Here is a 55,469-nt window from a genome sequence, read left to right as displayed (position 1 = left end):
AAGGATGGCGGTTACGCCCACCGCTCCAACGATGTGGAGACCGGCGGCACCTTCATGGTCGGGCTGGAAGGCCGGCTGTTCACCGTGCAGTCCGACTATCAGGTCGGCGAGGCGGTGCGCGGCTACCACGCCATCGGCTGCGGGTCGGACTATGCGCTGGGTTCGCTGGCGTCCACCATCGGCCAGCCGCCGGAAGAGCGTGTGCTGAAGGCCCTGGAATGCGCCGAGCTGTTCAACGGCGGCGTCCGTGCGCCCTTCACCATCCAGTCCAGCCTGCGCCGTCCGCAGCTGGCGCTGACCGAAGCGGCGTGAACTCCCGTGGCTTTCGCCCCCAAACCTTCGACCAAAGTCGAAAGCAGCGGCTAAGGCTGCGCTCTGGTCATCCAAAGCATCGTGGCGTATGAACCCGTGTCCTGCTGCAGTGCGGGACAGGGAATAACCACAAAAAACTTGGGTGATAGAGATGACGGACCAAGCGGTCACCGCCGATGCTTATCTCGGTGAAGACGAGAACCCGGCCGGGTTGCTGAGCAACTGGGGAAATTCGCCCCTTTTCGTCTTTCCGGCCATGCTGCTGATTTTCATCATGCCGCTGGCAATCATCTTCCACCCGACTTGGGTGGTGCTGCCGGCCGTGCTGTGGACCTTCGGCATGATCGCCACGATCATCAAGCTGACGCGCGGCTGAAGCCGGCGCGGACGCGAAGGGGGGAAGGGGGACCGCTCCCCCTCCCCGCCCGCACTACATCAAGTCGATGAAGCCGCCGGCAATCGGAAAGCGGCGCAGTCGCGCGACCGACCGGCGGGAAATCCGCGGCCCCGGCGGAGCCCTGCGACGGCCCGCTTCCGCCTGCACCACCAGCCGCCAGACCGTCTCCACCGTCTCGGCCGCATGGCCACGCCCGGCAAGGTCGGCCGGCGACAGCCCACCATCGAGCAGGCCGGCCAGCAGATCGTCCAGCGCCTCCACCGGCGGCAGTCCGGCCGGAGTCTCGGCCTTCAACCGGCGTGCCAGCACCCGTTCCGGAACCACCCGCCCCGCCGGCCCGCGCGATCCCGCCGGCTGGTTGGCATTGCGCCAGCGCGCCAGTTCCAGAACCGCGGTCTTCGGCATGTCGGACAGCACTGCATAGCCGCAGCCCGCCTCATCCATCGCAAGGCCGAGCAGCCGGTCAGTCCGGTCCGCCGTGGACAGCAGGAGGGCGCCCATCCGCTCCGCCAACACCGCCAGGGTCGCGCCCCGCAGGCGGGCATGCAGCCGGTCGGCCGCCGCGGCCGACTCGCGCCCGGCAAAGGCCGGGGCCAGCAGCGAGTCGGCGGCCTTGAGCACCGGCGCCAGCGCGACATTGTCCAGGCGGCAGCCCAGCAACTCGACGACCTCCGCCGTATCGGCCAAGCTATCGGCCAAGCCATCGGCCGAGGCCCCTGCCTCGCCGGCCGGCAGCGGAGCCCGCACGGCGAGCACCCGCTCCGGCCCCAGCGCGTCGACCGCCAGCGCCGCGACCAGCGCCGAGTCCAGCCCGCCGGTCAGCCCGACCACCACGCCCGGCGCGCCGCTTTTCGTTACGGCATCGTGCAGGCCCAGCATCAGCGCCATGTAAAGCGCCTCCGTCCCCTCGGCCGGAGCAATCGTTTCGGCCTCGGAACTGTCCCAGCCGTCGTCGGCTCCGCGTTCCCACCGGGTCAGCAGCAGATGCTCGGCGAACAGCGGAGCCTGGGCGACCAGCCGGCCACTTGGGGCAAGCGCGAAGCTGCCGCCATCGAACACCCGCTCCTCCTGCCCACCGACGAGGTTCACCGCAACCAGCGGCAATCCGCCTTCCACCACCCGCGCGACGGCGGCCTGCACCCGCTCATCGGCCCGGCCGGGGGCGAAGGGACCGGCCAGCATCGCGACCAGAAGTTCGGCCCCACTCTCCGCCAGCGTCTCCGCCACGTCGCCAGTCGCCAGATCATCGCCGACCAGCAGACCGATCCGCACCCCGCGGACATTGACCGGGCCAGGCATCGGACCGTTATCGAAACGGTCATCCTCCGGCGCACCGATCTCGCCCGCATCCGTTACGGCCTGGAAACGAACGGCGGCGAGCTTGCCGCCGTCCAGCAGCAAAGCTGCATTGTGACGCCCCTTGCCCTCCCGCCAGGGGGCGCCGACCAGAAGGGCGGGGCCGCCATCGGCGGTGACTTCCGCCAGCACCCGCACCGTCTCCTCCACCGCGTCGAGGAAGGCGGGAAGCGCCGCCAAGTCGAGAAGCGGGGCGCCGGACAACGCGCCGGCGGGACAGATGACGAGGTCGGCGCCGCGGGCCTCGGCCTGCGCCCGCGCGGCACGGATCAGGCCGGCATTCGCAGTGAGGTCGCCCGCGGTCGGGTTGATCTGGGCGAGCGCGATGGACAGGCGATCGGTCATGATGGTCGGCTTCCTTCTGGCGGGTCCTTTTCCGGCAAGGGTAGCAGCGCCTCACCTGCGGCGAAAGCCGCCGCTCGTCGCAGATCATCACGCAGGCGGAACAAGTGGCGGCAAGACATGGGATGAAGTTCCACAGTCGCGATCAATTAGTAAGGTAACGAATTTATTTCAATTATTGAAAGAAAATCGCGAAATTAAGAAATGGTAAAGGTTGCCGGCGCCATGCTTCCTCTTGCGCACAAACAACGCGATGCGGGGGCATCCATGTACTACGCGGAGCTCAGCGGCCCGAACGGCAAACCGTCGGTGCTGTCCACGGCTGTGCAGAACGGTTCGTCAAAGACGGCCGGCACGGCGAAGGACGGGCTGGCCAAATCGGACGCGAAACCGGTGGACGGCGACAAGAAGACACAGTCGCCGGCCTACACCATCAGCCAATCGATGGAATCGCTGCTGGACAGCATGACCGGCAAGGGCGGCGCCCAGGCTGCGGGCGGCGGCGGGCTGGCCTCCGCCAACAGCGGCGTGGACCGCGCCAAGCAGGCGCAGTCGCTGATGCAGTCGGCGCTGGACCACGGCAAGGGTCTGGCCGACATGTTCGGCAAGGGCATCGACGCGCTGAAGCAGGGGCTGGGCGATACGCTGAGCGCGCTGGGCGTTCCGCAGAACCGCATCGACGATGCCGTGAAGGGGTTCGGCGACGGTCTGAAGTCCAAGCTCGACGGCATGAACCTCAGCGATGTGTCGGTGGACATGCAGGCCACCCAGTCGCAATGGTCGATCGAGTCGCATGGGATCGACCTGGAAATCCAGGACGGCGACCGCAGCGTCAAGATTTCCTTCGCGAAATCGACCCTGGACTTCCGCCGCGACGACCAACGTCTGCAGGCGTCGCTGGGCAAGGGCGGCGATATGGCGCTGAGCGCCACCGGCATGACCACCACCGCCACCGGCAAGTCCACCGGCATGATCGTCCGCTCCGAAGGTTTCAGCGAGGATGAGATCAAGGACATCCTCGGCAAGCTGAACGACATGGCCGCCAAGAGCGGCGGCGGCGATGGGATGAAGGGGCTGGCGGTGCTGAAACCGACCACGTCGAAGGACGGCGTCACCCACCTGACGCTCGACCTGTCCACACCGATCGCAGGGCTGTCGACCGGTAAGGCCGCTGCGGCGGCGGACGGCGCGGCGACCGCTGCAACGGCCGGCACGTCCGCGAAGCCGCAGGGCGTCAACCTGACCGCCTGATCCGGTTTCCAGCGTTTATTGTCACAGCACCGGCCCGGATCCGTCCGGACCGGCGCTTGCCCATGCGGGATGGCTTCTTTACAAGCGGTCGCGGTGGCGGCCCCAGGGCCGTGCACTGTCCGTCCTCCCGGAACCATCGCCCGGATGAACGCCATGACCGACCGCGACACACTGCTGGCCCTGAACCAAGCCTTCTACCGGGCCTTCACCAATCGCGACTCCGCCGCGATGGAAGCCCTGTGGGCGGAAACGCTGCCCGTCTCCTGCATCCATCCCGGCTGGACAGCCCTGTTCGGGCGCGACGCCGTGCTGACCAGCTGGCGGGACGTGCTGCGCGCGCCCAGCGGCATCGTCGTCGAGGCGCGGAACGAGCGTGTGACCCTGCATGGCGACACCGCCCTGGTGGTCTGCGAGGAAACGCTGGGCGACGCCGTGCTGGCCGCCACCAACCTGTTCGCCCGCGAAAAGGGCAGCTGGCGCCTCGCCCATCATCAGGCCGGCCCCATTGCCCACGCCCGCGCCGACGTCGAGATTCCGGCCAAGCCGCCGCGCCGCCTGCACTGATCGATTTCGGCCCTCAGGGCAGGCTCGCCACCTCCGGCCGCGCTTCCAGGCGCCGGACGAGGTCGATGACAACGTGGTCGGCGGTGACCTGATCGGGGTCGCTGTTGGTCAGCGCCACGACGCCCCAGCGGTGCGCCTTCGAGAAGGCGATATAGGCGTTGAAGCCGCCGGTGGAGCCGGAATGCCAATGGATCGGCGTGCCGTCCGTGGCCCAGGCGACGAACCAGCCGAGCGCCATCGCCCCGCTTCCCAGGCTTCCCGGTTCGGCCAGCGACCGCCCGTCCACCTGCACCGCCTGCGCCAGCGCCAGGGTGGCCGCCACCGGCGGGGCGCAGCCATGGCCCTCCGGCCCGGCAGCCGCACCCGCCGGGCAGTCACCGAGATTGGCTGAAAGCCAGCGCAGCAGATCGTCGGCCGAGGAGTAGAGGCCGAAGGCGGGCAGCATCGCCGGCGCCTCCCAATCCGGAACGATCCGGCCGCGGGCATGGCCGGCCGCCTTGCGCGCCCGCTGCTCGGCGGTCGGATGCAGGGTGGTGTCGCGCATCCCGAAACGGTCGGTCACCACCCGCTTCAGCAGAGTCTCGTAAGGCTGGCCGGCCGCCGCCGACAGCGCCTCCCCCAGAACCGACATGCCGGCATTGGAATAGCTGAAGCGCACACCCGGCGGCACCGGCAGGTGATAGCCGGACAGCCACAGCGCCAGTTCGCCGCGCGACAGCGGCTTGTAGGGGTTGCGGGGGTCCTCCAGCCGGCTCCACGAGAAACGCGGAGTCTCCGGCACGTTGGGCAGACCGGCCGTGTGAGTGGCGAGGTCGCGCAGCCGGATCGGCCGGCCCTCATACTCCGGCACATGGGCGACAGGCACCGGGCCGACACGGCGCAGATGACGCTGCAGAGGGTCGGCGGGATCGACCCGGCCCTCCCGCATCAGCTCCGCCATGATGGTGCCGGTGAAGGGCTTGGTCAGCGAGGCGATCTGGAACAGGGTGCGCCCATCGGGCGGCCCGCCGTCCGGGCGGCCGGCATCGCCGCGCCCGATCACCAGCGTCCGGCCGTCGCGGATCACGCCGACCACCAGACTGCCGGCACCGGCCGGCGGCCGCCGGTCCTCCACCGCGCGGGTCAGGTCGTCCACCAACCGGTCGGAAATCCGGTCCAGGCCGATGGCCCCGGTCGGGCCGAACGGAACGCTCCACAGCAGCAGACACAAAACGCCCCAGAGCAGCCTGCGCCGCATCCCCACCTCCGCCCGGCCTCAATCGAGAGTACGGAGAGAGTGGGCGGACGTACGGCAGGCGGACAGGGCCGCGAAGGGCGATGCGGCGAAAGACGGGGCGGGAGCCGCCGGGGTACTCCCCAACCACCCCGCCACCGCCCGACCGGTCAGGCTTGGCAGGTTTGCGGGGGCTATTCGGTGGGAATGTCGGCCCTGGGCGGGCGGCGGTCCTTGACGATGGACAGCGGAACGTCGTCGGCCGCGATCTCCAGGATCGGATGGCCGTCCAGCAGCGACGGGCAGCGCTTCACCTGGGTGAAGGCCAGGAAGAAATCGGCCTTGCGCCAGTCCGGCTCGATCCCATTCACCAGACGAAGCCAGGGCGGCAGTTCGAACCGCACCGCCAGCGTGTTGCCGCAGACGGTCAGCGTGTACTGGCGCGGCGGGGCATGGCCGTCATTCTCGCGCTCGACATACTCGACCAGCTCCTGCAACGCCTCGTGCAGCGAGTTGCCCCAGTAATCCAGCTCGAACTTGCCGTCGGCACCCCGTACGCCTCCGACGAACTGGTTGTAGTACACGTACTGGTTCGGGTGCATGGCGCCAAGCTGCCACGCGTACACCACGCCTACCACGGTCATCGCCGCGGCGAAGGTCTGCCCCAGCGCCCGGCCGCCGCGCTGGCACAGGCTCCACAGCCGGTCGGCGGCGATGGCGGCCATCACCACCATGGGCGGGGCCAGGAACAGGAAATGGCGGATGCCGTTGTAGACCGACGGCCGCATCAGAACGAACAGCAGGATCGGCAAGAAGCCCGCCAGAACCAGCGGCGTGTAGCGGACGACCGTGAAGGCGCCGGTCCGCCGCCAGCCCCCGCGCGCCAGCCAGACCGCCGCCATCACCACCGCCACCCCGACGCCGATCACCACCGCCTCCGGCAGCTTCACCGCCAGATAGACCGGCAGGTACAGCGCGGGCGGCGTGTTGGAATGGACCAGCTCGCCCATGAACAGCGTCTGGATGTCGATGGGGAAATGGGAGACGACCCGCAGGGCCTCCAGCGGGTTGCGGAACGGCCGCTGCACCACCCAGGGCCAGAACACCGCCATGATGGCATAGGCCACGGGAATCGCCGGCCACAGGCTGAGAAAGGCGCGCCGCGCATCGACCAGCGCCCAGCGCCGGCCCTCCTGCTGCGTCACCAGCGCGAAATGCATCGCCATGGCGACCGCCAGATAGAAGCCGGCCAGTACCGCGCCAACGCGGATCGCCAGCGTCAGGCCCAGCACCAGCCCGAACTTCAGCACCGCGCTGCGGCTCGGCCGCGGCATCTGCTTCAGGATGCGGGTGGCGAAATAGAGCGTCCACACCATGCCGGCCGCGAAGGGCACGTCCTTGGTGTTGTTGAACATGGCGCCGTAATAGACACCGCTCAGCGACAGCAGAGCCGCCGCGATGAAGCCGGCACGCGGACCGGCCAGCAGCCGGGTGTAGCGCCATGTCCCGGCGATGCCCAGCACGCCGACCAGCGCGCAGAGCAGGTGCCGCGTCTCATACTCCTCGAAGGGAGAGAAGGGCACGATCACGGCGGTGACGAGGTCGAACAGCCCGCCGTAATAGGCCAGATCCTTGAAATGGAAGGCCGACCGGTCCTGGAAGCCGCTGAGATAGTAGGACAGCAGCTTCTTGCCGTAGATGTGCTGCACCTCCTCGTCCGTGCTGATGCCGTAGCTGAGGAAGGTCAGCGCCGCGAGGATCAGCAGGCCCAGCAGAAGCGCGCGCGACAGCCCGTCCCACAGGGCCGCCTCTCCGCGCGGCAGCGCGATGCCGGCGGCGCTGGCGGTCGACGGCGCGGCCGTCGCAACGCCGGGGCGGCGGGTGGAAGTGGAGGAGGCGCCGACGGCATCCCCGTCGCCGCGCAGGCCGGTCTCGACACTCATCGACGCGGCTCCCGCCCCACCGTTCCGCCGACGGGATCGAACTCTTGCTCATCCCGGCCATCCGCCGGGCCGAAGCCGTGAGCCGATCGCACGATGAACAACGGCCGCCCCTTCACCTCGGCGAAGACGCGGCCCAGATAGTCGCCGATGATGCCCAGCGTGATCAGCTGGATGCCGCCCAAAAACAGCACCGCGACCAGCAGCGATTCATAGCCCGGCACATCGATGCCGTGGATCAGCGTGCGGATCAGGCGGATCAGGATATAGACGAAGGCGACGCCCGACACCGCCACCCCGACCAGGCTCCACACCCGCAGGGGGAAGGTGGAGAAGGCGGTCAGCCCGTCGAAGGACAGGCGCAGCAGCTTGACGAAGCCCCATTTGGTGTCGCCGCCGGCGCGCTCCCCCTGTTCGTAGGGGATCGCGGCCTGACGGAAGCCGACCCAGGCGAAGATGCCCTTCATGAAGCGCGTGCGCTCCGGCATCCGGTTGATGACCTCGACGACACGGCGGTCCATCAGGCGGAAATCGCCGACCTCGCGCGGCAGCTTGATCTCCGACAGATGGTCGAAGACCCAGTAGAACAGGCGGGCGAACAGCCGGTGCTTCAGGCTCTGCCCGACGCGGGCATGGCGCACCGCCACCACCACGTCGAAGCCCTCGCGCCATTTGGCGATGAAGGATGGCAGCAGTTCCGGCGGATGCTGCAGGTCGGCGTCCATCGGCACCACGGCATCGCCGGTGGTGTGGCTGAGGCCGGCGGAAAGCGCCAGTTCCTTGCCGAAATTGCGCGACAGATCGACCACCTTCACCCGCGCTTCACGGTCATGGACGTCCAGCAGCCGGTCGATGGTGTCGTCGCGGCTGCCGTCGTTGACGCAGACCACCTCCCAATCCATGTCCAGCCCGTCCAGCACCGGGACCAGCCGGGCGAACAGGGCCTCGATGTTCGGCCCCTCGTTGTAGAAGGGAATGACGACCGACAGGCAGCCGCGTCGCGGGCGACCCGACCTGTTCGCGGGAGGCCGGTTCGCCGATGGAACAGCCTCGCCCTCAGGGCGGACGGGAGCGGTGCGGACCTCCGGGGAGGCCGCGGAAAGGGGCGCGTCGGGAATGGACATGGCCAGCCGTCGGGTCAAAGCGTCAGGGACCGGGAGATGAAGGGATCGGCGACGACCCCGGTCGGCCGCTGCGCCCTTCGGCATATATCACGATACGGGGGGATGTTCAAAATGCCTCTCCTGTGACCGCCACGGCACAAAAAATGGCCTGTCCGCCCGTGAAAGCGTCCGGGTGCCAGCCAGCCGCGGTCCGACGAAACAGGCAAACATCCACCGTTGCCGTTTATTCCATTGCAGCGGAACGACCGCATTCCCCTACGTCATCCACAGGTCTCTCCGGTTGCCGGCACACGCAACCGCACCATACCGGGGCATGTGGCACGCTTTCTGAAAACAGGTCGTGATGCCTGACCTTTTCGGATCGTCCCCGAACAAGCGTTGGGCAACGTCCCTGTGCCGATGGAGGCCTCGACCATGAGCCTTTTCAATCGCTTTTCCGTAGGAACGAAGATCACGGCGGCCAGCGCCGGCATCCTGGTGTTCCTGGTGCTGATCGGCGGTATCGGCATTGCTGCCCTGTCGGAGGCCGGCGGGGCCGTGGACACCTACCGGCAGCTCGGCCAGCAAACCAACGAGCTGGGACGCATCCAGGCCCTGATGCTGGAGATGCGCCAGCAGGCCACCCGTTTCCTGCTGACCGGCGATGCGGAGGTCGGCGCCACCGTCCGCCGCACCGCGGAGGACGCGGCACAGACCATCGACAAGACCCGCGCCCTGTTCACCGACCCCGCCCTGCTGCAGACCGCCGACCATATGGCGCAGGAGATCGCCCAGTATCGGGAGGCCTTCGCCGCCGCCATGGATTTCCAGGACCAGCGCAGCAAGGCCATTGCGGATCTGGACGAGATCGGGCCGCGGCTGGAGACCGCACTGGATGGCATCATGGACAGCGCCGGCGCAGCGGGCGACACCGACGCCGCCTATCTGGCGGGCATGGCGCTGCGCCACATGCTGTCGGCCCGCATCTCGGCAACCCGCTACAATGTGGACGGCTCCCCGGCGCTGGCCGCCCAGACCCGGTCTCAGTTCACCGACGCCGCCGGCCGCGGCGGCGCGATGATGGCGAAGCTGACCGACATGGACCGCCGCAAGATGGCGATGTCCTACACCGCCATGCTGCGCGTCTACATCAGCGGCTTCAATGCCGTGGTCAAGGCCACCACCGAGCGTGACCGGCTGGTCAACGAGGTGCTGATCCCCGTCGGCGATTCCATCGCCAGGGAGGCGGAGCAGCTGACGGAGGCCAGCGTCGGCGCCCAGAAGAGCCTGGGCATGGCGACCGGCGCCTTCCTCGACAAGGCGCGCGGCGGGATGGTGCTTGCCTCGCTGATTGCCGTGGTCCTGGGTCTGGCGACGGCGCTGCTGATCGGCCGCGGCCTGTCGCGGCCGGTGGTCGCTATGACCGACCGCATGACCCGGCTGGCCGGCGGCGACCGCAGCGTCGACATCCCCGGCCTGGATCGCGCCGACGAGATCGGCGGCATGGCGAAGGCCCTGCAGGTGTTCAAGGACAGTCTGGTCGAGAGCGACCGGCTGGCCGAAGCCCAGCGCGCCGACCATGCGGCGCAACGTAGCCGCGGCGAACGCATCGACCGGCTGACCCAGGAGTTCGACCGGTTGGTGCTGGCGGCGCTGGGCCGGGTGTCGGCGGCGGCGACCCAGCTGCAGGCGACCGCCCAGACCATGTCGGCCACCGCGGAGCAGACCACCCGGCAGGCCGATGCGGTCGCCAACGCTTCCCATGAGGCGACCGGCAATGTGGAGACGGTGGCTGCCGCGACCGAGGAACTGACTGCCTCCATCGCCGAGATCGGCCGGCAGGTGGCGGAAAGCACCCGCATCGCCGGACAGGCGGTCGCCACCGCGGAGAAGACCGACGGCACCGTCCGCGGTCTGGTCGATGCCGCCCAGCGCATCGGCGAGGTGGTGCAGTTGATCACCGACATTGCCAGCCAGACCAACCTTCTCGCACTGAACGCCACCATCGAGGCGGCGCGCGCCGGCGAGGCGGGCAAGGGCTTTGCCGTGGTGGCGTCGGAGGTCAAGAACCTCGCCAGCCAGACGGCCAAGGCGACGGAGGAGATCGGCAGCCAGATCGCCGGCATTCAGGAGATCAGCCGGCAGGCCGCCGGCGCCATCGCCGAGATCGGCCGGGTGATCGCCGAGATCAGCCACATCTCCACCACCATCGCCGCCGCGGTGGAGGAACAGGGTGCGGCCACCAAGGAGATCAGCCGCAACGTCCAGCAGGCGGCGCGCGGCACGCAGCAGGTGTCCGGCAACATCGCCGGCGTGTCGGAGGCCGCGGCCTCCACAGGCGACGCCTCGCGCGAGGTGTTGACCGCCGCCGACGGGCTGAACCACGAGGCGACCGACCTGCGCGGCTTCGTGTCGCGCTTCCTGGCCGAAATGCGCGCCGCGTAAGAAACGGTATCGATCTTCAGCGTTGCGGTGACAGTTATGGCGCCGGCAGGACCCGAATGGGCCGGGGCTTGCCGGCGCCCTTCTTCTGGCGGGCAGCCCCGCTCCTTTGTCCGGTTACTTTCCCCTTGCGCCTCGCCGCCCCCTTGGGCACATAGGCGCGATGATCCTGACCCCCATCGCCATCGACGACATGCCGAAGGCCATCGCCGCCTTCGACGCCCATCTGGACGGCCATGCCCAAGCGCAGGCCGCCTTCCGCCGGATCGCCTCCACCTGGCCCGTGCGGCCGGCGGACGAGCCCGGCGGCGGTGTCGATACGCCGGCCCATCGGGCGGACGCGGTGCGGCTGGCCCATGCCCACGGCATCGACACGCTGGACGAACCGCCCAGCCGCTCCTTCATGTGGGACGGCAAGGTGATCCGCACCGATGTCGAGGCGACGGTGATCGTGCATGAGTTGGCGCACTGGCTGTGCGCGACGCCGGAGCGGCGGACCCTGATCGATTACGGCCTCGGTCCCGGTCCGGAGACCACCGCCCGCCGGGAAGCACGCGCCGACAAGCGCCTGTGCTTCGAGGACTGCATGCATGAGGAGCAGCAGACCTCCCTGCTCGGCGTGCTGTGGGAGGTCGAACTGGGCCAGCCGGGGATCCTGGCCTTCCTGGAGCAGAACTGGATGGAGCATTGGGAGCGGCCGAGCACCGCCGCCTTCTTCATCCGCCACGCCGAGGAGTTGTTCACCCGCGGACTGATCGACGCCGACGGCCGCCCGACGACCGCGCGCGACTGGGCGGATGCCCGGCAGGGCGCCCGGGTGCTTTCCCCCCAGCTTTAGAAATCCATGCAGTGACCGCGTGCCGTCCGACGGGGCCTCCCTCGGCTCACGGACGGCGCCTTCGCGCCCGGGATGAGGTGCAGTCCGAAGAGCGGACTGTCAAAGCGCACTCTGTCACTGAGCAGAAATGCGTCATGGAGCTAAAATGCGAAAGGCCGGCACCCGAAGGTCCGGCCTTTTGAGATCGCATGCTCCGGTGCAAAGACCGGAGGAAAATGGAGCGGGCGAAGGGATTCGAACCCTCGACCCCAACCTTGGCAAGGTTGTGCTCTACCCCTGAGCTACGCCCGCGCTCCGCACCGTCATTCGGCAGTTTGTTTCTGCCGTCCGGCGGTGTGCGGCGGACTATACTCATCGGCCGACGCAATGCAAGGGGCTTGTTTCAGATTTTTTCACCGGCTGGACGATTTTCCGAACAGCCGGTAAAAGGGCTGTCATGGACACCGCATCGCTCCCCCTTCCGGGCGCCTCCCTGCCAGATGGCGACGCGCCTCTGCCGACCTCTCCGGACCAGTTGCTGGCGCGGCTCGACGCGCTGGGCATCCAGGCGACCACGCACAGCCACCCGCCGCTGCACACGGTGGAGGAGAGCAAGGCCCTGCGCGGCGCCCTGCCCGGCGGCCACTGCAAGAACCTGTTCCTGAAGGACAAGAAGGACCAGCATTGGCTGGTGGTGGCGCTGGAGGATGCGCCGATCGACCTGAACCGGCTGGACAAGGTCATCGGGTCGGCGCGGCTGTCCTTCGCCTCGGCGGAACGGCTTTGGCGCTTTCTCGGCATCCGGCCGGGGTCGGTCACGCCCTTCGCCCTGGTCAACGACACCGAGCGCAAGGTCCGCGTGGTCCTGCAGCAGGCGATGATGGAGCATGACCTGCTGAACTATCATCCGCTGTTGAACGACCGCACCACGGCGATCCGGCGCGACGACCTGCTGCGCTTCATCCGCGCCTGCGGTCACGAACCGGCGATCGTCGAGTTCGGCCGCATCGAGGCCGACAGGGCGGAGTGAGGGACCGGCGGTTCCGCGCAACGCTCGCCCATGCAATGCCTGCCCACGCAATGCTTGCTTGAGCCGACTTGCGCGCTCACATATGTCGGCAACGATTAGGGTCCGGGCCGCCAGCGGCCGGATCGGCAACTCCATGGCCCACCGGGATGTCCTAATGGGCCAGGCATCACCAACGGGACCGAAACACGCCATGTTCTCCATGCCCCCCGCCAACGGGTCCAAGCCCGCCGCTCCCGGTGCCGCCTCCGGTGCCGCCGACATCGTCAAGGACAGCACCGACCGCGCCTTCATGGCGGACGTGATCGAGGCCTCGGCCGACGTCCCGGTGATCGTCGATTTCTGGGCACCCTGGTGCGGCCCCTGCAAGCAGCTGGGTCCGATCATCGAAAAGGTGGTGCGCGCCGCAAAGGGCGCGGTGCGCCTGGTGAAGATCGACACCGACGCCAACCCGATGATCGCCTCGCAGCTGCGCGTACAGTCGATCCCGGCGGTCTACGCCTTCTTCCAGGGCCGCCCGGTCGACGGCTTCATGGGCGCCCTGCCCGAATCGCAGGTGAAGGCCTTCGTCGACAAGCTGGTGGCGCTGGCCAAGCAGGCCGGTGCAGGCGGCGGTGCCGGCGAGATGCTGGAGGAAGCCTTCGCCCAGGCGAAGGAGATGATGGAGGCCGGCGACCTGCAGGGCGCGCTCGACCTCTACAGCCAGATCATGCAGGCCGAGCCGGAGAACGCCCAGGCCTATGCCGGCATCATCCGCTGCCTGATCGCCGCCGGCGACCTGGAGAACGCCAAGCAGATGCTGGCCCAGGCCCCGGAAGCCATCGCCAAGGACAAGGAGCTGGCCAACGTCCGCGCCGCTCTCGACGTGGCGGAGCAGGCTGCCAACGCCGGCCCGATCCCGGAGCTGATGGAGAAGGTCGCCCACGATCCCAACGACCATGCAGCGCGCTTCGACCTCGCCATGGCGCTGTTCGCCGCCGGCAAGCGTGAAGCCGCGGTGGACGAGCTTCTGGAGATCTTCAAGCGCGACCGGACCTGGAACGACGACGGCGCCCGCAAGCAGCTGGTGAAGTTCTTCGAGGCATTCGGCCAGACCGATCCGCTGACGGTGAAGACCCGCCGCCGTCTGTCGACCATGATGTTCAGCTGACGCTTTTCCGAAAGCAGGACGGCTGTTCCATCGGCGAAGGGGTTCTATCTGATTGGCATGACCAGAAACCCCTTCGACGCCGAATTCGGCCAGTTGCCGGCGATGCTGCCGATCTTCCCACTGGCCGGCGTTCTGCTGCTGCCGCGGGCGCGGCTGCCGCTGAACATCTTCGAGCCCCGCTACCTCGCCATGGTCGAGGACGCGCTGGGCAGCGGCCGCATGATCGGCATGGTCCAGCCGCTCGACCCGGCCGGACGGGAGCGCGAGCCGGCCGTCTATCCCTGCGGCTGCGCCGGCCGCATCACCAGCTTCGCCGAGACCGACGACGGCCGCCTCCTGATCACCCTGACCGGAGTCGCCCGGTTCGAGATCGGACGCGAGGTGGAGGGAGCGCGCGGATATCGGCGGGTCGTTCCCGATTGGCGCCCCTTCCAAGCCGACCTGGAGCCCGAGTCCTGCGGCGACATCGACCGCAACCGGCTGCTCGGCGCACTGAAAAGCTATTTCCGCGTCCAGGGCCTGTCGGTCGACTGGAAATCCATCGAATCGACGCTGGACGAGCGGCTGGTCAACTCTCTGGCGATGATCTGCCCCTTCACGCCCGGCGAAAAACAGGCGCTGCTGGAGGCGCCGACCCTGGCCGAACGCGGGAAGCTCTTGATCGGACTGGTCGAGATGGCCATTCTCGACAGTCATGACGGGGACGGTCCGCCGCCCAAGCATTGACCTTCTTCCAATCACCGCCCTTCTTCCAATCATTACGAGACACGAGATGGCGACGCCCGAGGACAAGAGCAGCGAAGCGAAAACCAACGCCCGCGTCGACCCGAAGCTGCTGGAGATCCTGGTCTGCCCGCTGACCAAGGGTCCGCTGCGCTATGACGCCGAGCGCGCCGAGCTGGTCAGCGAGCGTGCCGGTCTGGCCTATCCGATTCGCGACGGCATCCCGATCATGCTGATCGACGAGGCCCGCAGCCTGGACAAGGCGGGGTCGCAGCGATGAGTGAAGATGGCTTCGGCACGGTTCACTGGCCGACCGAAATCCGCCTGAAGAAGGAGGAGAAGCGGCTGGAGGTCGATTTCGACGACGGCCGGACCTTCTCCTACCCGGCGGAGTTCCTGCGCGTGGTCAGCCCGTCCGCCGAGGTGCAGGGCCACAACCCCAGCCAGAAGCAGACGGTGGCCGGCCGCCGCCATGTCGGCATCATGCGGCTGGAGCCGGTCGGCAACTACGCCATCCGCATCGTCTTCGACGACCTGCACGACAGCGGCATCTACAGCTGGAAATACCTCTACGAGATCGGCACCGAACAGGAGACCCTGTGGGCCGAATATCTCGAAGAGTTGCAGGCCAAGGGCCTGAGCCGCGACCCGCGTCGGTGATTATTGCGAGCAATCCCTCTCCCGGGGCGGGAGAGGGCGCTCACTTTCACCTCACTTCCAGATCGGCTTGCCGCTGCCGGGCAGGCCGTACAGGTCCCATTTGCGGCTGACCTTCTCCACGACCTCGTCGGTCATGTGGAGCTTCTCGCCCCACTCGCGCTTGGTCTCCGGCGGCCATTTGTTGGTGGCGTCCAGACCGACCTTGCCGCCAAGCCCCGACTCCGGACTGGCGAAGTCGAGATAGTCGATCGGCGTGCCCTCGATCACCGTGATGTCGCGGGCCGGGTCCATGCGGGTGGAGATCGCCCACATCACGTCCTTCCAGTTCCGCGCGTCGATGTCGTCGTCCACGACGATCACCCACTTCGTGTACATGAACTGGCGCAGGAAGGACCAGACGCCCATCATCACCCGCTTGGCATGGCCGGGATAAGCCTTCTTCATGCTGACCACCGCAATGCGGTAGGAGCAGCCTTCCGGCGGCAGCCAGAAATCGACGATCTCCGGGAATTGCTGGACCAGCAGCGGAATGAACACCTCGTTCAGCGCCTCGCCCAGCACCGACGGCTCGTCGGGCGGGCGGCCGGTGAAGGTGGACAGGTAGATCGGCTTGCGCCGCGTCGTCATGGCGGTGACGGTGAAGACCGGGAAGGGCTCGACCGAGTTGTAATAGCCGGTGTGATCGCCGTAGGGGCCCTCGTCGGCGTATTCGTCCAGGCTGACATGGCCCTCCAAGACGATTTCCGCCTGGGCCGGCACCTTCAGCGGCACCGTCTTGCACTCCACCAGCTCCACCTTCTTGCCGCGCAGCAGGCCGGCGAACTGGTATTCGGACAAGGTGTCGGGCACCGGCGTCACCGCGGCCAGGATGGTGCCGGGATCGGCCCCCAGCACGACGGCGCAGGGCAGCGGCTCGCGCTTGCCGCTGGCGGCCCAGCGGTGATGGTGCTGAGCGCCGCCGCGGTGCTTCAGCCAGCGCATGATGGTCTTGTTCTTGCCCAGCACCTGCATGCGGTAGATGCCGAGGTTGAAGTCGTCCTCGCGCTTCCCCGTCGGCCCCTTGGTCACCACCAGCGGCCAGGTGATGAGCGGCGCCGGCTCGCCCGGCCAGCAGCTCTGCACCGGCAGGCGGCCGAGGTCGATGTCGTCGCCGGTCAGCACCACCTCCTGGCACGGCGCCGAGCCGACGGTCTTCGGCTTCATCGACAGCACGGTCTTGGCGAGCGGGATCAGTTCCAGCGCCTCGCGGAAGCCGCCCGGCGGTTCCGGCTGCTTGAGGAAGGCCAGCGTCTCGCCGACGGCGCGCAGCTGGTGCGGCTCGCGGTCCATGCCCCAGGCGACCCGCTCCACCGTGCCGAACAGGTTGACCAGCACCGGCATCTCGGAGCGCCTGCCGTCGGCCTTGACGACGTTCTCGAACAGCACCGCCGGGCCGTTCTCGGCCAGCAGGCGGGTCTGGATCTCGGTCATCTCCAGCACGGTGGACACCGGTTCCTTCACCACCACCAGCCGCCCCGCCTTCTCCAGCCGGTCGATGAAGTCACGCAACGAGGTGTAGGGCATCGCAGGGTGTCCAATGTGGTGGTGCGTCCGAAACGGACGATAACCTTCAACTCGGCGGCCGGTCCGTCAAGTGCGGTGCACATCAATCCGACCAAGAAAATCAGGCACTATCGATGCCGAAGGCGATCGACAATCTGCCGCCTGTGATCCATGCCTCCGAAGAAAACGGCGACGACCAGAACCTCGGCGCGCTCTTCATGGACGCGGAAGTAGATAACGAATTTGTTTTTGGTCACCGTGCGAAGTCCGGGACGAATCCCTGGATGCTCGGTGCCGCGATATGGAAGAGCCGCTAATTCCTGCAAGTAGTCTGCGGCTTCGTCGACTCGGGCAGCAGCCCGGTCCGCCGCCCGCTCCTCATCGTCGCCCAAAGCTTGATACGCCTCGATAAGGTGAGCTTCGATAAGGTTGAAGTCACGGGCAACAGGAGCCGCGAGACGCACTTTATAAGGATGTGCCGGCATTTCTCTTGCGTCCCCTCAGCACACGGATCTCGGCTATCCCCTCTTCAAGATCGACGGATGGACCGGCAAGGCGCTGGTCGATCAGCAGCCGGAGAGCTTCAAGCTCCAAGTCACGGGCTTCCGTCTCGTGGCGCAGCACCTCAAGGCCCCGCTGAATGACGGCGCTGAGGCTTGGATAATGCCCGGCTTCGACAAGGCTGCGCGCGTAGGCTTCCTGCTCATCGGTCAGGGAAATCGAGGTTTTAACGGTCATAGGTCACCTCCCGTTCCAAATGGTACTACTAGGTAGCACCAACGGCAAGACCCAAGCCCCACCCAAAACAAAACCCCTCCCCCACCCCCGGCGGACCAAGGGTCCGGCCGGAAGCGGGAAAGGGGCTTCGTCACACCTCAAGAACCGGGGTGCGAGACCCGGTCCGGGATCAGTACATGTGCTGGCCGCCGTTGACCGACAGGGTCGAGCCGGTCATGAAGCCGTTGTCGTCGTCGACGAGGTACAGCACGGCCTTGGCGATCTCCGACGCGCGGCCGAGGCGGCCGACCGGGATACGGGCGACGATCTTCTCCAACACGTTGGCCGGCACCGCGCGCACCATGTCGGTGTCGATGTAGCCGGGGGCGATGGCGTTGACGGTGATGCCCTTGGCCGCGCTCTCCTGCGCCAGCGCCTTGGTGAAGCCGTGAATGCCGGACTTCGCCGCGGCGTAGTTGACCTGACCGTACTGGCCGGCCTGGCCGTTGACCGAGCCGATGTTGACGATGCGGCCGAAACCACGCTCGCGCATGCCGTCGATGACGTTGCGGCACATGTTGAAGCAGGAGGAGAGGTTGGTGTGGATCACCTTCTCCCACTGATCGTAGGTCATGCGGTGCATCACGCCGTCACGGGTGATGCCGGCGTTGTTGATGAGCACGTCGACCGGACCCAGGTCGGACTCGATCGCGGCGATCCCCTTCTTGCAGGCGTCGAAGTCCGCGACGTCGAACTTGTAGGTCGGGATGCCGGTGCGGGCGGTGAACTCCTCGGCCGCCTGATCGTTGCCGGCATAGTTGGCGGCGACCTTGTAACCGGCATTCTTCAGGGCGACGGCAACCGCCTCGCCGATGCCGCGGGTGCCACCAGTGACGACTGCAACACGAGCCATAGTTCTTCTCCCCAGATTTAGTAATGGTTGGTTGGTTTCTTTGACTTTTTATTGTTGGGCACGGGACTCCCTCCGCAGGTCCGGCGGATGTCCCAAGCCTAAAGCGAAGCGGGCCGCTTCCCGAGTTGGAAAGCGGCCCGTCCGGTCATCAGTCGCGCTGGACGCAGAGGGCGATGCCCATGCCGCCACCGATGCACAGGGTGGCGAGGCCCTTCTTCGCGTCACGCTTCTGCATTTCGAACAGCAGCGTGGTCAGCACGCGGGCGCCCGAAGCACCGACCGGGTGGCCGAGCGCGATGGCGCCGCCATTGACGTTGACCTTGCTGGTGTCCCAGCCCAGGTCCTTGTTGACGGCCAGCGCCTGGGCGGCGAAGGCCTCGTTCGCCTCGATCAGGTCGAGGTCGTCGACGGTCCAGCCGGCCTTTTCCAGCGCCTTGCGCGACGCCGGGATCGGGCCGGTGCCCATGATCGACGGATCGACGCCGGCGGTCGCCCAGGAGACGATGCGGGCCAGCGGGGTGACGCCGCGCTTGGCCGCGTTCTCCGCCGTCATCAGCACCAGGGCGGCGGCGCCGTCATTGATGCCCGAGGCGTTGCCGGCGGTCACCGTGCCGTCCTTCGAAAAGGCCGGGCGCAGCTTAGCCAGCGACTCCGCCGTGGTGCCGTGCTTCGGATACTCGTCCTCCGACACGACGACGTCGCCCTTGCGGCCCTTGATGGTGACCGGAACGATCTCGTCCTTGAAGCGGCCGGCCTTCTGGGCGGCCTCGGCCTTCTGCTGGCTGGCGGCGGCGAAGGCGTCCTGCTCCTGGCGGGTCAGCTGCCACTTCTGGGCGACGTTTTCCGCGGTGTTGCCCATGTGATAGCCATGGAATGCGTCGGTCAGGCCGTCGCGCAGCATGGTATCGAGCATCTCGGCGGTGCCCATCTTGGTGCCGTTGCGCAGGTGCATGACGTGCGGCGCCATGCTCATGCTCTCCTGGCCGCCGACGACCAGGATATCGGCGTCGCCGTTCTTGATCGCCTGATAGCCGAGCGCGACGGTGCGCAGGCCCGAACCGCAGAGCTGGTTGACGCCGATGGCGGTCGCCTCCACCGGGATGCCGGCGTTGACGGCGGCCTGGCGGGCCGGGTTCTGGCCCTGGCCGGCGGTCAGGATCTGGCCAAAGATGACCTCGTTCACTTCCGCCGCGTCGGTCTTGGCGCGGGCCAGCGCTTCGCGGATCGCGACCTCGCCCAGGACGTGGGCGGGAACGGAGCTGAGAGCACCGTTGAAGCTGCCGATGGGCGTACGGGCGGCACCGGCGATGACGACTTCGGTCATTGAACGCTCCTCGAAATAGGACAGTTTTATTATAGCGCTGGTGGGACGCTCGGAGTGATTGTTACCTTAAGTCGGGCAACATGACAGGTGCAAGCTGGCCGAAGGTCGCGGCGCTAACCTGTCGCAGCAAGCCATTCGGCCAGCGGATTCCACACTCCGGTCTCGGCGCCCGCACTCACAACCATTCCGATATGGCCAAGCGGGGGACGCAGAATCCGGGCGCCGGGGATCGCGGCGCCCAGCGCCAGGGCGGAGGCCGGCGGGACGATGCGGTCGCGCTCCGGGATCAGGGCCAGGGTGGGCATGCGGATGGCGCCGGGATCGACCGGCAGCCCCGCGACCATCCATGTGCCGGCCATGGTGTCGTTGCGCCCGTACCAGCCGGCCAGCGCGTCGCGCGCCACCCCGGCCACCAGCGGCACCCCGTCGTTCAGCCAATCCTCCAGCGCGACGAAGGCCGCCGCGGCGCGGGAGTCCGGCGCCATGCGGGCGAAGCTGGTGAATTTCTTCAGCGCCAGCAGCGGGTCGAGCTGGGCGAACAGCGCCTGCAACGCGTCGGTCGGCAACTCGCCCCAGCGGTCCAGAACCGGCCCCCAGGGCTGGATGAAGGTCGCGACCCGGCGTGCGGTGGCGGCGTCCTCCGCATGGAAATCCCAGGGCGTGGCCATCAGCACCAGCCCGGCGACGTCACGCGGCCGGCGCTGCGCCAGCGCTGCCGTCAGCAGCCCGCCCATGCAATAGCCGGCCACCGGCACCGGCGCCCCCACCGCCTCGACGACGAAGCCCAGTGCCCGCTCCAGCCGGCCGGCGATGTAGTCGGTCAGGGTGAAGCGGCGCTCCAGCAGCCCCGGCCTGCCCCAGTCCAGCAGGAGCGGCCGGAAGCCGCGCGCCGCCAGCCAGCGCATCAGGCTCTTGTCCCGCGACAGGTCCAGGATATAGCCGCGGTTGACCAGCGACGGCACGAACAGCACCGGCCGGCCGCCTGCCTTCTCGCCATAATCCAGCAGGCGCGATCCGCCCTCCGTCCAGACCACCGGCGGGTCGGGCAGGTCGCGGCGGTAGGGGTGGTGGCGGTACCGCTCGATCCCGGTCAGGACGGCGTCGATGCGGCGGCGGATCTCGCGGTCGACTTCACCGGTCAGACGGTCGGCGTCGCCCGCCCCGCCGTCCCGATGCGGCCGGCCCTGGGTCATCCGGTCGGCCTGCGACATTTCGTCCCTGAGCGCCGCCGCCCGGTCCCGCAGGGCCGGACTCCAGGGAAGCAAGCCGTTCCTCAAGAGCGGCAATGCGGCCGAGGAGCTGAGCAAGCTGCCCAGAGCCGCCGTCAGATGCAGGGCCAGCGGGCGCGGCCCCTGCCGCATCCCCGGCCTTGTCCCTGGGCCGGGCGGAGTCCTCCCCGCCTGCCTGTCGTCCGCCAGACGATCGCTCATCGGAAGGCTGTCCGTGTTGGGGGGAGCCGGTGTTCGGGAATGGCCACGGGCGGGGATCCCAGCCGGTGCCGGCCATGGAGCCGGCGCCAAACCCGCCCATTCCGAGACCGCCCATTCCGAAACCAAAAGCCCCGGCGCCCTGCCCCATCATCTGGAACAGGCGGGTCATCATGTCCGCCATTTCCGGATCGGCGGCGCTGGCCGTCCATTGGTCCTGCCACAGGTCCAGATAGCGGCGCGCCAGCGATTCGTAGGAAGGCGGATCGCCGGACGATTGATCGGAAGGTCGGTCTGGGTTCGACGGGTCGGCCATGGCCGGATTATAGGGGCGGCGGGGCCGGATTGACCAGTCCGGCATGGCGGGTCACCTGACCTTTCGGGTATCGGCGGGAGTGGCCCGGGCGCGTTCCATGTCTCCGTCTGCACCGGCCGGACCAACGCAACCGCGGCGCTATGCCGCGGCGCAACGCTGGACAAATTGCTATCCCTTCGAGTAGTCCTAATGACGGAACATTTTCCGCCGCCTGTCCCGCGTGTTCCGGAACACCTGCCCTGGAACACGTCCCTTCTTGAAAGAGTCCGCGATGGCCGACAAGGAAGACCAGAAGTCCGCTCCGATCACGATCAAGAAGTACGCCAACCGGCGGCTCTACAATACCGCCACCAGCAGCTACGTCACGCTGGACCATCTGTGCCAGATGGTGAAGGACGGCTTGGATTTCGTGGTCTATGACGCGAAGACCGGTGAAGACATCACCCGATCCGTCCTGACCCAGATCATCGTGGAAGAGGAAAGCAAGGGGCAGAACCTGCTGCCCATCAGCTTCCTGCGCCAGCTGATCGGCTTCTACGGCGACAACATGCAGTCGGTGGTGCCGCGCTATCTGGAATATTCGATGCAGGCCTTCTCCCGCAATCAGGAGCAGATGCGCGACTATTTCCAGAACACGCTGGGCGGCATCTTCCCGTTCGGCCGGCTGGACGAGGTCAGCAAGCAGAACATGGCGATGTTCGAGCGCGCCATGCGCATGTTCACGCCCTTCGGCGCTGCCGGCGCCCCGGACGAGACGCCCGGCGGCCAGCGCCCGGCCGGCCAGCCCGGCTCGGCGTCCACCAATCCGCCCGCCGGACCCGGCGGCGTGACGTTCGACGAATTGCAGAAGCAGATCGACGAACTGCAAAAGCAGATCGCCAGCATCGCCAGCCCGGGCAGCAAGTCGGACACAAAGTAACGGGACGGTCGGACGGATCCGGCGGAAGATTTTTCCGACAAACTGGCGGCACGGAAGGCGGGGTCATACCCCGCCTTTTTCATTGCGCCGGCCGGGACGGGCGCGCAGGCTTGGATCTGTGCATAGGGGGCACCTTCTCGTCCACGGTGCCGGTCCGGCGGAATTGCCGGATTTGCCGGCCCGTCTAACCGTCAGGAGGGAACCGACCGTGACCACCGAACTGACCGTTTCGATCACCATGACCAGCGACGACCCGCGCGAGGTCACGCGTTTTGAAAACCTGTTGCGCGACTGGCTCAGCCATCAGCCGGGCGTGGCCGGCATGGCGATCGCCGACCGCGGCAACGACGTGGCGGCCGAGAATATCTGGCGCGCCGCCCGCAAGGCGACCTTTGGCCCGGCGCTCAAGAACCCCTTCGCCCCCTGACGGCGCTGTAGCTTTATGTTTGGCGATCGGATTCACGCTCCAAATCGATTCCGATTTTACGCGATCCGATCTAACCGGGGCGATCAGCCCCTGAACAGGTGCGGGATCATCGCCGAATCCGGGCCGACGCCGGAGCCCAGGCGCGGATCGGCCGATTCCCGCACCCCCATGCCCAGGCACTTGTCGCCGACGATCCAGGCGTGCAGGACGGCGCGCGTGTCCTCCTCACGGAAGCAGGGCGGGGTTTCAAGCCAGATCGCGCCATGGGCCGCGACATCCTCGCCGATATCCGGACCGTCGTCGGCGATCACCGCCCCCTGTTCCAGGATGCGGCTCGGCGCGCCGTCCAGCCCATGCAGGGCGCGCACGGTCACCATGTCGGCTCCGGCCACGCCGCTGGGGTCCAGCGCCGCACGGCACAGGTTCGGGTGGCGTGGATAGAGATAGGACAGCACCGCCAGCAGCCCGTGGTTCGACCACAGCCAGCACCACAGCGGCGACAGCACGCTCATGCCGCTGCTGCGCAGCCGCTGAAGGAACCCGTCGTCGGCCAGCCCGTCCCAGGGATAGAGCTTCGCCAGCCAGGAGATCGGCTGCCCCTCGTCATCCACGAAGCGCCGGCCGTCCCAGGCGATGGACTGCAGCGGCAGCAGGCGGGTGTCGATGCCGGCCTCCGCCGCGGTGGCGGCGAGATAGACCAGTTCGCCCTCGCGCACCGGATCGGGGGTGGCGCAGGTCGCGTGCATGCGACCGCGACCGGGCACGCCCGTCGCCAATTCCTCCCACCGCTCCACCAGCGCCTCGTGCAGGCCGTTGAACTGGTTGGCGTCGGGAGCCATCGCCTCGCGCCAGTTGCGCTGGATCATCGAGGCGGCGAACAGCCCCTCGCAGGTGTCGTAATTGCACCCCAGCAGCTTGACGCTGTCGCGCCCGTCATAGGCCAGCGTCAATCGCCCGGCGAGCCCGCCCGCCCGTTCGTTGCGCCGCCCACCGGCCCAGTAATCGAGCCAGGACGCTTCCAGCATGCGCGCGAGGTCGCCGCGGATGCCGAGCGAGGCGAACAGCTTGTGCTCCATCACATGACGCACGGCGACTGCGATCATGCTGTGCAGTTCGTCAGCCACGCTTTCGATCAGGTCGATCTGCGAAGCGGTGAACTCGTAGACGGTGTCCTCCCGCCAGGCGGCTCCAGCCGACATGGCGCGCACACCATAGGGATATTTGCGGAGACCCGGGCGCCAATCGGCCCGCGGCTTTATCGTCGTCCTGCGCATGCCCGTTCCGATCCCCGGAGGTCAGCGCCGGCGAGCCGGACGGCGCGCGATGGCGACGAGTCGGCGCGTGGAAAGGGAGACGGGCAGCAGGCTGGTCAACGGTCCACTGGTCAACGGTCAACTCCGGGGGAGGCCAATCCGACGCAGGCGCGGATGCTCGCGATGCAATCGCTGCGACGCAAGCACAGCCTTGCGTATGTAACCCGTCCCGCTGCAGCGCACCAGCGCGCATCCGCGATAGCTCACCCTCGCCGGAGAGCCTCGGAACCGTGCGGAATGGGGCCGCCCCCAATTGACTGGCCCCAATCAACCGAAGTGGCGACGGGCCGCTGCGGCGAAAGGCAGCAGCGGCCCGTTCCGGAATGCGGCGCGCGTCAGATCAGCGGCACCGAGGGATGCCGGGCAAGCGACCGCATCGCCCACAGCGCCAGACGGCCGCGACGCGGCTTCATCGCCTCGGCCGTCCGATGCGCCGGCGGGATCGTCGCCAGGCCGGGGACGAGCAGCGGCCGGTCGTCGCGCGTGCCGCCGAGCCGCTGGAGCCGGCGTGCCGACAGCACGAGGCGCAACACCTCCTCCTCGGACACCGCACGACGGGCCGTGCCGGAGGCGAGGCTTGCCGCCTCGTACAAAGCCGCCCGTTCGGCCAACAGCCCGGTCAGGCCCTTGGCAGCCGCCGTCAATGCAGCTTCATCGTAAAGGGCGAGGACAAGCGTCCTCAACCCGTGTTCCATCCGTGTGGACATGGCGGGGGCTCCGGAAAAATCGGAATGGCGTGCGGTTCTGGTGCGTGTGAATCGAAGCGAGCAGGCAAAAGCTCGCGGTTCGACAGGCGCAATTATCCGTGCGCGGCACCCGTTCGGCCATGCGCCCCAAGGTGGTAACACCCTGTCTGCGTCCTGCTGATGCAGGATAGCCACAGTGGCTGTACCGATAAATATCCGGGTTGGCCGGGAATTGTCCGCCCCGACAGGCGGGAAGAAATGGTGGAGCCAAGGAGGATCGAACTCCTGACCTCTACAATGCCATTGTAGCGCTCTCCCAGCTGAGCTATGGCCCCACTATATTTCTTCTACTCTTCACCAACACATGAGGTGTTGGTGCGCTTGGAGGGAGTCGAACCCCCACGGCCTTTCAGCCACTAGGACCTGAACCTAGCGCGTCTACCAGTTCCGCCACAAGCGCATCCGCGTTACTTGGGGTCACGCGGGGCGCTCTATGTACCCAGACCGGGCGCCGCGCTCAAGGAGAAAATGCGACCGCGCAAAAGTTTTTTGGGGCGGGGCCGTAACGCCTCCCCCTACTCCGCCGGCTTGATCGCGTAGAAGCGGTACACCCGCACGCCGGCCTCGATGGCGGCGACGCGGCGGGCCCACAACTCGACCTCCTCCATCACCGCCAGCTTGGTGGGGGTGTCGAGCTGGAATTTTTCCAGATGCTCGACCAGCCCCTGGATGGCGGACAGGATCAGGCCGCGGTGGGTGTCGGAGATGTCCTCGGCGATGCGGAGGTCGAGGTTGCGCTGGGCGAACGCGTTCGCCATGCGGTCCTTCGGCCACAGGTTCGGCGTCAACGGCTCCTTGTCGCACCAGTTCTGGATCGCCTTGGCGCCCATCACATCCGCTTCCGCGATATAGTCGGTGATCAGCAGGTGGCCGCGCGGCTTCAGCGCCAGTTCCATGCCGTCGAACATCTGTTCCTTGTCGCGGACGAAGAACAGGCCTTCCTTGTAGACGATGGCGTCGACGCGCTTGGGATAGCCGAAATGTTCGGGATTGAAGGTCTCGATCGGCGCCTTCTTCTCCAGTCCCAGCTTGAAGGAACGGACCATCCCCTCCTTCGCCAGCAGTTCCGACGCCTCCAGCCCGGTGACCCAGCAGCCGTATTTGCCGGCCATGGTGCGGCTGGTGCCGCCCAGCCCGGCGGCGAGATCCAGCACGCTCATCGCCGGGTTCAGGCCCAGCGGCTTGACCAGATAGGGAATGTGATCGGCGCCGCCGGGGGTGTTGAAGCCCTCGCCCCACATCTTCTCCGCCACCTCGATGCGGGTGGCGGTCCACAGCGGCTTGCCCCAGCGGTTCATGCCGGGACCGGGTGCGGCAGGCTGCGGCTGTTCGGGCTGGCGCGGCTGCTCCTCGCCCTTCTTCGCCTTCAGACCGGAGAGGTCATAGCCTTCCCACCACGCATAGAGGCGAGTCTTCAGGCTCGGTCCATGCCCGGACGATCCGTCCTTGTCCGTCATCGCCCTTTGTCCGTCATCGCCGTGGCACCCCATCCGCCGATCGACCTGCCGCCGCCGAATTCCCCATCCGGCGCCGGACGGCGCAGCATTCTTACGGTTGTTCGGCCGAGCCCAACCACACCGTCCGCAAGAATCCGTCCAGCTTCAGGTTAGACGGACGCTAATTGCATGCAAGTGGAAAAATTTCTCCGCGGAAACACATCCGTCAGCGCGCGGTTTTGGCAGGGGCAGCGCCCGATTCGGGCAGGGAGGCCATGCGCGTGCCCGCCGCGTTCAGCACCGGGGCGCAGGCCGCCGGCATCTTGCGGACCACCCGCGGCTCGGGCTTGTAACCCGGCGGATGCTCGATCGCGGGAGACGCGCTGTCCAGCCAGGACATCAGTTCGTCGCCGCAGCCGTCGCCGTCGGGCTGCTCCGCCTGCTGTTCGCACAGCGGACTGCCGGCCGGGCAGTTCAGCCGGATGTGCATGTGGCCGTCATGGCCGTGCCAGGGCCGCAGCTTGTTCAGGAACCCGCGGTCGGACCAACTGCGCTGGCACATCGCCAGCTTGATCGCCGGATTGACGAAGATGCGGGCGACGCGGGGGTCGCTGGCGGCGATCTGGATCATCCGGGCCTGCCGGTCCGACCAGTCGGCGGTGACGCGCATGCGGTCGTAATCGACATACTTGACCTCGTCCAGCCGCTCGCGCCCGGCACGGCCCATCGGCGGCAGGTCCAGCCGCAGCCAGACATCGGCATCCAGCCCGATCTGGTGGCTGGCATGGCCCGACGGCATCGGTCCGCCGCGCGCCTGCCCCATGTCGCCGACCAGCGCCGTGCCCAGCCCGGCATGCGCCACCCGCTGGCCGAAGTCGCGGAGCATGTCGACCAGCACCGGATGGCCGTAGTTGCGCTGACGCGACAGGCGGATCACCTGATAGCCGACACCTTCCGGCGGCAGGGCGCGGGCACCGGCGATGCAGCCGGCCGCATAACCGCCGATGGATCTCGACGCCCCCAGCGAGGGGCCGGCCACCGCCCCCCAGGCGACGCTGGTGGCATAGGCCGGGATCGGAACCGGCTTTTTCTTCCGTGACTTGGCGTCGGCGTCGCCGGCCGCCAGCAGAGCGGCCACCAGTCCGACGCATGCGATCGCCTTGAAGGCACGCCCCCCGAAAGCACGAACCCCCGCAAGAATCCCCATGTCCGTCCCCCCGCCGTCTCCGGCACCGCGGTCGATACCGCTATAGCGGACCCGTGGTTAAGGAATGATGGAGGATGCATCCGGACCGCACAACCGGACCGTCAGGCACCGGCCGGGTCCATCCGGGCAGTCCATCCGGGGTGCGTCCGACGGTCCCGGTCGAGCCTCATAGCCGTACGGAAGCACTCCACCCTGGCTGACCGGACTAGCCGCTGCGAATATTGACAGTCTGTTATTAGCAATGGAAACGTCGAAGCATCATCAACAAGGAATTCGATAAAATGCCACCGACAATGAGCTACCGTATTGGCGACATCGTCAGTGTCCGCGGTTGCTTGACCCGGCTGATCGATATTATCAACCGTGATCCTATTCATTTGGAGGATCTGATCGGGTTCCACCGGGGGCGTCTCAGCCGCGGCTATTACCTGCTGCTGCTGAAGGAACCGATGGCTGCCGGGGAGTTCCAGTTCCTGGGCTACACCCACCTGTCCGGCGGCAAATACGGCCTGCCCAGCAACGACCCCGCGGCGGAGGCGGCACGGCCGACGGTGCAGGGGTCGCTGGAGCAGAAATTAGGGGTCGCCGGGGTGAACGGCCTTGCCCGCAAGATCGCCGGCGACATCCCGGCCACGGGGGAGCGCCGCCTTGCCAAGATCGTCCCGGTGATCGGCCACGATCAGGCGATGGGGCCGGCCGACCAGTATCCGGCATCCAAACACGGCATCGCGCAGTTCAACCTGACGGTGCCGAAGAAATTCCTGGTTTCCGCCTTCGTCGATCCCAACCGGCGCTTCCAGGGCGGCGGCCTCGACCTCGTCATGGACAAGGGAACGGCTTATGACAGCCGGCGGGCGGTGTTCCAGTATCTGTCGGCCGCCTGAGGGCTGTCAGTGCATGGGGGCATTCCCCGGCTGTCAGTCCCCGCCAATCAGTCAAGCGTCTGGCGGTAGCGCTTCAACGCCACCACCGTGACCACCGTCAGGAACAGGGCGAGCGCCAGCACCTCCGCCGCGATCTCGGCGAACCCGTTTCCTTTCAGCAGGATGCCGCGGACGATGCGCAGGAAGTGGGTCAACGGCAGGATCTCGCCCACCGCCTGCGCCCAGCCCGGCATGCCACGGAACGGGAACATGAATCCCGACAGCAGCATCGACGGCAGGAAGAAGAAGAACGACATCTGCATCGCCTGCAGCTGGTTGCGCGCCAGCGTGGAGAAGGTGAAGCCGACGGCCAGATTGGCGGCGATGAACAGGATCAGCACGGCGGACAGCAGCCCCAGGCTGCCGATGATCGGCACGTCGAACAGCAGCCGCGCCGCCACCACGATCAGCAGCACCTGGACATAGCCGACGACGACGAAGGGCACGATCTTGCCCAGCATCACCTCGAACGGCCGGACCGGCATGGCCAGCAGGTTTTCCATCGTCCCGCGCTCGCGCTCGCGGGTAACGGCCAGCGCCGTCATCATCACCATGGTCATGGTCAGCACCACGCCCATCAGCCCCGGCACGACATTGTATTGGGTGATGCCCTCCGGGTTGTAGCGGCGGTGGACGCGCAGTTCCACCGGGTCCGGCCCGGCGCGCAAGGCCGTCAGCGGCCCGGTCAGGTCGGGGTTCAGCGCCTGCCGGGCGATGGTGGACAGCGCCGACAGGGCGTTGCTGGTCGCCGCCGGGTCGGTGGCGTCGGCCTCCACCAGCAGGACCGGACGGGTGCCGCGCTGGAGATCACGGGCGAAGCCGGTGGGGATGGTGACGGCGAACTGCACCTCCCCCTCCGCCAGCAGCCGGTCGATTTCGGCCTCCGACGCCGCGGTGCGGGTGATGGCGAAATAGCGGGAATTCTCCATCGCCGCGACCAGCGTGCGGGCGAAGGGGCTGGAATCGGCGACCAGCACCGCCGTCGGCAGCGCCTTGGGATCGGAGTTGATGGCGAAGCCGAACAGGATCAGCTGCAGGATCGGCACCCCCACCATCATGGCGAAGGTCAGCCGGTCGCGCCGCATCTGGATGAATTCCTTCACCATCACCGCCATCAGGCGGCCCGCCGATATCCGCGCCATCGCACTGCCTCACAGGGCTGGGGTGCGAGGAGGGTAGCGCGGATAGGCTTGGGCGTCGATGCCCCCTCCTACGCGACTCCGTCCGCCCGGTCGAACTGCAGCGCCGCCAGCCTCGCATAGAGGCCGCCCTGCGCCACCAGTTCGCCATGGGTGCCGGTCTCGACCACGCGGCCCTGGTCCATCACCACGATACGGTCGGCGTTCAGCACCGTCGCCAGCCGGTGGGCGACGATCAGCGTCGTACGGCCATGCATCAGCCGGTCGAGCGCGTCCTGCACCATCCGCTCGCTCTCGGCGTCGAGCGCGCTGGTCGCCTCGTCCAGCAGCAGCACCGGCGGGTCGCGCAGGATGGCGCGGGCGATGGCAAGGCGCTGGCGCTGACCGCCCGACAGCCGCACGCCCTTCTCGCCCAGGAAGGTGTCGAACCCCTCAGGCAGCGCATTGAGGAAGTCCAGCGCATGGGCGGCCTCGGCGGCGGCGCGCACCTCGGCGTCCGAGGCATCGGGCCGGCCGTAGCGGATGTTCTCCCAAGCGTTGGCGGAGAAGACCACCGGATCCTGCGCCACGAGGCCCAGACGGCGGCGCACCTCCACCGGGTCCGCGTCGCGCAGTTCGACCCCGTCGAGCCGCACCGAACCGGCCTGCGGGTCGTAATAGCGCAGCAGAAGCTGGAACACCGTCGATTTCCCGGCGCCCGACGGACCGACCAGCGCCACCCGCTCGCCCGGTTTCACGTCCAGCGAGAAGCCCTCCAGCGCCGCCCAATCGGGCCGCGACGGGTAATGGAAGCGGACGGCATCGAAGGACAGTGCACCCGCCGCCGGGAGCGGCAGCGGCTTCGGCACGGCGGGGGCGCGGATCTCCGACTCGACGGACAGCAGGCTGAACAGCCGCTCCGTGGCACCGGCGGCGCGCTGGAGGTCGCCGATCACCTCGCTGATGGCGCCGACCGATCCGGCGACCACGACGGAATAGATGACGAAGGCCGACAACTCGCCCGGCGTGAGCCGCCCGGCCACCACGTCATGGCCGCCGATCCACAGGATGATGCCGACGGCGCCGAACACCAGAACGATGACGATCACCGTCATCACCGCCCGCACCCGCACGCGGCGGATGGCGACGTCGAACGCCTCCTCCACCCGCTTGCCGAACAGCGCCCGGTCGATGGCCTCATGGGTGAAGGCCTGGACCGTGCGGATGGCGGCCAGCGTCTCCTCCACGAAGGATCCGATGTCGGCGATGCGGTCCTGGCTGTCGCGCGACAGCTTGCGCACCCGCCGGCCGAAGAAAATGATCGGCGCCACCACCAGCGGAACCACCAGCGCCACCAGCCCGGTCAGCTTGGGCGAGGTGATCAGCAGCATGCCGGTGCCGCCCAGGAACAGCAGCGCGTTGCGCAGCGCGATGGAGGCCGACGAGCCGACCACCACCTGCAGCAGGGTGGTGTCGGTGGTCAGGCGCGACAGGATCTCGCCGGTCTTGGTCGTCTCGAAGAATCCCGGCGACAGGGTCAGCACATGGTCGTAGACGGCGCGCCGGATGTCGGCGACCACCCGCTCGCCGATCCAGCTGACCAGATAGAAGCGGCCATAGGTGGAGGCCGCCATCAGCGCGATCACCCCCAGCAGCACCAGCAGCGCACGGTCGAGCAGCGAGGTGTCGCCGCCGGCGAAGCCCTGGTCGATCAGCACCCGCATCCCCTGCCCCAGCCCCAGGACGGTGCCCGCGGCCACGGTCAGCGCCACCATGGCGCCCAGGATCCGCCATTTGTAAGGAAGCAGGAACGGCACCAGACGGCGTAGCGGTCCAAGGTCGCGGCGGCGGGTATCCGCCTCGCCACGGGCGGAGGCGGCGATCATGTCGGGGGAGGGTTGGCGAGCCACGCGGTTCCCGCTTGTCTGTTGGGGGTATTGATGCGGATCGCTGGCATATAGCGCGGTAAAGGGATGCCAACAAGGCGACGAACAGGCGAAACCACCCCGAAAATGGCCACGGAGCCCGCCGCGGACATCCTCAACGAGGCGAGATTCCGGGGTTGCGCCGGGGAGGGGGTTTTGGTATAGACGCCGCTCGCTTTGCAGGAACCCCGGCCATGAAGACTGACATCCATCCCGACTATCACGAGATCACCGTGGTCATGACCGACGGCAGCTCGTTCACGACCCGCTCCACCATGGGCAAGCCGGGCGACACGCTGCGCCTCGACATCGACCCGAAGTCGCACCCGGCCTGGACCGGTGTGCAGAAGCTGCTGGACACCGGCGGGCAGATCGCCAAGTTCAACAAGCGCTTCGCGAACTTCGGCCTCAAGAAGTAAGCGTTACCGCGCTTCTATCCTGCCGATGCGAAAAGGGCGCCCGACCGGTTCGGACGCCCTTTTCGTTTGTGCATGTCGTGATGGCCGTCTTACCCCACCGCCGCAGCCGCCTCGCGCTCCACATCGGCGCGGACCATGGCGTCGAGCCGGTGGACGCGCATGTACAGGCTGTGGCTGCGCTCCAGCAGGCTGCGCAGGCCGGACGGCAAATCCTCGTTGTCGGGGCCACTGGGATCGGAACAGATTTCGCCGCCGGACAGCGCGAAATCCTCGCTCGCCGCCTGCTCCTTCGTCATCTCGCCGGCATGCACGGCCTTCTGCGCCAGCAGCCACGCCATCACCTGGGTCAGGCGGCTGGTCACCCGCATGGATTCGTAGGAGATCTGAAGACGCACCTGCGGCGGCAGCTTCCGGTGTTCGGCCGCATCATGATAGGCGATGTAATTCCGCGCCTCGATCAAGAGGGCCATCGTCTCGTCGTAGGGACCGTTGAAGAAGAAGGTGTGCGAAGTCATGGTCGTCGGCCCCCTCCTGCGGACTTACGGCCCTAGCGTGAGCCTTGCCGCAACTGATTAACAATTGGTGACCGGGCGGCACCCGGCAACCCCAGGCGGGGATTGACCGGTCTTGGTGGGTCCGCCCTCTTGAACAGGGAAAAGCGTCGATTATCTCTCGCTCGTCCGGCGGATGCCCATACGGGGTCCGCCATCAAACCGGCCCTTGGGCCAGCCCTCAGAGGACCGACCGATGCCGTGGTCCTCGACGGCCGTATCGCTCTTTCGGAGGATATGTCATGCGTAGCTACGACCTTTCGCCGCTGTTCCGTTCCACCGTCGGTTTCGACCGCCTGTCGCGTCTGCTGGAGACCGCGACCACCGGTGACGAGGCGGCATCCTATCCGCCCTACAACATCGAAAAGCTGAGCGAGGATTCGTACCGGATCACCATGGCCGTCGCCGGCTTTGGACTGGACGACCTCAACATCGTCGCTCACCAGAACTCGTTGACCGTCACGGGTAAAGCTAAGAAGGACGAGCCGACCGGCCAATTCCTCTACCGGGGTATCGCCGGCCGCGCGTTCGAGCGCCGCTTTCAGCTGGCCGATTTCATCAAGGTGACCAGCGCATCTCTTCAGAATGGCCTTCTGCACATCGAGCTGGCGCGCGAGGTACCCGAAGCGATGAAGCCGCGGAGCATTCCGATCGTCACCGCCGCCGGCAGCGACGCGGTGGAGGTCGAGACTCCCGCGCTGACCCAGCAGGCGGCCTGACGCCTGACACGGTCCGTCCGCCCCTGAAGCGGACATGAGAACGGCGCCCCGGACCATCCGGGGCGCCGTTTCCTTTACCGGCAATTCGGACTTCGGATTCAGGCGCGTGGGAAGTTGTCCGGCGGCGCCAGCACCCACTCCGCATAGCCGGCGCGCATCAGCTCATAGGCGGCGACCAGCCCGGCCGCGCCGGCATAGGCGGTGACCAGCACCTGCTCCGGCGACACCTGCGCCCCGAATCCGATCAGCAGAGCCCCCAGGAACGGCCCGCCGAGCAGAAATGCCGCCAGCCACAGCGGTTCGGCCGACAGCCAGGCGCCGAGCACCGCGCGGGTTCTTTGCGACAGGCGCAGCAGCCCGCCGGCCTTGGCGTCGAGCGCTTCCAGGCTGCCGGCGCGCAGTTCCGCCAACCGCCGGCCGTCGGCGTCGATGAAGACGACCTCCACCTTCATGCCGTGGCGGCGAACCGAGGCCCGCACCGAGTCGCCGAGCCTCGTTTCCAGCAGGATCGCATTGCCGCCCAGCGCCGGCAAAGCATCGCGCACCTCCTCCGGCGGCTCGCCCCACTCGCGCAAAGCTTCCAGGATGACCCGGGGATCGTCGCAGGGGATCGCATCCATATGAATGACCCGCCCCTGCGGCGCCGTTACCTTCAGGATCAGCACCTGCTCCGCCGGTTCATGAGTGCCTTCGACGCGCAGGCCGCCCTCGACGACATAGGAGAATCGCAGGCATCCATCACGGCGGCTGAGCGTGTTCATGGCGGCACCCCTCCGGTCGCACCCCTGGCGGATCGCACCACAGGGATCTTGAGCGTTGGTTATCTGGGCGTTGGCGTCAACATGACCAACAAACCAGCCGGGGGAACGGCCATCGCGACGGACCGGCGAAAATGGGGAAACCCGACCGGCCGAGGCGGCATCCGGGCATGAAAAAAGCGCCTAGCCGGTCCGGCTGGCGCTTTCCGCTATCTTCTCTCTCTCAGAAGAGAGAGAATGGCGGATGGGGGGAGATTCGAACTCCCGATACCCGTGAGGGTATGCCGCATTTCGAGTGCGGTGCATTCAACCGCTCTGCCACCCATCCGCTGCCCCGTTTGGCGGGGTGGGCGGAACCTATATAAACGCCTTCGGGCGTGCAAGCCTTTTTTGCAGAAAAATGCGAAGGCGTTGGCCCGCAACCCTGTTGACTCTCAGCCCCTCCTGAGTATAGATCGTCGCTCCCATGAACGGGCTTGCGCATCGAACGGTGGGCGAGAAGCCCGCCGTTTGTTTTGACATAGGCAGTGACGACAATGTTTGCAGTGATCCGCACCGGCGGCAAGCAGTACAAGGTCGCCAATGGCGACGTGATCCGTGTTGAGAAGCTCGAGGCCGATGCTGGCGCCTCCATCACGCTCGATGACGTGCTGATGGTCGGCGACGCAGGCAACACCACCATCGGCACCCCGACCGTGGCCGGCGCCTCGGTCGTCGCCGAGGTCGTCGCCCAGGACCGCGGCCCGAAGATCATCGTCTTCAAGAAGAAGCGCCGCCAGAACTACCGCCGCAAGAACGGCCACCGCCAGGACCTGACCGTCCTGCGCATCACCGGCATCAACGGCGCGGCCTGATCCGGGTTCTCCGGTCGGGCTTCCAGGCGCATCTTCAGTTTAGGAGCAACACCCCATGGCACACAAAAAGGCAGGCGGCTCGTCCCGCAACGGCCGTGACTCCGCCGGTCGCCGTCTCGGCGTGAAGCGTTTCGGTGGCGAGAACGTCGTCTCCGGCAACATCATCGTCCGTCAGCGTGGCACGAAGTTCCACCCGGGCGAGAATGTCGGCCTCGGCCGCGATCACACCCTGTTCGCGATGGCCGACGGCCAGGTTTACTTCAAGCACAGCTCGAACGGCCGCACCTTCGTGAACGTCGTTCCGGCCAACGACCAGGAAGTTCCGGCCGTCGCTGCCGAGTAACCTCTAAGGTCGTTGCGCGGCCTGTGTCGCAGGCCTGCACGCTTGTGGGATAAAATCGGGGGACCGGGCGACCGGCTCCCCGATTTTCGTTTTCAGTCCGGTGCCGTCCCGCCGCCGGTTTCCCTTCCGTTTACGGGCAGGTTCCCCGATGAAGTTTCTCGATCAAGCCAAGGTCTTCCTGAAGAGCGGTGACGGCGGCCCCGGTGCCGTCGCGTTCCGGCGCGAGAAGTTCATCGAGTTCGGCGGCCCGGACGGCGGCGACGGCGGTCGGGGCGGGGACGTGATCATCGAGGCGGCGGACGGCCTGAACACGCTGATCGACTACCGCTACAAGCAGCACTTCAAGGCGCAGCGCGGCCATCACGGCATGGGCAGCAACCGCAACGGCGCGCGCGGCGAGGATGTCGTCCTGCGCGTGCCGGTCGGAACCCAGATCCTCGACGAGAATCAGGAAACCGTGCTGTGCGACCTGACCGAGGCCGGTCAACGCCGAGTCTTCCTGCGCGGCGGCGACGGCGGGCACGGCAACGCACACTTCAAGACGCCGACCAACCGGGCGCCGCGCAAGTTCCACCCCGGCTGGCCGGGGCAGGAGCAGTGGGTGTGGCTGCGGCTGAAACTGATCGCCGACGCCGGCCTGCTGGGCCTGCCCAATGCCGGCAAGTCGACCTTCCTGGCCGCCACCACCGCGGCCAAGCCGAAGATCGCCGACTACCCCTTCACCACGCTGGCTCCCAACCTGGGTGTCGTCCGCGCCGGTGACGAAGAGTTCGTCATCGCCGACATCCCCGGCCTGATCGAGGGAGCGCACGAGGGCCATGGGCTGGGCGACCGTTTCCTTGGCCATGTCGAGCGCTCGCGCATCCTGCTGCACCTGATCGACGGCACGGCCGACGACGTCGTCGCCTCCTACCGCACGATCCGGAACGAGCTGGAGGCCTATGGCGGCAACCTCGCTGACAAGCCGGAGGTCATCGGGCTGAACAAGGCCGACGCCCTGCTGGACGAGGAGATCGAGGAGAAGAAGAAGGCATTGGAGGAGGCGTCGGGCGCCGAGGTCATGGTGCTGTCCGGTGCCACCGGCCAGGGCGTGAAGCAGGTGCTCTACCGGCTGCTGACGGTCATCAAGGAGTCCAAGTCGGAAGAACCCGAGGTCATCCACGCCCCCGCGACCCGGTCCATCCCGCGCCCGCCGGTCGGTCAGAAGCTGCCCGACGACAGCGGGATGCAGTGGGACGACGAAACCGGCGAATGGGTCGGCGGCGAAGACGAAGAGTTCGAGGAGGACGACCTCGAAGAGGGCGAACTCGAAGAGGGTGAGGAGCTGGAGAACGGCGACTCGGACGAAGCTCTTGACGGGGACGAGCCGGAGGGGGAAGAGGACGGCTCGGACGACGATACGGACGGAACCTCCCGCCATGGCGCTTGACGCCCCTACCCTTCTCGAATCCCGCCGGCTGGTCGTAAAGATCGGCTCGGCCCTTCTGGTCGATGGGGAGACCCGGCAAATCCGCCGGGACTGGCTCGACGCGCTGGCCGACGACGTCGCCGCCTGCCGCAAGCGCGGGCAGGAGGTGGTGATCGTCACCTCCGGCGCCGTTGCCTGCGGGCGGGAGCATCTCGGCCTCGTCGGCCGGGCGCTGAAGCTGGAAGAGAAGCAGGCCGCGGCCGCCACCGGCCAGATCCGCCTTGCCCACGCCTATCAGGAAACGCTGGCCCGCCACGACGTCACCGTCGCCCAGGTCCTGGTGACGCTGGAGGACACGGAGGAGCGGCGGCGCCACCTGAACGCCCGCAACACCATCGACACGCTGCTGAAGCTGGGCGCCGTTCCGGTCATCAATGAGAACGACACGGTCGCCACCGCCGAGATCCGCTTCGGCGACAATGACCGGCTGGCTGCCCGCGTGGCGCAGATGGTCAGCGCCGACACGCTGGTGCTGCTGTCGGACATCGACGGACTCTACACCGCCGACCCGCGCAAGGACCCGAACGCCCGCCATATCCCCACCGTGCGCGAACTGACGCCGGAGATCGAGGGCATGGCCGGCGAGCCGCCCCCCGGCTACAGCAGCGGCGGCATGGTGACCAAGATCGCCGCGGCGCGAGTCGCCCTGTCGGCCGGCTGCCGCATGGTCATCGCCAAGGGCAAGCGCATGAACCCGCTGGCGGCGCTGGAACGGCCGCCGGAGGGTGGCGGCGCGCTCTGCACCTGGTTCCTGCCATCCGCCGAACCGACCAGCGCCCGCAAGGCCTGGATCGCCGGCCATGTGAACGCCACCGGCGTGCTGGTGGTGGATGACGGCGCCACGCGCGCCCTGTCCCACGGCGCCAGCCTGCTGCCCGCCGGCGTCAGTGCCGTGCAGGGCGACTTCGACCGCGGCGACGTGGTGATCGTCCGCACCCAGGAGGGGCGGGAAGTCGCCCGCGGCCTCGTCGCCTACAGCGCCGACGACGCCCGCAAGATCCTGCGCCACAAGAGCACCGAAATCCCGGAGATCCTGGGGTACCAAGGGCGTGACGAGATGATCCACCGCGACGATCTGGTGGTGCGGTGACCGTGATGTCGCGCACCCCGATCTGCGCCATCCTGTGGGACATCGACGGCACGCTGATGGACAGCGAGCCCTGGCACCAGCAGATCACCGTCGACGTCTGCCGCGGCTACGGCCATGAGCTGAGCGACGAGGATTGCCGGTCGATGCATGGCGTGGCGTTCCGCGAGATCTACGCCGCGCTGCACGCCCGCCGTCCCTTCCCCATCGACCTGCACGCCTGGGCCGACGAGATCAACGCCCAGTATGTCGCCCGCGTCGATCAGGTGCGTCCGCGCGACGGCGCCTTCGCCCTGGTGGAGGCCTTCGCCGCCCGCGGGCTGGCGCAGGCCTGCGTGTCGAACGGCGGGCGCATGATCGTCGACGCCAACATGCGCGCGATGTCGATCCCGCATTTCCGCTTCAGCATCGCCCGCGAGGACGTCGCCAACGGCAAGCCCCATCCGGAGCCCTACCTGCTGGCTGCGAAGATGCTGGGGTTGGCACCGGAAGCCTGCGCGGTGATCGAGGACAGCCCAACCGGTGCCCGCAGCGCCAAGGCCGCGGGCATGCTGACCATCGCCTGGCCCCAGCACCCCGCCGTGGTCTTCGACGCCGTCGACCATCTGGTGGAGGATCCCGGGTCGCTGGATTGGGATGCGCTTTGCGGGTGAGGGATTTCCGCCGGTTTCCCTCTCAATCCAACGTCCACTTTGCCATCTGCGGAAACGGCGCCAGCCCGTTGTCGCCCATATAGGCGAACATTCCCGCATAGCCGGTGAAGCCGGCCTGCGCCAGATTGATCAGGCCGAAATGGGTCCCCTGCTCGATCCAAGCCTGCATCGGGTGGGTGCCCTGATAGTCGTGGTATTGGTAGGATCCGGGGAAGAACAGGCATTCCTGCGGCAGGCCCAGATACTGGACCACGGCATAGGACCAGGCCTGCGACATGAACTCGCCCTGGCGGGCGGCACGGGTCAGGATGGGATCGGGGGTGCCGTCGCGCGCGGTCTGGTCGGCGAGGATGGCGTCGATGTCCGTCTGCACGTCGCGGTTCAGCAACGGCCAATACCGGCGCGGCATGACCATGATGTGGCCGGCCTCGTGCAGCAGGTCGCCCGGTCCCTTCAGGGTCTCCGGATCGACATGGAGCGCGCCGGCTTGGATGATCACGCCGGGCAGGAAGCCGTCGCGCCCGCCCTCGCCATATTCCACCTGCATGCCGATCCCGCGCAGGAAGGCGACGATGGGTTCCAGCGCTTCGGGGTGATACATCCGCCCTCTCCACCAATTCGAAATTCGGTCGAGATATTCGCGCAACGGACGTAATCAGGCAAGCCGCACACGGAAAGTCGCCCGATGCGCGTTGTCGCATCGGGCGGTTCCGTCGCAACCTCTATTTCTGGGGCCGCTATTTCTGGATGTTGACCACCGCCGACGCCGGGGCCAGCGCGATGCCGCGGTCGGCCAGCGAGGTCAGCCACAGATTGAGGCGCTCGATCGTCGTCGGATAGGGAGAGGCGAAACCGACGGCGGCGCCGTTGGTCTTGGCCAGCTCCTCCAGTTCGCGCAGCTGGTCGTCGATGGCGCCGCGCGACAGGTCGCGGTCGATGACGCGGTCGCCCAACGCCCGCGGCACGCCGGCCAGATTGGCGAGCGGCCCGGCCACGCTCTTCGGATTGACCCGCGAATCGACCAGCAGCAGGCCACGCGCCTTCAGCACGTCGATCACCGGCTGCATCGCCGCCGGGTTGGCGGTGAATTTGCTGCCGGTGGTGCTGGTGATCCCGACATAGCCGACCGCCTTGCCCAGCGACCATTCCAGCCGTTCGATATTGCGGTCGGGTCCGAGCATGGTCAGCAGCGCGTTCGGACCGGGATCGTCGCGCGGGTAGTTCAGCGGCTCCATCGGCACCGACAGCATCACCTCGTGCCCCTTGGTGCGCGCCCGCTCGACCCAATCGTCCAGCCGCTCGGCATAGGGCAGGAAGGCCAGCGTGATGCCGGGCGGCAGCTTCGCCAGCGCATTGCCGGTGGTGACGCCGCTGAGCCCAAGATCGGACATGACGATGGCGATGCGAGGCCGCTTGTCGGTCGCCGGGAAGGGCCGGGCATAGACCTGCCAGGGCTTGCGCCCATCCTGGGCGATGCGCGGCAGCGGACCGTTGCGGCTGTCCTCCACCAGACCCGGCACCGGCGCCGGGACCAGCGTCACCGCCGCCGCCGGAACGCCCGGCAGGGGCAGCGGGGCGGCGTCGGTGGGCAAAGGCGCCGCCGGCGCGGCGGCCTTGGGTTCCGGCACCGGTGGCGGCGGCAGCGGAGCGACCGCCACCGTCGCTGCCGGAATCGATGCCTGCCAGGCCTCCCGCGTCGCCTCGCCGTTCAAGGCCAGCCAGCCGGCCAGCCCGCTACCGGCGACCGCCACCAGTGCGACGGCAGCCAGCAACGGCTTGGACAGCGGTTTGCGCGGCCGTCCCGCCGAATCGCCTCCATTGCGGCGGAAACGGCGCAGCCAGCCGAGTCCGGGGCGCAGACCCCGGACATCGAACCGCAAACGACCCAGCAGGGCGGGAGCCTTCACCGTCGATTGCTCCGGTCAGCGCGCCGCGGCGCGCTGCTGGAACAGGGCGACGCCACGCAGCAGATCCAGCGCGCGGGCGAGCTGGAAGTCGAAGGGCGGCTCCGCCCCCTCCGCCGCCGCACCCTCTGCCGGAGCAGGCGCGGCACCCGGAGCGGCACCCGGTGCAGCCGGAGCAGCACCGGCGCCCGGCCCCGGAGCGGGCGCTGCCGGGTTCGGGGCCGCCGGCGTGCCGGGAGCGGCCGGGTTGGTGGTGGCCGGACGCGGCGCCTTGCTGGCGTCGGGGTTGACCAGCGCACCCTTCAGGTCGGCTTCGCGGCGGCGGACGACGTTCTTGTCCAGGTCCTCCACCTTGGCGACATGCACCTCGATGTCCGGGGTGATGCCCAGCTGCTGGATCGAGCGGCCCGACGGCGTGTAGTAGCGCGCGGTGGTCAGGCGCATGGCGCCATGGCCGGGCAGCGGGATGATGGTCTGCACCGATCCCTTGCCGAAGCTCTGGGTGCCCATGATGATCGCGCGCTTGTGGTCCTGCAGGGCGCCGGCGACGATTTCGGAAGCCGAAGCCGACCCGCCGTTGACCAGCACCACCATCGGCAGGCCCTTGATCAGGTCACCCGGCTTGGCGTTGAAACGGGTGCCCTCCTCCGCCCGCCGGCCGCGGGTCGACACGATCTCGCCCTTCTCCAGGAAGGTATCGGACACCGACACCGCCTGATCGAGCAGGCCGCCCGGATTGTTGCGCAGGTCGAGCACGAAGCCCTTCAGCTTGTCGCCCAACTGCTGCTGGATGGAGGAGATCGCCTTCTCCAGCCCGCTCTGCGTCTGCTCGTTGAAGCTGGTGATGCGGATGTAGCCGATGTCGCCTTCGGTGCGGTAGCGGACCGACTGCACCTTGATGACGGCGCGCGTCAGCGACACGGTGAAGGGCTCGCCCGCCTCGCCGCGGCGGACGGTGACCTTCAGCTCGCTGCCCACGGGGCCGCGCATCTTCTCCACCGCCTCGTTCAGGCTGAGGCCCATCACCGCCTCGCCGTTCAACTGGACGATCAGGTCGCCCGGCTGCAGGCCGGCGCGGAAGGCCGGGGTGTCGTCGATCGGGGACACGACCTTCACCAGGCCGTTCTCCATCGTCACCTCGATGCCCAGCCCGCCGAACTCGCCACGGGTCTGGACCTGCATGTCCTGGAAGCTTTTCTTGTTCAGATAGCTGGAATGCGGGTCGAGCGAGGTCAGCATCCCGTTGATCGCCGATTCGATCAGCTGTTCGTCGGTGACCGGCTCGACATATTCGGCGCGGACGCGCTCGAAGACGTCGCCGAACAGGTTCAGCTGCCGGTAGGTGTCCGACGAATTGCTGGACTGCGCGGTGACGGTGGCGACGCCGGCGCCCAGAAACACCAGAGCAGCCGCCGTGGCGGCGCGCTTGATCATCCTCATCTACCCTTGTCCTTTCCCCTCCGGGGCGCCGAACCCGCGTTGCGGGTTGATCGGCTGGCCGTTTCGTCGCAGCTCGAAATAGAGATCCGGATTGCCGTCCGGCGGCATGACCGCCAGCGGTTCCCCGCTGGCCACCTTACGCCCGACAGCCGTGTCGATCCGGCCCAAACCCGCAATCAAACTATGATATCCGTTGCCGTGTTCCACGATCAAGATGAGGCCATAGCCCTTGAACGGACCGGCGAACACGATCGTGCCGCCGCGCGGCGCCACCACGGCCGCACCAGGGCGGGTCTGCACCGTCACGCCGCGGCTGGTGGCACCGAAGCGGTCGGCCTCGCCGAAGCGGGTGGTCAGCTTGCCGGCGGCGGGCAGCACCATGCCGGCGACCGCCGGCGGGCCGTCCGGGGACTTCGCGGCCAGTTCGCGCTCGCGCGCCGCTTCCCTGGCGGCTTCGTCCTTCGCCCGCTTTTCCTCGGCGGCCTTCTCTTCCGCGACCTTCTGCTCCGCGGCGCGCAGTTCGGCCAGCTTGCGTTCGGCCGCCTTGCGCTCCGCTTCCTTCTGGGCGGCAAGGCGACGTTCGGCCTCGCGCTTTTCCGCCTCCCTGCGGGCGGCTTCCTTGCGTTCCGCTTCGCGCCGTTCGGCCTCGCGGCGGGCGGCGGCCTCGATGGCGGCGCGGCGTTCGGCCTCGATCCGCTCCATCAACTGGCGCAGGTCGGTGGCCTGACCGGACAGGTCCGCCATGCGCTGGCCGACCTGGACGCGCTCCTCCTCCGTCTGACGCGACAGCTCCTCGCGCCGGGCGATCAGGCGGTTCATCTCGTCCTGCTTTTCCGACAGCGACACCCGCGCCGCCAGCGCCTTCGCCCGCTGGTCCACCAGTTTGCCGCGGGTGTCGGCCAGCGCGGTCAGCGCCTGGGCCAGCGCATCGGCCCGCGCCTTCAGCGCCGGGACCGCATCGCGCAGCAGCAGGGCGGAGCGCAGCGTGTCGACCGGGCTTTCCGGCCGGGCCAGCGCCGCTTCCGGCGGGATGCGCGCCAGCCGCTGCAGGGCGGCCAGCAGGGTGGCGATCTGCTGCCGCTCGGCGTCGAGACCGGCGGAACGTTCCCGCTCCTCCGCCTCCAGCGCGGCCAGCGAGTCTTCCAACTGGTCGAGCGACTGCTCCTGCCCGCGCGCCTGGTCGGCCAGCGCGATGAGCCGGCCGCGCAGGTCGTCGAGTTCGGTCTGAAGCGCCTGCGACTGGCGTTCCAGCTGCTGCTGGCGCTGCTTGCCGGTCTGAAGCTGCTGCTCGACGCGCTTGAGCGTGTCCTTGGGCGCTTCGGATTGAGCATTCGCCGGCTGGGCGAGGATCAGGCCGGCGATGACGACGAAGCCTGCGAGGAAACCCTCTCCCGTCCCGGATACCCTCTCCCCAGCGGATACCCTCTCCCCCCTGGGGAGAGGGCTGGGTGAGGGGGATGCGCTGCGGGATGTAAGTCGAAGCGCAGGAATTCCCGCGACTCCACGCCACGCGCCCCCCTCACCCCGACCCTCTCCCCGGGGGGGAGAGGGGGACTCGAGCGCAAAGGGAACGCCCCGCGCCATCCGTTACTCCGCCGCCGCGCGGGCGGCGGTGCGGACCAGCAGGTTGCGGCCGGTCATCTCGACCGGCTTCGGCAGGCCCAGCAGGTCGAGCAGAGTCGGCGCGATGTCGGCCAGACGGCCGCTCTCGATGCGCGCACCGGCCGGGCCGTTGATCAGGATCAGCGGCACCTTGTCCAGCGTATGGGCGGTGTGCGGGCCGCCGGTCTCCGGATCCTTCATCAGCTCGCAATTGCCGTGATCGGCGGTGACCAGCATGGTGCCGCCGGCGCGGCGCACCGCGGCCTCCACCTGCCCCAGGCTGCCGTCGACCGCCTGCACCGCCTTGATGGCGGCGTCGAGCATGCCGCTGTGGCCGACCATGTCGGGGTTGGCGAAGTTGACGACGATCAGGTCGTACTTGCCCGAATCGATGGCGCCGACCAGCTTGCCGGTCACTTCGGCGGCGGACATCTCCGGTTGCAGGTCATAGGTGGCGACCTTCGGCGACGGCACCAGGATGCGGTCCTCGCCCTCATAGACCCGCTCCTCGCCGCCGTTGAAGAAGAAGGTGACGTGCGGATACTTCTCCGTCTCGGCGATGCGCAGCTGCTTCATTCCGGCCTCGGAAACCACCTCGCCCAGCACCTTGGTGAGAGATTTCGGCGGAAAGATGGTGGTCATCAGCTTCGCCAGCGCCGACGAATATTCGACCATGCCGACGGCGGCGGCCAGCTTCGGCGCACCATCCACCGGGAAGCCGTCGAAAGCCGGATCGACATAGGCGGCCAGGATCTCGCGGGCGCGGTCGGCGCGGAAATTCGCCATCAGGATGGCGTCGCCGTCCTTCATGCCGGCATAGTCGCCGATCACCATCGGCAGGATGAACTCGTCATGCTTGTCGGCAGCGTAGCTCTGCTCGATCGCCTGGATCGGATCGGCGGCGCGCTCGCCCTCCGCCTTGGTCATCGCGGCATAGGCCTTGGCGACACGGTCCCAGCGCTTGTCGCGGTCCATGGCGTAATAGCGGCCGATGACGGTCGCGACCTCGACGCCCGGCAGCTCGAAGACGTCGGCCATGAACTCGGCGACCTGATCCTTGGCGCTCTGCGGCGGCACGTCGCGGCCGTCGGTGAAGGCATGGACCGCCACCGGCACGCCCTCGCGCGACAGCACGCCGGCCAGCGCCGCGATGTGGTCCTGGTGCGAGTGGACGCCGCCCGGCGACAGCAGACCCATCAGATGGACGCGCCCGCCGGTCTTGTGCATCGCCTTGACCAGATCGTTCAGCGCGGCGTTGCGCTCAAGCTCGCCCTCGACGATGGCGTGGTCGATCATCACGAGGTCCTGCATGACGACCCGGCCGGCGCCGAGATTCATGTGACCGACCTCGGAGTTGCCCATCTGACCCTTGGGCAGGCCGACCTCCTCCTCGCTGGCGTCGAGGAAGGCCGTCGGCTCGGCCGACCACAGGCGGTCCCAGTTCGGGGTGTCGCCCAGCGCAATCGCGTTGTCGGACCGCTCCTCGCGATAGCCCCAGCCGTCCAGGATGCAGAGGACGACGGGGCGGGGTCGGGTGGTCTCGGTCATCGCGCTTACCTTTCTCGAAAGGTTGTGGTCTCGGAGTTTTGTGTTTTTCGGCTCCGGCGCTTTTCCGCGCGCCGGATGCGACGCAGGGAATCAGGATCTGTGATAGGGGTGACCGGCAAGAATTTGTTGGGCGCGATAGAGTTGCTCCGCAAGCATGCCGCGCACCAGCATGTGGGGCCAGGTCATCGGCCCGAAGGCGAGCAGGAAGTCGGCCCGCGCGCGCACCGCGTCGCCATGGCCGTCGGCACCGCCGATCAGGAAGGCGAGATCGCCGGCGCCGCGGTCGCGCCAGTCGCCGATCTTGGCGGCGAAGGCTTCGCTGGGCAGCGCCTTGCCGCGTTCATCCAGCGCCACGACTATGGCCCCAGCCGGCACGGCGGCGAGCAGCAGCTCCGCCTCCTGCCGTTTCAATTCGTCGGAGGAGAGGCGTTTTTTCACCTCGACCTCCTTCAGGGTAAAGGGCCACCCGAGCCGTCCGACATACTCGTCGAACAGGTCGCGGGTCGGTCCGCCCCGCGACCGCCCGACGGCGGCGAGCCACAGACGCATGATGCGGCCCTCCGCCCTCGTTTCGCTCTCGTTTCCGCCCTTGGCCCGTCAGGCGCTCAGCCGCGCCGTGCCCGACGGCGTCGGCAGCTCCAGACCCCACATCTTCTCGATGTTGTAGAAGGTCCGGACTTCCGGCTTGAACAGGTGGACGATCACGTCGCCGGCATCGACCAGGACCCAGTCGCACTGGGCCATGCCTTCCATCTCGACGCCGCGGACGCCGGCCTGCTTCAGCTTTTCGGCCAGCTTCATCGCCATGGCGGCGATGTGCCGCGTGTTGCGGCCCGACGCCACGATCATGTAATCGGCGAAGGTGGTTTTCCCGGCGAGATCGATGACGGTGACGTCATCCGCCTGATCGGCGTCGAGCGACGCCTGAATGAGCGCCTTCAGGTCCTGCGGTTCCAGGATCTGGGGAACGGCGGCTGGCCGCGGAGCGGTCGCGGCCGTTTCGGTGTGCGTGGTGATGGCTCCAACCTCTTGCAACGGTTTCACGACCCGGCGGCCCGTGCCTGCCGGATCGCCGTCGCCGAGGCCGGGTGCAAGGGGTTGCGTAAGAACGCCCAGGCCGGCCGCCTGCGGCGCGCCAGCCCTTTGACCCCCGACACCGACACCCGTCGACGGGTGTAGCGTTGGGCGGCCTTGCCGCTCAACGCACTAAGAGAATAGGTGGGGCGGGCGAAAACCGCAACGGCCACCGAGTCGAAGATTCGATTCCAATGCTTCCAGCGCGGAATTTGTCGCAAATTGTCCGCCCCCATCAACCAAACGAAGCGGGTTTTCGGGAAGCGGCGCTGAAGCTTGGCCAACGTATCGGCGGTGAAGCGGGTGCCGAGCGCGGTCTCGATCGCCGTCACCTCGATCCGCGGATGGGCGGCGACCGCCCGCGCCTCCGCCATCCGGTCGGACAGCGAAGCCATGCCGGACGCCGACTTCAGCGGGTTCTGCGGGCTGACCATCCACCAGACACGGTCGAGCCCGAGCGCCTTCAACGCGAACAGGCTGATGTGCCGGTGCCCGGCATGGGCCGGGTTGAACGACCCGCCGAGGATGCCGACGGTGAGGCCGGCATAGAGCGGGCCAGAATAGAGGTGGGGGGCTTTTTCAACCCCGCGCTCCCACCCGGAGCGTTTCCCCTCTCCCCCCCGGGGAGAGGGTTGGGTGAGGGGGACACGTTTCGTGGATCGTCCGGCAGACGGAACCCCCTCACCCTGCCCTCTCCCCGGGGGGGAGAGGGTTCCACGGGAGGGAGGGGTGTCGGTCTTAAGGCCGCGTCTGGCCATCGCCGCGCACGACATACTTGTAGCTGGTCAACTGCTCGGCACCCACCGGGCCGCGGGCGTGGAACTTGTCGGTGGAGATGCCGATCTCGGCCCCCATGCCGAACTCGCCGCCGTCGGCGAACTGGGTCGAGGCATTCCACAGCACGATGCCGCTGTCGACGCGGGACAGGAACCGCTCCGCCGCCGCCGGATCCTCGGTCAGGATCGATTCGGTGTGGTGGGAGCTGTGGGCGTTGATGTGGTCGATCGCCGCATCCACCCCGTCCACCACACCGCAGGCGATGATGGCGTCGAGATACTCGGTGTCCCAATCCTCCGGCGTCACCGCCGTCACCCGCGGATCGACCGCCTGGGCCGCCGCGTCGCCGCGCACGGCGCAGCCGGCATCCAGCAGGTCCTTCACCAGCACCGGCAGCGCCTTGTCGGCGACGGCGCGGTCGACCAGCAGGGTCTCGGCGGCGCCGCAGATGGAGGTGCGGCGCATCTTGGCGTTCAGCACCACCTTGCGCGCCTTCTCCAGGTCGGCACCGGCATCGACATAGACGTGGCAGTTGCCGTCCAGATGCTTGATGACCGGCACCCGGCTCTCGTCGGCGATGCGCTGGATCAGCGACTTGCCGCCGCGCGGGATGATGACGTCGATGTGGTCGCGCATCGTCAGCATGTGGCCGACGGCGGCGCGATCGGTGGTCGGCACCAGCTGGATCGCCGCTTCCGGCAGCCCCGCTTCGCGCAGCCCCTGGACCAGGCAGTCGGCGATGGTGCGGGACGAGCGGATGCTCTCCGATCCGCCGCGCAGGATGGCGGCGTTGCCCGACTTCAGGCAGATGCCGCCGGCATCCGCCGTCACGTTCGGCCGGCTTTCATAGATGATGCCGACGACGCCCAACGGCACGCGGACGCGCTGGATGCGCAGCCCGTTGGGCCGCGTCCATTCCGCCAGCACGCCGCCGATGGGATCGGGGAAGTCGGCGATGTCCTCCAGGCCCTTGGCCATTGCCTCGATGCGCTTGTCGTCCAGCATCAGCCGTTCGCGCATGGGGCCGGACAGGTCGCGAGCGCTTGCCATGTCCTCGGCGTTGGCCGCCTTGATCTCGGACGCGCGGGCGCGGATGGCCGCCGCGGCCGCCCTCAGCGCCCGGTCCTTCGACGGTCCTGGCACGGTCGCCAGCGCGGCCGCGGCGGCGCGGGCGGCGCGGCCGAGGGTCAGCATCTGGTCGTGCAGGGCGTCGGTGGTATCGAGCAGGGCGGACATGGAGGTCTCCAGACACTCTATCCGTTGAAGGGACGACGACCTTAACGAATTGTTCGGGGTTGCGAAAGCCGCGCGGTTGTGGGACTTCGGCGTTGCGGTATGGGCGGGCGTGTGCAAAACGCAACGCGGCACCCGCAGTGACGGGGCAAGGTTTTCGGGTAAGGTGACATGCTGACGCTGCTGCTGATCGTCTCCGCTTTCTTCGCCGGCGTGCTGAACGCCGTGGCCGGGGGCGGCAGCTTCCTGACCTTTCCGGCGCTGATCCTCGCCGGGGTTCCGCCGCTGAACGCCAACGCCACCAGCACCGTCGCGGTATCGCCCGGCGCGCTGGCCAGCGCCTTCGGCTATCGGCGGGAGCTGGGCCGCATCCGCGACATCCACCTGCCCTCCTTCCTCGGCATCAGCCTCGTCGGCGGGCTGCTGGGCGCCCTGCTGCTGCTGTGGACGCCGCAGAAGACCTTCGAGATCATCGTCCCGTGGCTCCTGCTGTTCGCCACGCTGCTGTTCGCCATCGGCCCGACCGCGTCGGCCTGGGTGCGGCGCAACGTCACCATCGGCCACGGCACGGTGCTGACCGTGCAGTTCCTGATCGCCGTCTATGGCGGCTATTTCGGCGGCGGCATCGGCATCCTGATCCTGGCGACGCTGGGCGTCTTCGGCCTGACCGACCTGCACGCCATGAACGGGCTGAAGTCGCTGGTCTCCGGCTGCCTGAACGCCGTCGCGGTGGCGGCCTTCGTCGCCGGCGGGGCGGTCTATTGGCCGGAAGCGCTGATCATGCTGGTCGCCGCCATGGCCGGCGGCTATGCCGGCGCGTCGGTCGCCCGCCACATCCCGCCGCCGGTCCTGCGCAAGATGGTGATCCTGGTGGGAGCCGGCATGACCGTCTATTTCTTCATCACCAAGACCTGACCCCAACGGAGCCCCCCGGCATGACCGCCCCCATCGACCGTGACGCGCTGCCCTACCGCCCCTGCGTCGGCATCATGCTGCTGAACGACCGCGGCGAGGTGTTCGTCGCCAGGCGCTCCGGGTCGGAGGCCGACTGGCAGATGCCGCAGGGCGGTGTCGACGATGGCGAGGACGCCCGCAGCGCCGCCTTCCGCGAGTTGGAGGAGGAGATCGGCACCGCGAAGGCGGAGTTCATCGCCATGACCGCATCCCCCCACCGTTACGACCTGCCCGACGACCTGCTGGGGAAGGTGTGGAAGGGCCGCTGGCGCGGGCAGGAGCAGATGTGGATGCTGGCCCGTTTCACGGGAACCGAGGCCGACATCCGGCTCGACACCGATCACCCGGAATTCGACGCCTGGAAATGGATCGACGCGGAAGAATTGCCGGGTCTGATCGTCGCCTTCAAACGACCGGTCTACGAATCGGTGCTGGCGGAATTCCGTCCGCTGATCGCACGGGCAAAGGGCTGATCCACATACCTCTGTACTGGCCCCTGCACCGACCCCAGCGGCATGTCCCAATTTTGACTGCGGTTATCCCCAACTTCCCAACGATGCCCGGTCCATCCACCACGTCCGCTTAACGAATCCTTGAGACGCCTTCTGGCAACGTCGCTCCTGCAACCGGAGTGCGCAGGAGCGGGCCGGCATTGGACGGAGGGGTGGCGTGTCGCTGATCAAGTGGACGGAGGAGGATGACGGGCGCATTCGCCTGGGCCTGCCGAGCGACCTCGATTTGCCCATGGCGCAACCTCTGCTCGACAGCCTGCGCGCGGCCTTCAAGGCGTCGGTGGACATCAGCGTCCAGGCGGACGCGGTGGAACGCATCAGCGTCGCCTGCGTCCAGGCGCTGGTCGTCGCCGCCCGCGATGCGGCGGAACAGGGAAATTCCTTCGCCATTCTGCGCCCGTCCGAGGTCCTCGCCGATGCCTGCGAGGATCTGGGGCTGGCCGGCTGGCTGAAGCAGTGGAGGCGTGCGTGAAGAAGAAAGTGATGACGGTGGACGACTCGCGGACCATGCGCGACATGGTGTCCTTCACCCTGCGCGGCGCCGGTTATGAGGTGGTGGAGGCCGCCGACGGCCAGCAGGCGATGAGCGCCATCGCCACCACCAAGGTCGATCTGGTCATCACCGACCTGAACATGCCGGTGATGGATGGGCTGACCCTGATCCGCAAGCTGCGCGCCATCCCGGCCCACCGCACCCTGCCGATCCTGATGCTGACCACCGAAGCGGACGAGAGCAAGAAGGCCGAGGGCCGCGCCGCCGGCGCCACCGGCTGGATCGTGAAGCCCTTCAACCCCGACAAGCTGGTGTCGGTGGTGCAGAAGGTCTGCGGCTGACCGCGAGCCGTCAGCGAAGGAAGGGGTACAGCCGTGGACGATCTCAGCCGCTTCAAGCAGACCTACTTCGACGAAAGCGCCGAATTGCTGGCCGTCGCCGAGGCCGGGCTGCTGCGCCTCGCCCCCGGCGAGGTCGACATGGACGAGGTGAACGCGATCTTCCGCGCCGTCCATTCGATCAAGGGCGGCGGCGGCGCCTTCGGATTCAACGATCTCGTCGCCTTCGCCCATGAATTCGAAACGGTGATGGACGGCGTGCGCAACGCCGAGATCCCCGTCACCACCGAACTGGTCGACACGCTGATCCGCGCCAACGACCTGCTGGCGCGCCTGCTGTCCCATGCCTCCGACGAGACGGAGGCGCCGGCCGGCACCACCGACGACACCGTCGCCGCCCTGCGCCGCTTCCTGGGCAAGGCCGACGCGCCTGCGGAGAAGGCGCCCGCAACGCCGCCACCCGCCACGGTCTATCCCGACGACGAGGATGACGAGGCCGGCATCTTCGGCGACGCCCTGGCCGCCATCCAGGCCGCCCGCGACGATCAGCCGCTCCCCGCCCCCTCCGGCCCGGTCCCGGAGGGCAAGGTCCGCTGGACCATCGTCTTCCGCCCGAAGGCCGAACTGCTGCTGTCGGGCAACGAGCCGACCTACATGCTGCGCGCCCTGCGCCGGCTGGGCGAGGCGGAGGTGGTCTGCCATCTGGACCAGCTGCCGTCTCTGCGCGACCTCGACGCCGAGTTGCTGCACCTGTCCTGGACGGTGACGCTGCTGGCCGACCCGCAGGTCGACCGCGCCCAGATCGACGACGTGTTCGAATTCGTCGCCGACGATTGCGACATCCGCATCAGCGCAGAAGCGCCGCCGCCCGCGATCATCGCGCCGGCGGAACCCGCCCCGGTCCCTCAAGCGGCTCCCGTCCCGGCCGCCGCCAACCTGCCGGAACCGGCCGCCCCCACGGCTCCGCCGACCACCCCGGCCGCCACCACCTCCGGTTCGGCGAAGCCCGGCGACGGCGCCAGGCGCCCCAATGGCGGTGCTGGCGGCACGGGCGGCGGCGACCATACCGGGCCGACCACCCACACCATCCGCGTCGACCTCGACAAGATCGACCGGCTGGTCAACATGGTCGGCGAGATGGTCATCACCCAGGCGATGATCGCGGAGCATCTACGCGACCTGCCGCCGGGCCAGTTCCAGGAGCTGCTGGAAGGGCTGGAAGGCCTCGCCCAGCACACCCGCGAACTGCGCGAAAGCGTGATGTCGATCCGCGCCCAGCCGGTCTCCAGCGTCTTCTCGCGCATGCCGCGGCTGGTGCGCGAATGCGCCGCCATGACCGGCAAGGAGGTGATGCTGGTCACCTCGGGCGAGACGACGGAGGTCGACAAGACGGTGGTGGAGAACCTCGTCGATCCGCTGACCCACATGATCCGCAACTCCATCGACCATGGGCTGGAAGGCCCGGAGGAGCGGGAGCGCGTCGGCAAGCCGCGCGCCGGCACCGTGCATCTGTCGGCCGCCCACCGGTCCGGCCGCATCGTGATCGAGGTGACCGACGACGGCCGCGGCATCAACCGCGCCAAGGTGCTGTCCAAGGCCATCGAGAAGGGGCTGGTCCAGCCCGGAGCCAGCCTGTCCGACGAGGAGATCGACCACCTGATCTTCCTGCCCGGCTTCTCCACCGCCGACCAGGTGTCCAACCTGTCGGGCCGCGGCGTCGGCATGGACGTGGTGCGGCGGAACATCTCCAGCCTGGGCGGGCGCATCGGCGTCTATTCGACGCCGGGCGAGGGCTCGCGCTTCGTCCTGTCGCTGCCGCTGACGCTGGCGGTGCTGGACGGCATGGTGATCTCGGTGGGGGAGGAGCGCTTCGTCCTGCCGCTGACCAACATCGTGGAAAGCCTGCGGCCGAAGCCTGCCGACCTGCATGGGCTGGTCAACAAATGCGACGTCATGATGGCGCGCGGCGAATATGTCCGGCTGGTCCACCTGCACCGGCTGTTCGGCATCCCCAAGGCCATCGACGACGCCACCAAGGGGCTGGTCGTTCTGGTGGAGACGGAGGACGGCTCCCGCCTCGGCCTGGTGGTGGACGAGGTGCTGGGCCAGCAGCAGGTCGTCATCAAGAGCCTGGAAGCCAACTTCCGCCGGCTGGACGGCGTCGCCGCCGCGACCATCCTGGGCGACGGCCGGGTCGCCCTGATCCTGGACGTGGCGGGCCTGCGCGAAATGAGCCGCCACGGCACCGGCGGAGAGGCCGCCGGCATGGCGGGCGGCACCTCGAACCAGTCCAATCCCCCGTCCCTGCCCGCCCCGGCGGACAGGTCCGATCCGCGTCAACGCCAAACGGTTTGAGGCCCAGCGATGAGCAGTTCCACCGCAATCGCCCCCGTCAGCTCCCGCACCGATCTCCAGTCCGCCGGCGCCGCGAACGGGATCGAGGAGCAATACGTCACCTTCACGGTCGGCAGCGAGGAATATGGCGTCAACATCCTGGCCGTGCGTGAAATCCGCGGCTGGACACCGGAAAGCCGCCTGCCGAACCTGCCCGACTATGTCCGCGGCGTCATCAACCTGCGCGGCATCATCATCCCCATCTTCGACCTGCGCGCCCGCTTCGGCGGCGGCCTGACCCAGGTGACGAAGCGCCATGTCGTGGTGGTGATGCAGGTGGGCGAGCGCACGCGCGGCATCCTGGTCGATGCGATTTCCGACATCCTGGCCATCGGGCATGACGCGATCAAGCCGCCGCCCGACGTCGACAGCGGGCTGGTCGACGCCGAGTATCTCAGCGGCCTCTACACCGCCGAGAACCGCATGGTGACCCTGCTGAACGTGGGCAAGCTGTTCGCGGGTGAGCATGTCGATCAGGACGCCATCCCCCGCGCCGCGCTGGAACCGACCTGACCGCAGCAGGCTGCAGAGCCCCCGGTAGGCAAGCCGCAACGAGAAGCAATAAAAAGAGGGAACGTCACCGATGGCCACCGACGGTACGATCGCCGAAGCCGGCACCTTCCTCAGCAACATGCGCATCGCCAAGCGGCTGTGGCTGGCCTTCGGCCTGCTGCTGGCGCTGATCGCCGCCCAGTCCGGCACCGGCATCTACGGGCTGGACGGGCTGAACCGCCGCGTCGACGGGGTCATCGCGTCGGGCGATGTGGCCGTGTTCGCCAAGGATCTGGAAAGCCGTCTGGCCGCCGAACGGCTGCAGACCCGCGAATACATCAACATCGGCTCGACCGAGGCGCTGGACCGGCTGCGCGTCCTGCGCGGCGAGTTCGATCAGGCGATGGCGGCCCGGCAGGCGAAGTTGAAGGCCTCGGCCCAGGCCGCCGCCTTCGCCGAATTGAGCAGCCTGCACACCGGCTACCATCAGCGGTTCGAGGCGGTGCGCGCCGTGCGCGAACGGGCCGACCGCCTGCTGCACGAGCGCATGGACCCGCTGGGCGCCCAGGTGACCAAGCGGCTGGAGGACATGGTGTCCGCCTCCGAGACGTCGGGCGACAAGGACTTCGCCTTCGGCGCGCAGGAGGTGGAGAACCGTTGGCTGATGACCCGCTTCCAGGCCAACCGCGCCATCGGCCTGCGTGACGCCGCCGCGGCGGCGCAGGTCGAGGCGGTGGGCAAGGCGATGAGCGGAAGCATCGCCCGGCTGTCGTCGGTGGTCCGCAGCAATGGCGACCTGCTGGCGGCCCTGCGCGAGATCGACGCCCGCGCCGCCGATTACCGTGCCGCCTTCCGCGACGCGATGGCCGCCAACGACGAGGCGAAGCGGCTGACCGACGACCTCGCCGCCGCCGCCACCGCGATCAACCGCGCCATCGACGGCATCGTCGCCTCCATCGCCGCCAGCGCCAAGGTGACGGAGGCCGAGGCCGAGACCGAGGCCACCTTCACCATCCGCCTGACGCTGGGTCTTGGCCTGCTGTCGCTGGTGATCGGCATCGTCGCCGCCAACCGCATCGCCGCCTCGATCATCGGGCCGGTCACCGGCATCCGCCGGGTGATGGCTGACCTGACCGAAGGCAAGCTGTCGGTCAGCGTCCCCCACACCGGCCAGCAGGACGAGCTGGGCGACATGGCCCGCGCCGTCGCCGCCTTCAAGGACGAGGCGGTGGAGGCCCTGCGCTCCCGCATCGCGCTGGAACGGGTATCGGCCAACATCATGATGGCGGACGTCGACGGCCGCATCCTCTATGCCAACGATTCGATCATGGCCATGTTCCGCCATGCCGAGGCGGACCTGCGCGTGTCCCTGCCCGGCTTCGACGCCAACACGCTGGTCGGCCGCAACTTCGACGCCTTCCACCGCGACCCCGGCCACCAGCGCCGCCTGCTCTCCGACCTGACCCAGACCCACCGCGGCTTGGCCAAGACCGGCGGCCGCACCTTCCAGGTCATCGCCAACCCGGTGGTCAGCCGCCAGGGCGAGAGGCTGGGCACCGTCATCGAATGGCGCGACCTGACCGAGGAACTGGCGATCGAGGCGGAGATCAGCGCGATGGTGGAGAATGCCGTGCGCGGCGACTTCACCCACCGCATCGAACTGGACGGCAAGACCGGCTTCTTCCGGCTGGTCAGCGAGGGCATCAACCGGCTGTCGGAGAACGTCGCCGCCGTCACCGAGGAACTTGCCTCGGTGCTGGAGGCGCTGTCGCAGGGCGACCTGACCCGCCGCATCGACAAGCAGTATGAAGGCGTGTTCCAGCGGCTGAAGGACGATTTCAACGGCACGGTTTCCCATCTGTCGGAGATCGTCCAGCGCATCGATCAGGCCGCCGGCTCCATCGCCATCGCCAGCCGCGAGGTGGCGGAAGGCAGCATGGACCTGTCGGAACGGACCGAGCAGCAGGCCTCCTCGCTGGAGGAGACCGCGGCCAGCATGGAACAGCTCGCCGCCACCGTGCGCTCCAACGCCGACAATGCCCAGCAGGTCAACGGCTATGCCACCGAGGCGCGCGGCGCGGCCTCGCGCGGCGGCGAGGTGGCGACCAGCGCGGTGGAGGCGATGCGGCGGATCGAGCAGTCGTCGCAGAAGATCTCCGACATCATCGGGGTGATCGACGAGATCGCCTTCCAGACCAACCTGCTGGCCTTGAACGCGGCGGTGGAGGCGGCGCGGGCCGGCGACGCCGGGCGCGGCTTCGCCGTGGTGGCGCAGGAGGTGCGGCAGCTCGCCCAGCGCTCCGCCC

56 protein-coding genes and 4 tRNA genes (1 of these 60 running past the window's edge) are annotated in these 55,469 nt (G+C 68.0%); 29 read left to right on the top strand and 31 right to left on the bottom strand.

Annotated elements, in window-relative coordinates; translation table 11 throughout:
• Window positions 1-312, top strand: partial view of a hypothetical protein gene (locus tag TSH20_RS15670; protein WP_109075612.1) — the 3' portion only. 258 nt of this gene lie to the left of the window's left edge; only the last 312 of its 570 coding nucleotides appear in the window; the start codon falls outside the window, past its left edge; its stop codon occupies window positions 310-312.
• Window positions 313-463: 151 nt separating this feature from the next.
• Window positions 464-688 (top strand): hypothetical protein, encoded by a 225-nt coding sequence (locus TSH20_RS15665; protein ID WP_109075611.1) that lies wholly within the window; start codon window positions 464-466, stop codon window positions 686-688.
• Window positions 689-742: 54 nt separating this feature from the next.
• Here the strand turns inward: TSH20_RS15665 and nadE are convergent, their stop codons facing one another.
• Entirely contained in the window at window positions 743-2,410 is a 1,668-nt protein-coding gene (nadE, locus tag TSH20_RS15660; RefSeq protein ID WP_109075610.1) for an NAD(+) synthase, read from the bottom strand.
• Between nadE and TSH20_RS34645 the strand changes: the two genes are divergently transcribed.
• The 3 genes from TSH20_RS34645 (at window position 2,409) to TSH20_RS15650 (ending at window position 4,222) form a co-directional block, all read left to right on the top strand.
• Window positions 2,409-2,618: a hypothetical protein gene (locus TSH20_RS34645; protein WP_146205335.1), complete on the top strand. Its 210-nt coding sequence runs from the start codon at window positions 2,409-2,411 to the stop codon at window positions 2,616-2,618. The genes nadE and TSH20_RS34645 overlap by 2 nt on opposite strands.
• Window positions 2,619-2,674: 56 nt before the next feature.
• Window positions 2,675-3,658, top strand: coding sequence for a hypothetical protein (locus TSH20_RS15655; RefSeq protein ID WP_109075609.1), 984 nt, complete (start codon window positions 2,675-2,677; stop codon window positions 3,656-3,658).
• Window positions 3,659-3,811: 153 nt separating this feature from the next.
• On the top strand, window positions 3,812-4,222 hold the full coding sequence (locus TSH20_RS15650; protein WP_247871174.1) for a nuclear transport factor 2 family protein: 411 nt from the start codon (window positions 3,812-3,814) through the stop codon (window positions 4,220-4,222).
• A 13-nt stretch (window positions 4,223-4,235) separates the two neighbouring features.
• On the opposite strand, the gene TSH20_RS15645 is transcribed toward TSH20_RS15650, so the two are convergent.
• From TSH20_RS15645 to TSH20_RS15635, 3 genes are all read right to left on the bottom strand, one after another.
• Window positions 4,236-5,459 carry a serine hydrolase gene (locus tag TSH20_RS15645; RefSeq protein ID WP_109075607.1) on the bottom strand — a complete coding sequence of 408 codons (1,224 nt, stop codon included), beginning with the start codon at window positions 5,457-5,459 and terminating at the stop codon, window positions 4,236-4,238.
• A 170-nt stretch (window positions 5,460-5,629) separates the two neighbouring features.
• Window positions 5,630-7,378: a glycosyltransferase family 39 protein gene (locus TSH20_RS15640; RefSeq protein ID WP_109075606.1), complete on the bottom strand. Its 1,749-nt coding sequence runs from the start codon at window positions 7,376-7,378 to the stop codon at window positions 5,630-5,632.
• Window positions 7,375-8,499 (bottom strand): glycosyltransferase family 2 protein, encoded by a 1,125-nt coding sequence (locus TSH20_RS15635; protein ID WP_109075605.1) that lies wholly within the window; start codon window positions 8,497-8,499, stop codon window positions 7,375-7,377. Before TSH20_RS15635 ends, TSH20_RS15640 begins: the two co-directional genes overlap by 4 nt.
• Window positions 8,500-8,913: 414 nt before the next feature.
• Between TSH20_RS15635 and TSH20_RS15630 the strand changes: the two genes are divergently transcribed.
• Window positions 8,914-10,923 (top strand): HAMP domain-containing methyl-accepting chemotaxis protein, encoded by a 2,010-nt coding sequence (locus TSH20_RS15630; protein ID WP_109075636.1) that lies wholly within the window; start codon window positions 8,914-8,916, stop codon window positions 10,921-10,923.
• A gap of 160 nt (window positions 10,924-11,083) precedes the next feature.
• Window positions 11,084-11,758, top strand: a complete 675-nt coding sequence (locus TSH20_RS15625) for a hypothetical protein (protein ID WP_109075604.1) — start codon at window positions 11,084-11,086, stop codon at window positions 11,756-11,758.
• A 216-nt stretch (window positions 11,759-11,974) separates the two neighbouring features.
• Here TSH20_RS15625 and TSH20_RS15620 read toward each other — a convergent pair.
• Window positions 11,975-12,049, bottom strand: a tRNA-Gly gene (locus TSH20_RS15620).
• A gap of 145 nt (window positions 12,050-12,194) precedes the next feature.
• On the opposite strand from TSH20_RS15620, the gene TSH20_RS15615 reads away from it, so the two are divergent.
• The 5 genes from TSH20_RS15615 (at window position 12,195) to TSH20_RS15595 (ending at window position 15,297) form a co-directional block, all read left to right on the top strand.
• A complete protein-coding gene (locus TSH20_RS15615) occupies window positions 12,195-12,767 on the top strand; it encodes a prolyl-tRNA synthetase associated domain-containing protein (protein WP_109075603.1) in 573 nt (190 codons plus the stop codon).
• Window positions 12,768-12,957: 190 nt separating this feature from the next.
• Complete coding sequence (locus tag TSH20_RS15610; RefSeq protein ID WP_109075602.1) at window positions 12,958-13,914, top strand: co-chaperone YbbN; 957 nt, start codon at window positions 12,958-12,960, stop codon at window positions 13,912-13,914.
• 57 nt (window positions 13,915-13,971) lie between these two features.
• On the top strand, window positions 13,972-14,640 hold the full coding sequence (locus tag TSH20_RS15605) for an LON peptidase substrate-binding domain-containing protein (protein WP_109075601.1): 669 nt from the start codon (window positions 13,972-13,974) through the stop codon (window positions 14,638-14,640).
• A gap of 46 nt (window positions 14,641-14,686) precedes the next feature.
• Window positions 14,687-14,917 carry a Trm112 family protein gene (locus TSH20_RS15600; protein ID WP_109075600.1) on the top strand — a complete coding sequence of 77 codons (231 nt, stop codon included), beginning with the start codon at window positions 14,687-14,689 and terminating at the stop codon, window positions 14,915-14,917.
• Window positions 14,914-15,297 carry a DUF971 domain-containing protein gene (locus tag TSH20_RS15595; protein ID WP_109075599.1) on the top strand — a complete coding sequence of 128 codons (384 nt, stop codon included), beginning with the start codon at window positions 14,914-14,916 and terminating at the stop codon, window positions 15,295-15,297. Before TSH20_RS15600 ends, TSH20_RS15595 begins: the two co-directional genes overlap by 4 nt.
• 51 nt (window positions 15,298-15,348) lie before the next feature.
• Here the strand turns inward: TSH20_RS15595 and TSH20_RS15590 are convergent, their stop codons facing one another.
• The 6 genes from TSH20_RS15590 to TSH20_RS15565 all read right to left on the bottom strand — a co-directional run bounded on the left by TSH20_RS15590 (window position 15,349) and on the right by TSH20_RS15565 (window position 21,223).
• Entirely contained in the window at window positions 15,349-16,860 is a 1,512-nt protein-coding gene (locus TSH20_RS15590; protein ID WP_109075598.1) for a UbiD family decarboxylase, read from the bottom strand.
• 107 nt (window positions 16,861-16,967) lie between these two features.
• Window positions 16,968-17,324, bottom strand: coding sequence for a type II toxin-antitoxin system RelE/ParE family toxin (locus TSH20_RS34640; protein ID WP_146207481.1), 357 nt, complete (start codon window positions 17,322-17,324; stop codon window positions 16,968-16,970).
• Window positions 17,305-17,577, bottom strand: a complete 273-nt coding sequence (locus tag TSH20_RS15580; protein WP_109075596.1) for a type II toxin-antitoxin system ParD family antitoxin — start codon at window positions 17,575-17,577, stop codon at window positions 17,305-17,307. Before TSH20_RS15580 ends, TSH20_RS34640 begins: the two co-directional genes overlap by 20 nt.
• Before the next feature lie 169 nt (window positions 17,578-17,746).
• Window positions 17,747-18,469 carry an acetoacetyl-CoA reductase gene (gene phbB, locus TSH20_RS15575; protein ID WP_063635164.1) on the bottom strand — a complete coding sequence of 241 codons (723 nt, stop codon included), beginning with the start codon at window positions 18,467-18,469 and terminating at the stop codon, window positions 17,747-17,749.
• A 148-nt stretch (window positions 18,470-18,617) separates the two neighbouring features.
• Complete coding sequence (locus TSH20_RS15570) at window positions 18,618-19,793, bottom strand: acetyl-CoA C-acetyltransferase (RefSeq protein ID WP_109075595.1); 1,176 nt, start codon at window positions 19,791-19,793, stop codon at window positions 18,618-18,620.
• Window positions 19,794-19,906: 113 nt separating this feature from the next.
• The gene (locus tag TSH20_RS15565) at window positions 19,907-21,223 is read right to left on the bottom strand and encodes an alpha/beta fold hydrolase (protein WP_247871175.1); all 1,317 of its coding nucleotides are present in this window, start codon (window positions 21,221-21,223) and stop codon (window positions 19,907-19,909) included.
• 584 nt (window positions 21,224-21,807) lie between these two features.
• Between TSH20_RS15565 and phaR the strand changes: the two genes are divergently transcribed.
• Complete coding sequence (gene phaR, locus TSH20_RS15560; protein WP_109075593.1) at window positions 21,808-22,455, top strand: polyhydroxyalkanoate synthesis repressor PhaR; 648 nt, start codon at window positions 21,808-21,810, stop codon at window positions 22,453-22,455.
• A 208-nt stretch (window positions 22,456-22,663) separates the two neighbouring features.
• The gene (locus TSH20_RS15555; protein ID WP_109075592.1) at window positions 22,664-22,882 is read left to right on the top strand and encodes a hypothetical protein; all 219 of its coding nucleotides are present in this window, start codon (window positions 22,664-22,666) and stop codon (window positions 22,880-22,882) included.
• 83 nt (window positions 22,883-22,965) lie between these two features.
• On the opposite strand, the gene TSH20_RS15550 is transcribed toward TSH20_RS15555, so the two are convergent.
• The 6 genes from TSH20_RS15550 to mepA all read right to left on the bottom strand — a co-directional run bounded on the left by TSH20_RS15550 (window position 22,966) and on the right by mepA (window position 27,515).
• A complete protein-coding gene (locus TSH20_RS15550) occupies window positions 22,966-24,081 on the bottom strand; it encodes a glutathionylspermidine synthase family protein (RefSeq protein WP_247870830.1) in 1,116 nt (371 codons plus the stop codon).
• A gap of 449 nt (window positions 24,082-24,530) precedes the next feature.
• Window positions 24,531-24,902: a hypothetical protein gene (locus TSH20_RS15545; protein ID WP_109075590.1), complete on the bottom strand. Its 372-nt coding sequence runs from the start codon at window positions 24,900-24,902 to the stop codon at window positions 24,531-24,533.
• A gap of 238 nt (window positions 24,903-25,140) precedes the next feature.
• Window positions 25,141-25,216, bottom strand: a tRNA-Ala gene (locus TSH20_RS15540).
• Between the two features lie 38 nt (window positions 25,217-25,254).
• Window positions 25,255-25,341, bottom strand: a tRNA-Leu gene (locus tag TSH20_RS15535).
• A gap of 115 nt (window positions 25,342-25,456) precedes the next feature.
• Window positions 25,457-26,398, bottom strand: a complete 942-nt coding sequence (locus TSH20_RS15530; protein WP_247870908.1) for a methyltransferase domain-containing protein — start codon at window positions 26,396-26,398, stop codon at window positions 25,457-25,459.
• Window positions 26,399-26,603: 205 nt separating this feature from the next.
• Complete coding sequence (mepA, locus tag TSH20_RS15525; RefSeq protein WP_247871176.1) at window positions 26,604-27,515, bottom strand: penicillin-insensitive murein endopeptidase; 912 nt, start codon at window positions 27,513-27,515, stop codon at window positions 26,604-26,606.
• A gap of 350 nt (window positions 27,516-27,865) precedes the next feature.
• On the opposite strand from mepA, the gene TSH20_RS15520 reads away from it, so the two are divergent.
• Window positions 27,866-28,468 carry a hypothetical protein gene (locus TSH20_RS15520; protein WP_146205336.1) on the top strand — a complete coding sequence of 201 codons (603 nt, stop codon included), beginning with the start codon at window positions 27,866-27,868 and terminating at the stop codon, window positions 28,466-28,468.
• Window positions 28,469-28,515: 47 nt separating this feature from the next.
• On the opposite strand, the gene TSH20_RS15515 is transcribed toward TSH20_RS15520, so the two are convergent.
• Window positions 28,516-29,649, bottom strand: coding sequence for an ABC transporter permease (locus TSH20_RS15515; RefSeq protein ID WP_109075586.1), 1,134 nt, complete (start codon window positions 29,647-29,649; stop codon window positions 28,516-28,518).
• A gap of 68 nt (window positions 29,650-29,717) precedes the next feature.
• Entirely contained in the window at window positions 29,718-31,511 is a 1,794-nt protein-coding gene (locus TSH20_RS15510; RefSeq protein WP_199231896.1) for an ABC transporter transmembrane domain-containing protein, read from the bottom strand.
• Window positions 31,512-31,744: 233 nt separating this feature from the next.
• Here TSH20_RS15510 and rpmE point away from each other — a divergent pair, with 233 nt between their 5' ends.
• Window positions 31,745-31,969 carry a 50S ribosomal protein L31 gene (gene rpmE, locus TSH20_RS15505; RefSeq protein WP_012974887.1) on the top strand — a complete coding sequence of 75 codons (225 nt, stop codon included), beginning with the start codon at window positions 31,745-31,747 and terminating at the stop codon, window positions 31,967-31,969.
• An 89-nt stretch (window positions 31,970-32,058) separates the two neighbouring features.
• Here rpmE and TSH20_RS15500 read toward each other — a convergent pair whose 3' ends face one another.
• On the bottom strand, window positions 32,059-32,484 hold the full coding sequence (locus TSH20_RS15500) for a DUF1465 family protein (protein WP_085090096.1): 426 nt from the start codon (window positions 32,482-32,484) through the stop codon (window positions 32,059-32,061).
• 278 nt (window positions 32,485-32,762) lie between these two features.
• Here TSH20_RS15500 and TSH20_RS15495 point away from each other — a divergent pair, with 278 nt between their 5' ends.
• Entirely contained in the window at window positions 32,763-33,239 is a 477-nt protein-coding gene (locus tag TSH20_RS15495; RefSeq protein ID WP_109075584.1) for an Hsp20 family protein, read from the top strand.
• A gap of 98 nt (window positions 33,240-33,337) precedes the next feature.
• Here TSH20_RS15495 and TSH20_RS15490 read toward each other — a convergent pair whose 3' ends face one another.
• Complete coding sequence (locus tag TSH20_RS15490; protein ID WP_109075583.1) at window positions 33,338-34,000, bottom strand: hypothetical protein; 663 nt, start codon at window positions 33,998-34,000, stop codon at window positions 33,338-33,340.
• A gap of 235 nt (window positions 34,001-34,235) precedes the next feature.
• Window positions 34,236-34,325, bottom strand: a tRNA-Ser gene (locus TSH20_RS15485).
• A gap of 208 nt (window positions 34,326-34,533) precedes the next feature.
• On the opposite strand from TSH20_RS15485, the gene rplU reads away from it, so the two are divergent.
• From rplU to TSH20_RS15460, 5 genes are all read left to right on the top strand, one after another.
• Window positions 34,534-34,851, top strand: a complete 318-nt coding sequence (gene rplU, locus TSH20_RS15480; protein WP_012974890.1) for a 50S ribosomal protein L21 — start codon at window positions 34,534-34,536, stop codon at window positions 34,849-34,851.
• A gap of 55 nt (window positions 34,852-34,906) precedes the next feature.
• Window positions 34,907-35,194: a 50S ribosomal protein L27 gene (gene rpmA / locus TSH20_RS15475; protein WP_109075582.1), complete on the top strand. Its 288-nt coding sequence runs from the start codon at window positions 34,907-34,909 to the stop codon at window positions 35,192-35,194.
• 148 nt (window positions 35,195-35,342) lie between these two features.
• Window positions 35,343-36,623 (top strand): GTPase ObgE, encoded by a 1,281-nt coding sequence (gene obgE / locus TSH20_RS15470; RefSeq protein WP_109075581.1) that lies wholly within the window; start codon window positions 35,343-35,345, stop codon window positions 36,621-36,623.
• The gene (gene proB, locus TSH20_RS15465; protein ID WP_109075580.1) at window positions 36,613-37,752 is read left to right on the top strand and encodes a glutamate 5-kinase; all 1,140 of its coding nucleotides are present in this window, start codon (window positions 36,613-36,615) and stop codon (window positions 37,750-37,752) included. Before obgE ends, proB begins: the two co-directional genes overlap by 11 nt.
• 5 nt (window positions 37,753-37,757) lie before the next feature.
• The gene (locus tag TSH20_RS15460; protein WP_109075635.1) at window positions 37,758-38,402 is read left to right on the top strand and encodes an HAD family phosphatase; all 645 of its coding nucleotides are present in this window, start codon (window positions 37,758-37,760) and stop codon (window positions 38,400-38,402) included.
• Between the two features lie 22 nt (window positions 38,403-38,424).
• On the opposite strand, the gene TSH20_RS15455 is transcribed toward TSH20_RS15460, so the two are convergent.
• From TSH20_RS15455 to TSH20_RS15415, 9 genes are all read right to left on the bottom strand, one after another.
• Entirely contained in the window at window positions 38,425-39,003 is a 579-nt protein-coding gene (locus TSH20_RS15455; protein WP_109075579.1) for a hypothetical protein, read from the bottom strand.
• Between the two features lie 136 nt (window positions 39,004-39,139).
• On the bottom strand, window positions 39,140-40,309 hold the full coding sequence (locus TSH20_RS15450; RefSeq protein ID WP_109075578.1) for a divergent polysaccharide deacetylase family protein: 1,170 nt from the start codon (window positions 40,307-40,309) through the stop codon (window positions 39,140-39,142).
• Between the two features lie 15 nt (window positions 40,310-40,324).
• Window positions 40,325-41,746 carry a S41 family peptidase gene (locus tag TSH20_RS15445; protein WP_109075577.1) on the bottom strand — a complete coding sequence of 474 codons (1,422 nt, stop codon included), beginning with the start codon at window positions 41,744-41,746 and terminating at the stop codon, window positions 40,325-40,327.
• Window positions 41,747-43,330: a peptidoglycan DD-metalloendopeptidase family protein gene (locus TSH20_RS15440; RefSeq protein WP_247871177.1), complete on the bottom strand. Its 1,584-nt coding sequence runs from the start codon at window positions 43,328-43,330 to the stop codon at window positions 41,747-41,749.
• A gap of 3 nt (window positions 43,331-43,333) precedes the next feature.
• Window positions 43,334-44,896: a 2,3-bisphosphoglycerate-independent phosphoglycerate mutase gene (gene gpmI, locus TSH20_RS15435; RefSeq protein ID WP_109075576.1), complete on the bottom strand. Its 1,563-nt coding sequence runs from the start codon at window positions 44,894-44,896 to the stop codon at window positions 43,334-43,336.
• A 90-nt stretch (window positions 44,897-44,986) separates the two neighbouring features.
• Window positions 44,987-45,445: a 23S rRNA (pseudouridine(1915)-N(3))-methyltransferase RlmH gene (gene rlmH, locus TSH20_RS15430; RefSeq protein WP_109075575.1), complete on the bottom strand. Its 459-nt coding sequence runs from the start codon at window positions 45,443-45,445 to the stop codon at window positions 44,987-44,989.
• Between the two features lie 48 nt (window positions 45,446-45,493).
• Complete coding sequence (gene rsfS, locus TSH20_RS15425; RefSeq protein ID WP_014248611.1) at window positions 45,494-45,940, bottom strand: ribosome silencing factor; 447 nt, start codon at window positions 45,938-45,940, stop codon at window positions 45,494-45,496.
• Window positions 45,937-46,728, bottom strand: coding sequence for a nicotinate-nucleotide adenylyltransferase (locus tag TSH20_RS15420; protein WP_282183573.1), 792 nt, complete (start codon window positions 46,726-46,728; stop codon window positions 45,937-45,939). The genes rsfS and TSH20_RS15420 overlap by 4 nt, the downstream gene beginning before the upstream one ends.
• A complete protein-coding gene (locus tag TSH20_RS15415) occupies window positions 46,709-47,983 on the bottom strand; it encodes a glutamate-5-semialdehyde dehydrogenase (protein WP_109075574.1) in 1,275 nt (424 codons plus the stop codon). The genes TSH20_RS15420 and TSH20_RS15415 overlap by 20 nt, the downstream gene beginning before the upstream one ends.
• A gap of 168 nt (window positions 47,984-48,151) precedes the next feature.
• Between TSH20_RS15415 and TSH20_RS15410 the strand changes: the two genes are divergently transcribed.
• From TSH20_RS15410 to TSH20_RS36150, 7 genes are all read left to right on the top strand, one after another.
• Entirely contained in the window at window positions 48,152-48,895 is a 744-nt protein-coding gene (locus tag TSH20_RS15410; protein WP_109075573.1) for a sulfite exporter TauE/SafE family protein, read from the top strand.
• A 20-nt stretch (window positions 48,896-48,915) separates the two neighbouring features.
• Window positions 48,916-49,407: an RNA pyrophosphohydrolase gene (locus TSH20_RS15405; RefSeq protein ID WP_109075572.1), complete on the top strand. Its 492-nt coding sequence runs from the start codon at window positions 48,916-48,918 to the stop codon at window positions 49,405-49,407.
• A 196-nt stretch (window positions 49,408-49,603) separates the two neighbouring features.
• A complete protein-coding gene (locus TSH20_RS15400; protein ID WP_109075571.1) occupies window positions 49,604-49,918 on the top strand; it encodes an STAS domain-containing protein in 315 nt (104 codons plus the stop codon).
• Window positions 49,915-50,280 carry a response regulator gene (locus TSH20_RS15395; RefSeq protein ID WP_199231895.1) on the top strand — a complete coding sequence of 122 codons (366 nt, stop codon included), beginning with the start codon at window positions 49,915-49,917 and terminating at the stop codon, window positions 50,278-50,280. Before TSH20_RS15400 ends, TSH20_RS15395 begins: the two co-directional genes overlap by 4 nt.
• A gap of 33 nt (window positions 50,281-50,313) precedes the next feature.
• Window positions 50,314-52,632: a chemotaxis protein CheA gene (locus tag TSH20_RS15390; RefSeq protein ID WP_109075570.1), complete on the top strand. Its 2,319-nt coding sequence runs from the start codon at window positions 50,314-50,316 to the stop codon at window positions 52,630-52,632.
• Between the two features lie 9 nt (window positions 52,633-52,641).
• Window positions 52,642-53,184 (top strand): chemotaxis protein CheW, encoded by a 543-nt coding sequence (locus tag TSH20_RS15385; protein ID WP_109075569.1) that lies wholly within the window; start codon window positions 52,642-52,644, stop codon window positions 53,182-53,184.
• Window positions 53,185-53,254: 70 nt separating this feature from the next.
• A partial coding sequence (locus tag TSH20_RS36150; protein ID WP_109075568.1) for a methyl-accepting chemotaxis protein occupies window positions 53,255-55,469 on the top strand: 2,215 nt, incomplete at its 3' end.

This window comes from Azospirillum sp. TSH20, assembly GCF_003115935.1.
Classification (GTDB): Bacteria; Pseudomonadota; Alphaproteobacteria; order Azospirillales; family Azospirillaceae; genus Azospirillum.
Note: the sequence above shows the minus strand (reverse complement) of the source record. Positions and strands in the feature narration are given on the sequence as shown.

Coding starts and splice junctions, on each gene's coding strand:
- TSH20_RS15610 (WP_109075602.1), top strand. CDS start 12,958: ATGTTCTCCATGCCCCCCGCCAACGGGTCCAAGCCCGCCGCTCCCGGT.
- TSH20_RS15500 (WP_085090096.1), bottom strand. CDS start 32,484: ATGACTTCGCACACCTTCTTCTTCAACGGTCCCTACGACGAGACGATG.
- TSH20_RS15655 (WP_109075609.1), top strand. CDS start 2,675: ATGTACTACGCGGAGCTCAGCGGCCCGAACGGCAAACCGTCGGTGCTG.
- TSH20_RS15570 (WP_109075595.1), bottom strand. CDS start 19,793: ATGACCGAAGTCGTCATCGCCGGTGCCGCCCGTACGCCCATCGGCAGC.
- TSH20_RS15550 (WP_247870830.1), bottom strand. CDS start 24,081: ATGTCGGCTGGAGCCGCCTGGCGGGAGGACACCGTCTACGAGTTCACC.
- TSH20_RS15495 (WP_109075584.1), top strand. CDS start 32,763: ATGCGTAGCTACGACCTTTCGCCGCTGTTCCGTTCCACCGTCGGTTTC.
- TSH20_RS15615 (WP_109075603.1), top strand. CDS start 12,195: ATGGACACCGCATCGCTCCCCCTTCCGGGCGCCTCCCTGCCAGATGGC.
- phbB (WP_063635164.1), bottom strand. CDS start 18,469: ATGGCTCGTGTTGCAGTCGTCACTGGTGGCACCCGCGGCATCGGCGAG.
- TSH20_RS15645 (WP_109075607.1), bottom strand. CDS start 5,459: ATGCGGCGCAGGCTGCTCTGGGGCGTTTTGTGTCTGCTGCTGTGGAGC.
- gpmI (WP_109075576.1), bottom strand. CDS start 44,896: ATGACCGAGACCACCCGACCCCGCCCCGTCGTCCTCTGCATCCTGGAC.
- TSH20_RS34640 (WP_146207481.1), bottom strand. CDS start 17,324: ATGCCGGCACATCCTTATAAAGTGCGTCTCGCGGCTCCTGTTGCCCGT.
- TSH20_RS15445 (WP_109075577.1), bottom strand. CDS start 41,746: ATGAGGATGATCAAGCGCGCCGCCACGGCGGCTGCTCTGGTGTTTCTG.
- TSH20_RS15630 (WP_109075636.1), top strand. CDS start 8,914: ATGAGCCTTTTCAATCGCTTTTCCGTAGGAACGAAGATCACGGCGGCC.
- rlmH (WP_109075575.1), bottom strand. CDS start 45,445: ATGCGTCTGTGGCTCGCCGCCGTCGGGCGGTCGCGGGGCGGACCGACC.
- nadE (WP_109075610.1), bottom strand. CDS start 2,410: ATGACCGATCGCCTGTCCATCGCGCTCGCCCAGATCAACCCGACCGCG.
- TSH20_RS15440 (WP_247871177.1), bottom strand. CDS start 43,330: ATGGCGCGGGGCGTTCCCTTTGCGCTCGAGTCCCCCTCTCCCCCCCGG.
- TSH20_RS15385 (WP_109075569.1), top strand. CDS start 52,642: ATGAGCAGTTCCACCGCAATCGCCCCCGTCAGCTCCCGCACCGATCTC.
- TSH20_RS15605 (WP_109075601.1), top strand. CDS start 13,972: ATGACCAGAAACCCCTTCGACGCCGAATTCGGCCAGTTGCCGGCGATG.
- TSH20_RS15455 (WP_109075579.1), bottom strand. CDS start 39,003: ATGTATCACCCCGAAGCGCTGGAACCCATCGTCGCCTTCCTGCGCGGG.
- TSH20_RS15565 (WP_247871175.1), bottom strand. CDS start 21,223: ATGAGCGATCGTCTGGCGGACGACAGGCAGGCGGGGAGGACTCCGCCC.
- TSH20_RS15420 (WP_282183573.1), bottom strand. CDS start 46,728: ATGGCCAGACGCGGCCTTAAGACCGACACCCCTCCCTCCCGTGGAACC.
- TSH20_RS15515 (WP_109075586.1), bottom strand. CDS start 29,649: ATGGCGCGGATATCGGCGGGCCGCCTGATGGCGGTGATGGTGAAGGAA.
- TSH20_RS15410 (WP_109075573.1), top strand. CDS start 48,152: ATGCTGACGCTGCTGCTGATCGTCTCCGCTTTCTTCGCCGGCGTGCTG.
- TSH20_RS15625 (WP_109075604.1), top strand. CDS start 11,084: ATGATCCTGACCCCCATCGCCATCGACGACATGCCGAAGGCCATCGCC.
- TSH20_RS15595 (WP_109075599.1), top strand. CDS start 14,914: ATGAGTGAAGATGGCTTCGGCACGGTTCACTGGCCGACCGAAATCCGC.
- TSH20_RS15510 (WP_199231896.1), bottom strand. CDS start 31,511: ATGATCGCCGCCTCCGCCCGTGGCGAGGCGGATACCCGCCGCCGCGAC.
- rpmA (WP_109075582.1), top strand. CDS start 34,907: ATGGCACACAAAAAGGCAGGCGGCTCGTCCCGCAACGGCCGTGACTCC.
- TSH20_RS15580 (WP_109075596.1), bottom strand. CDS start 17,577: ATGACCGTTAAAACCTCGATTTCCCTGACCGATGAGCAGGAAGCCTAC.
- TSH20_RS15520 (WP_146205336.1), top strand. CDS start 27,866: ATGCCACCGACAATGAGCTACCGTATTGGCGACATCGTCAGTGTCCGC.
- TSH20_RS15635 (WP_109075605.1), bottom strand. CDS start 8,499: ATGTCCATTCCCGACGCGCCCCTTTCCGCGGCCTCCCCGGAGGTCCGC.
- TSH20_RS15650 (WP_247871174.1), top strand. CDS start 3,812: ATGACCGACCGCGACACACTGCTGGCCCTGAACCAAGCCTTCTACCGG.
- rplU (WP_012974890.1), top strand. CDS start 34,534: ATGTTTGCAGTGATCCGCACCGGCGGCAAGCAGTACAAGGTCGCCAAT.
- TSH20_RS15415 (WP_109075574.1), bottom strand. CDS start 47,983: ATGTCCGCCCTGCTCGATACCACCGACGCCCTGCACGACCAGATGCTG.
- TSH20_RS34645 (WP_146205335.1), top strand. CDS start 2,409: ATGATGGTCGGCTTCCTTCTGGCGGGTCCTTTTCCGGCAAGGGTAGCA.
- proB (WP_109075580.1), top strand. CDS start 36,613: ATGGCGCTTGACGCCCCTACCCTTCTCGAATCCCGCCGGCTGGTCGTA.
- TSH20_RS15600 (WP_109075600.1), top strand. CDS start 14,687: ATGGCGACGCCCGAGGACAAGAGCAGCGAAGCGAAAACCAACGCCCGC.
- phaR (WP_109075593.1), top strand. CDS start 21,808: ATGGCCGACAAGGAAGACCAGAAGTCCGCTCCGATCACGATCAAGAAG.
- TSH20_RS15665 (WP_109075611.1), top strand. CDS start 464: ATGACGGACCAAGCGGTCACCGCCGATGCTTATCTCGGTGAAGACGAG.
- TSH20_RS15460 (WP_109075635.1), top strand. CDS start 37,758: ATGTCGCGCACCCCGATCTGCGCCATCCTGTGGGACATCGACGGCACG.
- TSH20_RS15590 (WP_109075598.1), bottom strand. CDS start 16,860: ATGCCCTACACCTCGTTGCGTGACTTCATCGACCGGCTGGAGAAGGCG.
- TSH20_RS15490 (WP_109075583.1), bottom strand. CDS start 34,000: ATGAACACGCTCAGCCGCCGTGATGGATGCCTGCGATTCTCCTATGTC.
- TSH20_RS15405 (WP_109075572.1), top strand. CDS start 48,916: ATGACCGCCCCCATCGACCGTGACGCGCTGCCCTACCGCCCCTGCGTC.
- TSH20_RS15545 (WP_109075590.1), bottom strand. CDS start 24,902: ATGTCCACACGGATGGAACACGGGTTGAGGACGCTTGTCCTCGCCCTT.
- TSH20_RS15640 (WP_109075606.1), bottom strand. CDS start 7,378: ATGAGTGTCGAGACCGGCCTGCGCGGCGACGGGGATGCCGTCGGCGCC.
- TSH20_RS15530 (WP_247870908.1), bottom strand. CDS start 26,398: ATGACGGACAAGGACGGATCGTCCGGGCATGGACCGAGCCTGAAGACT.
- rpmE (WP_012974887.1), top strand. CDS start 31,745: ATGAAGACTGACATCCATCCCGACTATCACGAGATCACCGTGGTCATG.
- obgE (WP_109075581.1), top strand. CDS start 35,343: ATGAAGTTTCTCGATCAAGCCAAGGTCTTCCTGAAGAGCGGTGACGGC.